Source organism: Ornithinimicrobium jinqii (genome assembly GCF_045032595.1).
Taxonomy (GTDB): domain Bacteria; phylum Actinomycetota; class Actinomycetes; order Actinomycetales; family Dermatophilaceae; genus Ornithinicoccus.
In genome coordinates, this window is sequence record NZ_JBJFZS010000022.1 from 1 (window position 1) to 55,141 (window position 55,141).

The following is a 55,141-nucleotide window of genomic DNA, read 5'->3' on the forward strand; positions in this document are numbered from 1 at the left end:
TCGACGCTTCCTCGGGACCGAGGCATCGCTCGTGCTCATCGCGCACCCTCCTACAGGTGTCACGAAGACCGTACAGATGTTGCTTGATCCTCAGCCCGAAACCGGACACGAACGCTGGAGCAACCCAGTGGTGACATGATCCATCAGAACTGGGCGCTGGGAGTGCCTTGGCCGAGTGGTGTTCCACCAAGCCTCGACCGTTTCCGCGGATCCTGGGCCCAGGTTGTCGGATTCGCGCCCGACCGTTCGTCGTCACCCTGACCCGTCGATGTGACCGGGTTCGATGCTCGTACCTCAACCCTGGAGAAAGAACGCCATGAAATACCTGATGCTGGTCTGTCGAGACGTCGACGACTCGCCCGTGCCCCCCACGCCAGACGACCGTGACGCTGCTCCCGATGTGGACCAGTGGTGGCAGTCGGCGAACGACGCCGGGAAGTACGTCATGGGTGACCGGCTGCGCCCCGCCGTCGAGGCCATGACCGTGCGTGTCCGCGGGGGTGAGCTGCTGGTGTCGCAGGGTCCGTTCACCGAGGCCAGCGAGCTCGTGGCCGGGTTCGACGTCCTGGACTGCGAGTCGATGCAGGAGGCTGTCGAGATCGCCTCCGGTCACGCCATGGCCTATGAGGGCGCCATCGAGCTTCGGGCGATGTGGCCGTTCGACGAGGGGTAGGGACGGGCAGATGAGCGCTTGCTCTGCGTCCTCGCTGGAGGCCGCCGTGCGGGCGGAGTGGCCCCTGGTCGTGGCTGGCCTGCTGCGCATCACGGGGGACTGGGCCCTCGCCGAGGACTGCGCACAGGACGCGACCGAACGGGCGCTGCTGACCTGACCGCGAGACGGGGTGCCTGACAACGCTGCTGCCTGGCTGACGTCGGTGGCTCGCCGCCGCGCCCTCGACGTGCTGCGTCGGCGGAACACCGAGTCCAGGGTTCTGCAGGCGTGGTCGGACTTGACCGAGGACACCGCCCCCACCTTCGACACCGGCAGCGGGTTTGCCGATGACCGGTTGCGGCTGCTGTTCACGTGTTGCCACCCGGACCTGAGCATGCAGGACCGGGTGGCGCTGACGCTGAGGGCCGTCAGCGGTCTGTCCACCAGTGACATCGCACGCCTTTTCCTGGTGAGCGGGCCCGCCATGAGCCAACGGCTGCTTCGCGCGCGCAAGCAGCTCGTCCAGTCGGGACTGACGCTGTCCGTCCCGACCATGGACCAGATCGAGGACCGGGTCGGCGCGGTGCTCGCCGTCATCTACCTGCTCTTCACCGAGGGGTACTCCGCGACCGACGGCGACGGGGTTCGTGACGAGCTGGCCGATGAGGCGATCGACCTGGCCCAGCTGGCCACGTGGTTGCTGCCCGGTCACGGCGAGGCGCACTCCCTGCAGGCCCTGGTCCTGCTGCAGCACGCCCGACGGCCGGCAAGGATGACACCTACCGGCACGCTCGTCGCCCTCGAGGACCAGGACCGGGCACGCTGGGACCACCTGCTGATCGCCGCTTGTCTGGAGTCGCTTCACCTGGCGCGAACTGCATCCGACACGCCCGACGGCGTCGTCGGTGTCTACCGACCTCAGGCGGAGATCGCCGCCCTGCACTGCACGCCACGGACACCAAAGACCACCAACTCGACGGTCCGTACCCGCAGGCAACGGAGGTGGTCGGCGGCTACTACCTCATCGAGGCACCCGACCTCCACGACGCGATGCGCCTGGCCGCCTTGCTGCCAGAACCCGGATCCCCATACCGCGCGGGGGTGGAGATCCGGCGAGTGATGGACCGCGGCTGACAGCCGGGTCGGGTCGGCATACGACTCAGGGCCAGGCTAGGCCCGCACCATCTCGGGCGGAGGTCCATCCTCCCGGTCTCGCGAATGTCAACGGCAGGTGAACAGACCGCGGGCGCACGGAACTCCGCGTACGGCTTTCAGCGACGGCGGCGTAGAGCTCGCGTTGTCCCACGGCAACGTGCCAGGAGGTTGCACAGCGACAGCGGGTCATGGCTGAACCGAGCCCACTCCCGTCCCATCGTCGTCATCGGAGACGTCGGGCATCTCAGCCAAGCTCTCGGAGGACAGGAGCCGACCGTCGACCAGCGGGCCAGCGAGCACCCAGCCACCCGAAGCCCGACACCACCAGGATGGCACCTACCCGGATCATCCCCTGCCCACCGCCTCCGACCGTGTCCTCTGAATGCATCCTTCGTCCGCGAAGCGTCCGGAGCTGTGGCCGCTCTGCGTGGGCAGAACACCTACTCTTCTTGGCGGTCCTCCCCTGCCACCGTGTCGGGAACTCGGCGGCGCGCCGCCTCGAGCAGAAAGGTCTCCATGAGACCTTTGCTCTTCACCACGGTGGCCCCCCTGGGCAGGACGACGAAGTGGTCCCCGAGAACGGCCGCGACACGAGCTGTGATGTGGATCTGCCCGGCCAGTGCGTGGGACTGCATACGGCTGGCAGTGTTGACGGTGTCACCCCACAGGTCGTAGATGAACTTGCGGCGCCCGATCACCCCGGCCACGACCGGACCGGTGTCGATCCCGATCCGGACGTCGAGCCACGTCTGCCCCGTGTCTGCGGCGACAGCGGCGATGTCTTCCCTCATCGCCAGAGCCATCCGGGCGACCGCCTCGACATGGCCGGGCCGTGCCTGCGGCACGCCCCCGGCGACCATGTAGGCGTCCCCGATGGTCTTGATCTTCTCGACTCCCTCGACACCGGCGCGGTGGTCGAACGCGGTGAAGATGCGGTCCAGGAGCGCCACCAGGTCCTCGGGCGCCATGAGCAGTGCATGCTCGGTGAAGCCCACCAGGTCGGCGAAGAGCACGCTGACGCTGTCGTGACGCTCGGCGATGACACCGGTCCCGTTCTTGAGGCGAGCAGCGATCGGCTCGGGGAGCACGTTCAGCAGCAGTCGTTCGGACCGCTCACGCTCGACCTCCAGAGCGCGGTGCACCCGAGCCCTCTGCTCCACGAAGTACGCAAGCATGACGTACGCGCTCACCGTGACTCCCAGGACGTTGAGAACGAAGAACCAGATGACGATGCCGCGCGGCAGGTCGGCCGCCTGCTGCACGAGAAGCGGGTCGACCACGGCCAGGACCGTCACCTCGCCGAGGAACGTCACCAACCACACCAGCGACTGCCGCACGCCCAGAAGAGCGAGGGCCGCGAGCGGCACGAACAGTGCCCACAGGACCATGGCGCTGGAGGCGACGAAGCCGCCGAGCGATGCCTGGAGCAGCGCCGGCAGGACGAGCATCGTGAGCAGCTGGGACGTGCGGAACACGTCGAATCGCCGTGTCCGCACCAGAGCGAGCAGTCCGATGAGAGTGACGAGCTGGTATAGCGCCGGGATCGCCGCCGATCGGGGATACCCGAAGGCCAGGTAGGTACTCACCCAGACCACCGAGAGCAGGGCGATGAGCACGGACGCGAGAATGAGGGTGCCCGCGCGGAGTCGTTCGTCGCGGGAGTCGCCCGGGCGCCCACCCAGCTCCGCCAGTCGGGCAACCAGCCTCACGACCCGTGGCTTCAACCGCCGCCACACAGGCGCACCCACGGGCTGAGAGGACACTGGTCAAGCCTACGAGTGACGTCGGTCGCGAACAATGACGGCTCCATCGAAGGCTCGTCCCTCGGCGAGCCTTCTCATGACCGATGTGAGTTTCGCCTCCGCCTGAGTGTCAAGGCTGACCTGGGTGTGCAACCTCGTGAGCTGCATCGCCGTGGTGGATCCTGCGGCCAACCCCGGCAACTCATGGAGTGCCCTGCACCTGTCCCCCACTTCCGGCCCCCGGCGGCTGCCATCCTTGCGAGATCAGAGCTGGTCAGGGGGCGGCAAGTCCTGGGCGGACCGGCTTCGGGGCGCGGGCGGTGGCGGCAGCGGCACTCCCCGCCTGGAGTTGAGCAGGAGCATGGCCTCGAACGCCACGTGCGCCACCTTCGTCCGCGACTCCTCGTCGAGCGCCTTGCGAGCGTCCCTGACGCTCGCCGCCGCGGCCTTCGCGGCCTCGTCGGCACCCGAGTCGACATGGGCGGCCTCGGCGTCGTCGTCGAGGTCCCGGCGGAAGTATGTCGTGTGGGCGGCGAGGAAGAGCTCCTGCCGTCGGTGCCGCCGCCGCGAGGTCAGGCGCACCTGAACGTCTTTCACGCCCCGCCCGAAGATCGGGGCCAGGGGCCCGCCCACCGGGTCGCCGAACACCCGCCGGACGGGGAACCACGCGTTGGACCAGGTGGTCGCCGCGAAAACTGCCCCGTGGTCGAGCACCAGTCCGGTGCGTCTGCGCCCGTCCTCGAGCTCGTAGGTGCGGGGGTAGAGGATGTCCCCCGTCGGGGGGCAGGTCGGGTACTCGCCCTCCTCCTGCCGCTGCCGCAGGGTGGCGCGCTTGCCGTCGAGCAGCAGCGGGGCGTGGGCCAGCGGTGAGCCGAGGGTCACGAAGTCCGTGACCAGCCACCGTGCTCCCCGTGCCCGCAGCTCACGCCACAGCCGCCGCTGCCCCTGCTGGAAGAGATCCACCTCGCCCCTGGTCGGCGTCGCCGGCAGGTCCCGCACGACCGTGCTGAAGCGCTTTGCCTCGTCGTTCGGCTCGGGGGTTGCGGGGTTCGGGTGCCGGAGCTCGTCAAAGGTGATGCGCAGGATGTCGAGGCCGATCACCGACCCCAGGCTGTGCCCGACCACCACGATTCGCTGGTAGGCCCCGGAGTCATGCAACGAGTGCAGAAGCTGCACCCCCTCCTGGCGGATCGCGTTCCGGGCCGTGACGTGTTCCGGCTTGGGGGTCAGGTAGCGGGCCGCGTCGGCGAGCACCCGGGTCACCACATACCCGGCCACCAGATTCACGACGGCGGCCACGGCGGCGAAGACGCCGCTCGCCCACCCGATCGCGCCGACGAACCCGTCCTCGCCAAACCGGCGCGCGAGCAGCCACACGATCGCGACGGCCAGTGCTACGACGCTGACCTGCAGGACACCCATGGCGCCGCGAAGCTGGGGGTCGAGGTGCCAGAAAGGGCGCCGGACGAGGAGGCGCAGAGCCCAGGCGAGCGTGGCGCCGAGCCGCCCGGGGCCGAAGTGGGGCGCCCAGTACAGCTCGAAGAAGTCCGTGGGGGGCCGGGAGGCGGTCCCCTCAGCCGCGAAGCGGCGCAGTTCATAGCCCTGGGAGAACCGGTCCGGCTTGTTTCTGAACTTGCGGACCCCGGCCGAGGCGAGTGCTCCCCGCAGCGTGTCCATGGGCTGCTGCTCACCGATGCCGTGAATGAGCACCACCGCCTGGCGAGGCGCGCCTTCCATTTGCGCAACATACCCCTGTTCCGGGGCGCTATGCGCACGGTCACACCGGCGCCGAACAACTGACCTTGCCCGTCACGTGCACATTCCTCAACGACGCAATGTGGAAGCCGCCAAAAGGCTTCTCGGCACCATCGAGCGGGTGGGCAACAAGGTCCCGCATCCGGTGCTGAATGTTCGGCTACCTCATCCTCCTCGTCATCGCCCTGTCCTGGGTGCTCAACCTCGCTGGGTGGTCGGTGACCGAGCAGATCGCCGTGCCGTCGGGGGGGCAGCGGCCGAGTACGACTACTACGAGGACACCACCGCCCCTGGCGTCATCCTTCCTGATTCACAGGACCCGACGACTGGGAGATCATCGCGGAGGACGTCGGCATCAACAGCCTCGTCTCGGTCGAGGGCGTGCCGTTCATCTTCTCGTCATTCGTCAACAACTTCGTCGGGTTCAGCGTCGTGGCCGTGGTCTCATCACGATGCTCGGCACCGGCGTCGCCGAGGAGGCGGGTCTGCTCGGATCGCTCATCCGCCGCCTCGTCCGCGGCGCGCACCCGCTGGGCTTTGACCCTCATGCTCGTCCTCGTCGGCGTGATCTCCTCGGTCGCCTCCGGCTTCGCGGGGTCGCAGCGATCTTCATGGTCAACATCATCTTCACGCCGACCGACGGCATGATCACGGAGATTGCCAACGAGTCGATCGCACTCGCCGGTGGCGGGCCGGTCACGATCGTCGCCACCTACTACTTCATGATTGCCACGTCGCTCCTCCTCTAGCCCGTAGCGGCCTTGGGTGACCGAACGCTATGTCGTACCCCGACTGGGGACATGGGTGCCGCCCGAGGGGAGCCGGGCCGCCCGGGCCGACGGAGGGATCGAGGCTGTGGCAGATCGGCGAGGGTCGCGCTTCGCGCTCATCGGCTGCTGTTCATCATCATGGCCGCCTTCCTTGTCTCGGGCGTCGCCTACGGCGTGGGGGCCGGCACGATGCGTAGCGCGAACGACGTCATCGCCGCCATCGTCAAGACCTTCCAGGGCTGGGCGCCATGGTGCTGATGCTGCTCATGATCAGCCAGCTCATCGCCTACTTCAACTGGACCAACCTTCCTCAGGTCATTGCGGGAAGCCTCGCCCAGCGGCTCGCGCTACGACAAGAAGTCCGGGACCGGTACCGTCATCGCGTGATGCTTCCCCACTCCGTCGTGATCTCCGTCGTCTGGGTCATCGTCTTCCTCGTGTGGTTCGACCTTGGTATCCCGCTCGGCCCCGGCTACCCACCGGCAGTCTGAGCGTGCCGGGCCAGGCTGAAGGCATGTCGACCGCCGCCACGACGAGGCCGCCGGCCACCCGCCGACGGCACATCTAGGTCCACGGTCGACTCGCCGTGTACCTCAGGATGATGACGCATCCGGCCTCCGTCCGTCACCATCAAGGCATGGGGATGTCCAGCAGCCGCCTGGGCACAGGTTCGCGCGCCGCCCGGCCGCGCCGTGTCCTACTGCTGACCGACTCCTACCGGCCGACCGTCAACGGCGTGGCCACCTCCATCGACGAGCTGCGCCAAGGGCTGCTCGACGCCGGGCACGACGTCCGCGTTCTCACCGTCGGCACCGTGCGGCGCACCACCTTCGACGGCAGCGTCTATCGGCTCCCGTCCCTGGACGCCAGCCACATCTACCCGCACGCCAGGGTCGGGCGCCCGGTCGACTCCGAGACCTTTGCCGACCTGGTCGCGTGGCGGCCGGACGTGCTCCACTCGCACACCGAGTTCGTGGCGTTCTGGTGGGCCCGCCGTCTGGCCGACCGGCTCGGCGCGCCGCACGTGCACACCTACCACACGCTCTACGCCGACTACACCCACTACTTCTTCCCGCACAGGGGCACTGGCCGCGCCCTGTGCGCCGGCTTCGCGCGGCAGACGCTCAACCGGACGACCACCGTGATCGCACCCACCGCCAAGATCGAGCAGCTGCTCCGGGGGTATGGGGTTCGCGTCCCGATCGCGGTCGTCCCCACCGGGGTCGACCTGACCCGGTTCACACCAGGTCCCCCCTCGGAGACGCTGCGGGACTCCCTCGGGCTGACCCCCGGCATACCCGTCATCCTCAGTCTGGGTCGGCTGGCAGCCGAGAAGAACGTGACCGAGACCATCGACCTGCTCGCCGGCGTCCGCGACGAGCCGTGGCAGCTGGTGCTCGCCGGTGACGGGCCGCAGGCCGGGGCGCTGCGCCGGCAGGTGGAGCGCCTCGCCATGACGGACCGGGTCCGCTTCGTCGGCGCCGTCGACCCTGCCCAGGTGCCCGACTACTACCGCCTCGCCGACGTCTTCGTCTCCGCCTCCCGCAGCGAGACCCAGGGTCTGACCTTCCTGGAGGCCCTGGCCAGCGGTGTCCCGGTGCTGTGCCGCGACGACGCGTCGCTGGACGGGATCGTGCAGGACGGTCGCAACGGCCGCCGCTACCGCGAGCCCGAGGAGTTCACCCGGGCGATGACCTGGGTGCTGCGCGACCCCGCGCTGCGTCGACGGTGGGCTCACGGGGCCCTGCAGACGGCATCTGGCTTCGGACGCGCCGCCTTCGTGGACGCCGTCTGCGCGACCTACGATCGTGCCCGCGGCTGCGTCGGGACCGCGGTGGGGGCAGCATGAGCATCGTCGTGGCGGCCGGCCGGGACACCGCCCGCATCACCCGTCCCGGCGCCGTCGGCACCGTTGTTGGCACCGCCGTCGGCACGGGCGTTGGCAGAGGAGCGACCCCGACCCGGTCACGGACGGTCACCACCTTCTTCCGCTGGTCGCGTCGCGCTACCGTCGTCGGCTGGCTGGGGTGGGCCGTGCTCGTGGTCTGGGGCGTCCTGGTGCTGACCTCGGTCGGGCGGCACCAGGACGTCCTCACCGGGGTCGGACCGTGGGCCCTGATGGTCTACGCGCTGGTCATCGCCGCCACCTGCCTGGGTTTGATCACCGCCGTACCCGTCGCCTCGGACGACCCGTTCTGCTACCTGGCGGGGATGTCAAAGATGCGCTGCCGCACCTTCCTCCTGCACCGCTTCCCCTGGTGGGCATCGTGAAGGGCGGGCATGTCGGCAACAACCTGATCGTCAACATGGCGAGCGAGAGCGACATCTCGGTGCAAGGGCACGGAGTGCACACGGCATACATCGAGCTGGCCACGGCACTGGAGCGGCGCGATGACATCACGCTGGTGCGAGGTGGCTATCGCGACAAGGTGGAGTGCGACGTCTACCACCTCCACACCATGGGGTCTTCCATGTGGCGGAAGATCCTCGACCCGACGGCGAAGAAGGTCGTATCGGCGCACGTGATCCCCGACTCGTTGATCGGTTCCATCCGACTGGCGAAGTACTGGCGTCCGGTCGCACGGCGCTACATGCAGTGGTTCTACAACAAGGCCGACACGGTCCTCGCGGTGTCGAGCGCGGTGGCACGGGTCCTCGAGGACGAGCTCAAGGTCCCGAAGAGCAAGATCGAGGTCCTCCACAACACCATCGACATGCGGGCCTACCGGACGACGCACGAAGCCCGGGCGTCGGCGCGCCGGCACCTGCACATCTCCGAGGGCGCGTTCGTCGTCGTGGGCGTCGGCCAGGTCCAGCCGCGCAAGCGGATCGACGTCTTCGACCTGCTCGCGCGTCAGCATCCGGACATGGTGTTCATCTGGGTGGGAGGAATTCCGTTCAAGCACATGGGGGCGGAGTACGGCTCGATGCGGCGCCTCATGGAGCGGGCACCGGACAACCTGCTCTTCACCGACGTGGTGCCGCACCCAGAGGTCAAGCAGTACCTGCAGGCGGCTGACGTCTTCTGCCTGCCCGCCGAGCAGGAGAACCACCCGATGTGCATCCTCGAGGCTGCCGGCGTGGGCCTGCCGATCGTGGCGCGCGACATACCGGAGTATGACGACACCTTCGGCGACGACATCTTCCGATGCGACGACGGGACGTTTGCCGCCGCCGTTGCCCTCCTGCAGCGTGACCGGTGCGAGTACGCGGGGTGGCAGCAGAGATCCGCGACGATCGCCGGACGGTTCGACAGCTCGGCGGGGGCCGAACGTCTGGTCGGCATCTATCGGGACCTCACCCCCCTCACTGCCAGGAGCAATGGCGCTCCTGTTTCAGCCCGGGAAGATGAGCACGTGGCGACGGAGCCGATCCCGGTCTGCGGGCTCGGGCCTGGCAGTGTCGTGCTTGAGCACCAGCAGGAGTAGCCCTCGGAGACCGAGGCGATGGTCGCGGTGTCCAGGCAGCCGGGCGTCTCGCGGGGGTCGGCCGGTCGGTGGGTCACCCAGGCGGGACGGGCGCTGGACCGAAACCTGAGGGGGAGCTGGTCAGCGACGCACTCCCGGGCTGCCGGAGAAGGGGGCCAGCAAGGGTGGCGAAGACGGCCTGTGCCAGGACGTGCATGCCTTGGCTGCGAAGGATGACGTGGTTCTCACGGCCCGGGGGGCGGCACGTCAGTGCGTGGTTCGACCGGGTCTTGCAGGCGATGGACCAGGGGAGGCGGAATCACCGAGTCAGGGTCTCGTTCTGCCAGGTCGTGGAGTGCCTCGGTGGTGGCGACGATAGCGGCGTACAGCGGAGGGCAGGTCGGGCATCTCTCCAGGTGCGTCTCCACTCGACGGGCCGAGGGACCGTCGAGATCGCCGTCGATGTACTCGCTGATCTGCTTGCGGGCCTCCCAGCACCGCAAGGGCACCCCTTTCAGGGCTTTGCGCCGCTCGTGTCCCCGTGCCAGCTCCGTAACCAGCATCATGCGGCCGCGCCGCAGGCGTTGCTTTGCCGCGGGCAGGCTCACTCCCTGCACTTGTGCGACCTCTCGCATGGTCATCCCTTCGGCGTCGTGCAGCACGACTGCGGTGCGGTAGGCGAACGGCAGGTGGGTCAGGGCTTCCAGCAGGTCGGCGCGGGTCTCCGCACGGGCAGCTACCTCGGTGGCGTCGACGGTGTAGCTGTCGTGCTGCCATCGTCGCTCGACCTCGTCGGCGACGACGTCCTGCGCGGGTACCTCACGGTCGCGCCGCATCGAGTCGACCGCGACGTTGTGCAGGATCCGGTGCAGCCAGGTGCTCAGCGAGGACTCGCCTCGGAATCCGGCCGCCCGCTCCAGCGCCCTGACCATGGTCTCCTGGACCAGATCCTCGGCGCGAGCAGGGTCTGTGGTGAGGGAGCGCGCGTAGCGAAGCAGCCCCGGTACCTCCCTCACCACACTGTCTCCGAACTCCTTGACGTCCATCCTCGGCAGGGTAGGCCCTCGCGGACTGCGGACTACCGGGTGACCGGTTTCGCCGCGTGGTCCCGGCTACCGTCGGTGCTGATGCTCAGCAAACGGTAGAGCGGGCAGAAGCCAACGGCCGCCGTCACCAGCAGCACCGCTGCCACGACGGTCAGCACGATGCCCGCCGCACTTGCCATTCCGAGCGAGAACCCCCACGCGACAGCACCCAGCCCCAGGAGGGTGCGGATGGCCCTGTCCACGGTTCCAACGTTGCGAGTCATGTTGTCCTCCAAGGTGTGACGTGACTGAGACGAACACCCCATAGACGATCGTGGCGCCCACATGGATACATGAGCCGGCTCGTGCGGAGGAAAGTGCGTCCATCCGCCGGCAAGGCGCGTCTCTTCGCCGCCTTCCGGCCATATCGGGAGCGCGCCCGCGGGATGCTCGCCGTCGTTGACCGAGGGTTGACCCTCCGATCGGAAAGCCTGATGCTGACGCGCGTCACTCCTCCTACAGACAACTGGTTGGAGCTGTTGTCGATGCCTGCCGGTGAAGCCGACCGCATCATCTGCGCCGACCGGCTCCGACCCACGCTCTCCGAGCGGGGACTCGTGGCTGAGTGTCGGACTGGCCCTGGGCGTGACGAAGCGGTCTTCGCAGAAATGCTTCAGTCCCTGATCGAGAGCGCTACCTGCTCGGGCTCAGCCGACGGCGCCCTCACGGTGACCGCCATCGCATGGTCGTCGCTCTGCACATGGCGCCGAGGCGGTCCGCGACATGCGCGGTCGTCTGCTCGCCGCGCACCCACCGACCTCCACATCGACTCGATCGACGTTGACAGCACCAATGAGAGGCCTACGCTCGCCGCGTGGACCGGACCCAGCGGGGGCGGAGTAACGGGGGCCGCCTCCCTGCGCCGAGGCGTCAGAGGGTCCGGAACCAGTCCCCGCAGGACAGTTTGCGCAGGGGCAGGAGCGCGAGCAGGGCGGCGGCCGAGGCCGCCAGGAAGACGACGGTGAAGCCCAGCGTCCCGGCCAGGATGCCGGTGATCAGGGGCAGGAGCGCAGCGCCGAGGTTGGCTGCCCCGAAGACGCCGGCGTAGAGGCTGCGCCGGGCGTCGGGCGAGATCTGCACCAGGGCCCCGTCGATGGCGATCTTGTGGGCCGAGACGACCGCCCCCGTCAGGAGGTAGAGCGCAGCGTAGACGCCAAGCGGGGCGGTGCCGGCCAGGAGCAGGGCGAGTGGGAACAGCACGGCGACGATCCCCATTTCCACCCGGAGGACCAGCCGGAAGCCTCCCCGGCCGATCAGCCGGCTCCATACCGGGCTGAACACCAGCATGCCGACGATCTGGACGAGCGCGAAGGTCCCCACCGTCCCGGCCGTCAGCGGGTAGCTGCGGTGGGCCAGTGCGGTGACCAGCGGAATCGAGGTGAATCCGAGGGCGCCGAGGTTGGCGATGAGGATCAGTGTCCGCAGGTTCTGGTCCTCCCGCAGCAGCTGCGGAGCCTGGCGCAGGGCCCCCAGAGTGGTGCCGCGCGGTGCGCCGGGCGTGGCCGAGGACGGCTCGACCAACCGCCAGAACCCGAGCGAGGCGAACAGCAGGAAGGTGCTCGCCAGGGCGAACAGCAAGACGTAGCCGTCCGGGAGGTCGGCGGCGCCCAGGAGCAACCGGACCGCCAGCGCCGAGACCAGCAGCCCCATCGTCGTGATCACCTGGCGACGGACGAAGAAGGCACGACGGTGCTCGACCCGCACCAGGGTCCCCACGAGCTCGGTGTAGGAGACGCCCGCGAAGGCGCCGCTCAGAGCGAAGAGGGCCATCGCGACGAAGACGACCGCAATGACTCGCGGGTCGGAGCCGAGCACGGCGATGCCCACCGCGGCTCCGGCCAGTGCGAGCACGCGCAGGTAGATGCCCAGGAGCAGGAAGGGCTTCTTGTGCTCCCGGGTCGACAGGAACCCGGCGAACAGCAGCTGCGAGACGAGAGGCAGCCCGATCATGATCGCGGTCAGGGCACCCACTGCGACGACGGTGCCGCCGGCGGCCATGACGAGCGCGGGCATCACCGTGTTCACCTCGGTGAAGCTGGTGGTGACGGCGAGGAAGAAGGCATGCCAGTAGAACGGCCGTCGCTGGTCGGTGCGCACCGGGGTCACCTCCGGAGGAAAGCCGGATCCCGACTGGGCCGCGGGGTCCGACGCGGGTGCCTCAGGCGCGCCCGATGACCGCGAGGAGGTCGTCGGGGTCGATGACCAGGCCGCTGACGGTGACACTCTTCTCCTCCAAAACCTCGTTGAGCATGTGGGAGCCCATGGGCCAGAGCGTCTCGTTCATGGGGTGTCTCTCCTGCCGGTGTGTGGGGGTTGGGGTGAAGGAGCGGGCCGCGACGTCAGCACCGGGCCAGGCGTAGCAGCCGGTCGATGGCAGGCCTGCCGAAGCCGACGACCGGCCGACCGTCGATCTCCCGGATCGGGACCTTCTGCTCGCACGGGTAGGTCCTGACGCGGCTGCACCAGGAGCAGGTGGGGTGGTGAACACGAGGACGCCGTGCTGACGCGGTCCAGCGTGCATCAGATCTCCTTCCGCCCCTCGAGAGTATACCCCCAGGGGTATGAGGCAGTTCTGTCGCTGATCGCGCGCTCCAGCCCCAAGCAGCGTCGCAGCACCTGACACCGCCTGCCTGAAGCGACGGTTGTGAGCCGGCAGAATCGGCCGATGACATCGTTGCGGGCAGGACGGGTGCAATGCAGCCGTGCAGCCGCATCAACCACGATTCAGGAACGGACCAGCGGGATACTCCGTGGGGGCGGCAAGTCCCAGAGTTCGCGCAGGTTCAGAAGCAGCACCTATAGGGTTCTTCCGTGCCGGGCTACGCCGCGCGGAGACCCCAGATCGAAGGAGCATCTCGATGAGCATCGACCTTGACGCAGCCCGTGGCCTGATCGCTGAAGTCCGCGCCGCCGCCCATGCACGTGGACTCAAGCCGCTCACGGTGGTGGTCCTCGACACTGGGGGCCATGTGGTGGCAGCCGAACGTGAGGACGGATCTTCGAACGGGCGTTTTGCCATTGCTCACGGCAAGGCACACGGCGCCATAGCCATGGGGCTGGGCTCGCGGGCGCTGATGGGCCGAGCCGAGCAGCAACCCCATTTCATCGCCGCCGTCACCTCTGCGGTCGGCGGTGCTCTGGTACCCGTGCCGGGAGGTGTGCTCCTGCGCGACACCGAGGGCAACCTCGTTGGCGCCGTAGGGGTAACGGGCGATACATCAGACAACGATGAAGCCGCGGCCGTTGAAGGCGTTGAAGCCATCGGGCTCACAGCCCAGACCGATTGACGCTGCGCTGTTCCGAGGCCGCTTCACGGTAGCGCCACGGTCGCTCGTGTAGGTAGTCCCACGGGCCGGCCAGGGACCCTCCGGGCGCCCCACCCCATCACGTACAGCTGCCCGGATAGCCTGCGCCCATGCGCAGAATCGGGCTGCTGGGCGGGATGAGCTGGGAATCGACGGCCGAGTACTACCGCCTGATCAACACGGAGGTCGCCACACGGCTCGGCGGGCTGCACTCAGCGCGGGTCATCCTCGGCTCTGTGGACTTCGCCGAGGTCGAGGCGTTGCAGGTCGCGGGCGACTGGGGCGCCGCCGGGGAGCTGCTGGCCGCCGAGGCAGCCCTGCTCGAAGCCGGTGGGGCCGAACTGCTGCTCATCTGCACGAACACGATGCACAAGGTGGCCGACACAATCCAGGCCGCCGTCGGGATCCCGCTGCTGCACGTGGCCGACGCGACAGCGGCCACCGTGGGCGACGCAGGCCTGACTCGCGTGGGCCTGCTGGGCACCGCGTTCACCATGGAGCAGGACTTCTACACCGCGCGCCTGGCGCAGCACGGCCTGGACGTCCTTGTGCCCACGGCGCGGGACCGGGCAGACGTGCACCGAGTCATCTACGACGAGCTGTGCCTGGGCGTGGTCCGCGAGAAGTCGCGGCACCGCTACCTGGAGGTCATCGACGCGCTGGTCGCCGACGGCGCGGAAGGGGTGATCCTGGGATGCACCGAGATCGAGCTGCTCATCGACCCAGACGATCCCCGCACCCAGGTACCCGTCTTCCCGACGACGCGCATCCACGCCCTGGCCGCGGTCGACGCCGCGCTCGCCCGGACCTGAGCGACCGGAGTCGACGATCCGGCCCCCACCGCCCGGCCCCCACACCAAGTGGGCGTCCCCGCCGGCACGCCACCGCTGGGTACCTGGGGTCGTAGCGCCGGTCGTCCCCGAACTGACAGAGGTGGACAAGGCGTCCAGCTGTCTTCGGGTTCCCTCCTTGTCCGCGGCCGTGGCGACAGCTCACATGGGTGGACCCGGAAGACTTCCTACCCCCCGGGTTTGACCCACCGACCTCCTTGCTCACCGACCATCTTCGGCTCGACCCCTCGGCCCGATCCTGACACCGTCCCCCCGGTCACCTCGTCGGCGCCCCATTCCGAGATCGGTCGAGCACTCACCCGGCACGAACTGGACACGTCCGCAGACAAGGTCAGCACCCGGCACGCCCGCCCCATCGGGGTCGGCAGCCGGCAAGGATGGCGGGTTGTCGTCCCCGCGTCACTCCCCCAGCCGCTGGGCGCGCCGCCGCGACCGCTGAGGGTGCGTGACACCGCGACTCCGCGAGAGTCGGATGTTGGCTCAGGCCGCTCGGATCGGCCACAGATGCCGATGGTCGTGACGTCGCGAACTCCGCCGATGAACGCGAGCCGCGCGAGCACGTGCCCCGTCAGCGCCTGCCCGCATCCGAGACCGGCTTTCCAGAGGCCCTGGTGAGGCGTGTCGCACTGCTGGTGGCGATCACGCCCACCGGTCACAGGTGCCGGTACCAGTCAGTGACCCGGCGCGGACGTTGTTGATCGGGGCCATGCCGTGACGACGCCGAACCAGAGGAACCACGCGATCATCAGCAGGCCGGCCCCCACCTCCAGCAGGCCCAGGCCCGGCACCGCCGAGAGCAACGCGGCGGTACCGACGGTGAGGCCGAGCCAGTTCAGCGCGCGCGGGAACGTTCTCGCTCGGAGCGCCCCCCAGCTCACCAGCAGCAGCCACACGCCGCCCAGGACGTCGCCGCCGGTTCCACCCAGGGCATCCGCGACGGGCTCGATCACCCGCCACACAGCCACCGCCTGCTCGGGAGCCGCGGCCTGCTGGTCCACGACCACGGACATGCCGTGGTCGAAGACCATCACGCTGGCCAGGAGGAGACCGGCACGGATCAGCCCGACAGCGCAGGCCACCTGGCTGGTGGCAGGAGCGTGCTCGTAGAGGTGCTGGTAGACCCCGAGGGTGACCACGATCAGCGCGAGCGCGACGAACTCGAAGGAGATGAGGTGCATCACGTACATGCTCGTGTGCTGCTCGACGAGGAGCGTGACCTTGTCCGCCGGGTCGGTGACGCTGGGGTAGTCCACCAGGAAGACGAAGTAGGGGATGGCAGCAAGGTAGGCGGCCGCGACGTACAACGCGGCGAAACCGCCTGCCCGCTTCAGGCGCGGCGCGTGAGGCTGCATGGTTCTACGACCCGTTCGGCGTCGGAGGGAAGTGGGGCTCCTGGTTGAAGCCCTTGGCGATCATCCAGATGGCTAGCACCAGCTCCTGCACGGCCAGGGGAACGACCAACAGGTTCAGCGCCGTGGAGTTGGCGCCGATGACTGCATACATCACGAGCAGGTGGGCGACCACCTAGAAGGGGATCGCCGCGAGCCCCCACACCGCGATCCAGCGGGGCACGATGCGCGACCGAAAGAGCAGAACGTAGAACATCACGCCACCCAGGCAGAACACGAGCGCGAGCACGGCGCCGACCTCGGCAGGCTCGGTCAGGAGAGCGCCCAGACGTACGCCTGCCGGTGGACGCCGTGCCCGGTCCTGCCGACATGACCTCCCCCAGTGGCAGGAGCAGCAGCAGGCTGATCGCGGACAGGACGTAGCAGGCCGTCTCGACCGCTCCCCGCACGATCAGATAGCCGATCGCCAGGACCTCGTCCACCCGGCGCAGCACCGGGAAGAGCACCACCGGGACGAACGCGAGCGACAGCCCCATGACGAGCACCAGCAGCGCGCCCGACACGACCCCGCCGGAGTGCTGCGCGCCGGCAGCAAACGGATCGGCCGCACCGCGCACCGGAGCCGTGGCGACCACGCTGAGGACCCCGGCCACGGTCCCGACGATGTACAGGATCCCAGCCGTCGTCGCAGCCGCCCTGTCCCCTCGCACACTGTGTCCGGTCACTGCCACCGAACCGGTCCCCACCCTGGTACTGGCGCCCATCACGCCTCCCCGGACGGCGGCGACCCTGGCTGAGCCGACAACCGCAGCCCAACTTCACCCTAACGCCGAACCCCCCTCGCGCGGGGGGCACAGCTCGAGAGAGCCGCGACCGCTGACCCCTAGGAGGGCGCTGAACAAGGCGCGATCTGGGGGCGCCTCGGTATGAGAGGGCGGGCGGAGCGCCGCCAAGACCGTCTTGCGGCAGTGAGGTCCGCACCCGTGGGTGCGACAAACGGGGCGTTCCGCCCGCCTGAGGCCATCCTGCGCTCGATCGGGGCGGCGTGGCAAGGGCCAGCGGCCCCGGTGGGGGTCCCACCCTCAGGCGATGGCCCAGGTCCCGTGCCGCTGGGTCAGTCCGAGGTTGAGGAGACGGCGCAGGTTCAGGCCGGCGGCTCGGTGGTGCAGCCAGGCGTCGTTCTTGGCCACGCCCCGGTAGGGCACGCGGCGTGCTCCTGTGGTGAGCCAGGCGATCGAGCGTTCGACCATCGGCCGGTGCTGCCGGTAGATCGCCTGGAAGTCGGGCTCGACGGCGCGTTGGCGGTGCTGCCGCTGGAGCTGGTGGTGCTCACCGAGGGTGACCTTACGACCGCGGGCCGCGGTGGTGCACCGGGCCCGCAGCGGGCAGTGTGTGCAGGCGGCGCCGAAGGTGACCTTCCCCTTGGGGCTGATCGCGCGGGTGGTCCCGGCCGGGCAGGTCAACGTCCCCGCGGCTGGGTCGTGGGTGAAGTCGTCCAGGGTGAACCCGTCCTCCACCGCGGGCCGCAGCGGCCAGGGCTTGAGGACCGGTGTCCACTTCTGGGCATCGAGCGTGGCGAGCATGGGACCGGAGGCGTAGGCGGAGTCGCCGAGCACCTGCACCGGCGCGTTGGGCGTGCCGGTGATGGTGGGGTCGGTGGTGACCAGGTCGGCACCCACGCTCGCGTCGGAGTTGTCGGTCCCGTTGGTCCGGGTCAGCTTGACCATCGTCATCAGGCCGGTGTCGGGCTCGACGACGACATGGGCCTTGAACCCGTCCTGGCGTCGTTCGCGGGTCTTGTGCGCGTGCCGGGCGTCGGGGTCGACGGTGGAGATCATCCGGTCCGGGACGGTCTTGCGGGCGATGCGCCACCGCCCGTCGGTGCCGTCGGAGCCTTCGGCGGGTTCGACGTCCTGCCCCGCGACCAACGCCAGCAGCGTGACCGCCTCGGCCGGCTTGCCACCCGCCTCGGACAGCAGCACCAGGCCGTCCGGTGCCCCGTGCTCGTCGTGGTGGGCGGCGTCGAGCGCGGCCAGCAACGCCAGGGCGTCGTCGACCAGCGCGGTGACCAGCTCCTCCCGGGCGGCCTCGTCGTCCCAGGCGATCCGCGGCTTGCCGGTGGCGCTGTAGTCGCCCCCGGTGAGCGCGGCCAATCGGGTGCAGCGCTCCGTTACCAGGGCGGTCGCGCCCGGCACGTCGCGGCCGACCCGGCGGATGCTGGCGATCAGCTGGGTGATCGTGTCCTGCCGGGCGACCGCGTCGTCCAGCACCGTGGAGTCCAGCGCCCGCCGGGCCCTGCCCGTGAGCGCGCCGGTGGTCGTGATGACCTCCCGCACCGCCTCGAAGATCCGCTGCGGAGACTCACTCGCCGCCAGACGCTTGCGCCATACCGTCAACGCCGTCGGGTGGAACCCGGCCCCGTCGACCGCGTACCCGCACGCCGCCTTCCAGCGCAGGTCGAACGTGAGCGCATCGACCGCCTCCCGGTCGGAGTGCCCGTACAAGGACTGCAGCACCAGCACCGAGGCGATGACCTCCGGCGGGATCGAGGGCCGACCCCGACCCGAGGGGAACAGGTCGACGAACATGCTCGGCGGGAACAGCTCCAGCCGATGCTGCGCCAGGAACGCGAACACGCTCCCCGGCACCAACAGATGCCCCGCCAACGCCTCCACGTCCAACAGCTCCCGCTGCCGATCAGCCTCACCCTGCATGAAACAAGGATCGCAACCGTGCCCCGATCAAGCCCGCGCGACGCGCTGATTGTTCAGCAGGGTCCTAGGCACACCGGCTGACCCAAGCGCCGCGCCCACTGCGGGGGCCACCTGCTCAACAGGGCCGCCGGCGAACCTCCGCGACCAGAACGACCTCTTGTGCCGCCGACAGTGATGGCCTCCCGTTCGGCATGGCAGGGTGAGACCCGTGTCGAGGGAAAGTGCTGGGGTGTCAGAAGACAACCGCACGAGCAGCTGGAGGGTCGTGCTCTTCGGCTCCGCAGCCGCTGGGTCTGCCTCGATCGTCGGGGCGATCGTTCAGGATCTGACGGGGTCACACCTCCTGCGAATCGTGACGATAGCCGTCGTCATCGCGGTGGTCATGGCTCTCGGTCGTCCTTACGTCGAGACGCACCAAGGGGATGACAAACGCCTTGTCTTGCCGCTCTGCGTCCCATGTGTCCCGTGATGCGGTACCCCGGTGTCGAGTCTGCGTGTGTCAGCAGGCCCAGGTGTAGGTGCGTTCCTCCGTGGTGAGCCACGTGGTCAGGTCTCCGCTGTCGGACTCGAACAGCGCAAGCCCGTCGGTAAAGACGGTGACCTCTCCTGTGTCGTCGCCGGGTCCTGGTGCAACGACCATCGGAACGTGGATCCCACCCCTCAGGGTCATCATCGGCACCTCGGCAGGGATCGCAGAACTACCCACGCTCGTGAACCGTTCGGGCGAGGCCGGGCCCACTGAGCTTTCCGGGTCGCGGCCCTGGTCCAGGATGTCCTGCTCGTCCGGGAGGAGCTGGTACCAGGTGGTGCCGTTCAGGTCGAGCACCTCGTTGCCGCAGGCCGGGTAGAACGCGACGTCCTCATAGACCTGCACAACCGCTCCGTGCCCGCCAGGGGTAGCTGTGGTTGCAGCCGGAGACAGGTCACCACAACTCCACAGCACCAGCGCGGCCGCGCCCGCGGACAAGGCTGCGCCAACGTTGGTCACCATCATGGAGGTCGGACGCCGGACGAGCCCGCCTCGTTCCCTTGGATCCACTGCCGGTGTCGGTGAACGTCCGGAAATGCCCCATCGAGGTTGCCTCGAAGGTGTGGCCAAGGGGCGCCCGAGGGAGCAGCGAGGCGAGCCGGGATGCCTCTTGCGCAATTCCTTTCATGGCGAGCGACCTGATGCAGGGCTCACCACCGCGTACATGTCCGTCATTCCTATCCCCTCACCCTTGAGGTCCTTTGCGCCCAGCGGCTCGAACTTCGAGGAGCCCACGATGCCAGCCACTGTGCTGCCGGTGTTCCACCCCACCCGCAGCTGAAAAGGCGTGCCGAGCTCAGCATCAAGCGAAGGCATCGCCGCCACCATCGCCAACGCCAGGTCGCAGGCATGCGCGACATGGTCGGGATCGGGGTCGGGCAGCCCCCAGGCGGCCAGGTAGCCGTCGGCGATCGCTTGATCTTCTCCGCCCGGTGCTTGAGGGAAAGCGTCGAAGCGGGAGAAGATCGTGTTCAGCTCTCCGACGATGCGGGCGGAGTCCTTGCCCTTGGAGTGGGCCGTGAACCCCACGAGGTCGGCGAAGACGACGCTGCATTGCTCGTGCCGGTCGGCGATCATGCCGGGGCTGGTCTTAGGTCGGCCGGCGATCGTCTCGGGCAGAGATGTTGAGCAGCGTGGCCCCGGCGCGAGCTCGTTCAGCGGCAAGCCACCCCAGGAAGTACCCGAAACATCGGCACGAGCATGAAGAAGGAACCGGCGAAGACGGTGACGAACAATATGGTCGACAGAGGCGCCGCCGGAGCCGGTCGGGAAGCTGCCAGCGCCGCGTCGTTCATGCCCAGGACGACGGGACCCCGCAGTAGCCCAGCGCCAGGAAGCCCGGTCGCAGCTCGACGCAGCACGAGGTCCGTCCGGTCCACAGCGGAGGCGTCGTCGACGCCTAGGAACTGAAACCACGCGACGAGGACTACCACACGTCCGGTTCTGCCGAGGTGGCATCTATGCGCTGTCGGTCTTGTTCTGGGTGTCGAGCGTCGTGGTCAGTTCGCGGATCGCTGCGACGATGGCGGGGTCGGTGTCGTGGTGAGCGGTGAGCCATGCCAGCACTGCTCGTGCGGCGTCGAGGTTGCCGGTGTAGCCCGGGACCATCCGGTGCAGCGGTAGGCCGCGGGGTAGTCGTGCTCGCTCGATGCGGCGGGTCGCCTCGAAGTGGTCCGGGTGGTCCAGCGTCGTGGCGGGGTCGAGCCGCACCAGCGCCAGGACGCGGTCGACGGCGTAGACCTGGATGAACCGCATGGCGGCCAGGTGCTCACCCCGCAGCTCGCGGTGCAGACCGACGTAGAGGTTGGTCAGGGGCTCGTTGAGGTGGAAGCCGACGGTGTCGATCGCGGTGGCGGCCGGCACCGCCGCGCCGAGGGCGAGCGGGTCGTAGCATCCACGTGACCAGACCACCCGGGCCCCGGTGAACGGCAGGGCCGCGACCTGGTCCGGGGTGAAGATCGCGTACTCCAGGAACAGCCCGTCCGCCAGCAGTGCCTTCCTCCCGTTCGGGTCGTTGACCAAGCTGTACGCGACGTTGCCACCGAAGCCCTGGAGCCAGCTGGTGTCCTGCAGGTACCGGTGCTTGCTGTCGGGGGTGTCGATGATGAGGAAGAAGTCGATGTCGGAGTGGTCGTCGAACCGGTGCGTCTCGGCGCCGGCCGAGCCCAGGCCGAGGACCGCCTGCACGTGCGGGTCCGTGGCCAGGTGCGCGGCGAGGCGGTCCAGCCGGAGCAGGTTGGGGTGCATGCCGTTCATCCTCCGAGTGGGCCGGGGCCGGTGGCCAGCTGCCCCACCCCGAGGCCGGCACCGGCGTGGGGGAAGAACCGCTCTTCGTCGATCGCCTTGGCCCCAGTAGACGGGGTCGGGAAGTGGTCGAACCCTCACGTCGTCACGGACCGTGCGCACGATGCGCTCACACTCGGCGGTAGTCACACCCGCACCGGCGGACCAGTTTCCGTCGACGAGGACCACGGTTCCACGCGGGCCCCGGAGGTCGGCCCATCGCGCGATCGCCTGAGGCGGTCCGGCAGAGCCCACAGCAGGTGTCGGCACAGGACGACGTCGTCACCGGGGGTCGAGTGCAGGGCTGGCCGCGTCTCCGACCACGAACTGAGCCTCGGGAACCTTGACGCGGGCACGGCGAATCATCTCCGGCGAGAAGTCGAACCCACCGACGCCGTAACCCGCGTCGGTGAGCAACCGAGTGAGCGTGCCGGTGCCACAACCCAGCTCGGCGACCCGAGCCGGCGCCGACGGAAGCACATCGAGCAGGAGCCTCACGCCACGCCGCTCGCACACCAGGGTCGCCCAGTCCGTGGTCCGGCTCGTCATCGAAGTTCGCGGCCTCGTCGTTCCACAGCTCCCGATTCACCTGCGGCAACCCATGGGGCAAGCGGCGTTGCTGGCTACGCACTCCTCTGCCGCCTGGAGGGCACTGATCTTCGGCGTGTCAGACGAGGCTTAGGAGAAAGTCGCGGCGCCTACGATGACTTCCAGTGTGGAGCCCGGGTCATCAGGTGCATCTACCTTCCTCACAAGAACCGCGGAGGCGCCTTGAAGCTGCTGCTGACGTCGGGCGGCGTCACGAACCCCAGCATTCACACGGCTCTCGTCCAGCTTCTCGGCAAGCCGGTCGCCGAGTGTCATGCGCTTGTCGTACCGACAGCACAGTGGGGTCACCCGCTGTGTGGTCCGACGTCTGTGCGCGGCCTTCTGGCCGCCGAGGACGGGTGGCAGCACCTCTCCGGCCTGGGCTGGGCGTCGCTGGGCGTCCTCGAGCTCACCGCGTTGCCCACCATCGGCGCAGAGCGATGGGTCCCCTGGGTCCGGGAGGCAGACGTCCTCCTGGTCGACGGCGGGGACGCGACGTACCTGTGCCATTGGATGCAGCAGTCCGGCCTGGCCGACCTGCTGCCGTCCCTGCCCGGCACGGTGTGGGTCGGAGTGAGCGCCGGAAGCATGGTGATGACACCCCGGGTCGGGGACGTCTTCGTGGAGTGGCCGTCCGCACCGGATGACCGCACCTTGGGGATGGTGGACTTCTCGATCTTCCCGCACCTGGACGCCTTCCCGACGAACACCCTCGCCCACGCACAGCAGTGGGCCGCCGACATCGGCATCCCGTCCTACGCCATCGACGAGCAGACGGCCATCAAGGTCGTCGACGGCACAGTCGAGGTGGTCTCCGAAGGCCGATGGACAAAGTTCGGGTCGTAACCGCCCCGCCAACTGGGACCGACGCCTCGTGGGACGTGACGCCTACCTGTGCAGCGGTCCCCCCTGTTGATCTGTCGGTTGCCCTTGCGGGAGAGCCGGTGGCGGGTGTGGTCCCCGGAGGAGGCGTCGATCGGGGCGCTGCCGTTCCAGGAGGCGAAGTGGTTGCGGTCGGGGAACCGGGTGACGTCGCCGACCTCGGCGAGCAGCCGGGCGGCACCGGACGGGCCGATGCGCTGCAGGTCCAGCAGGGTGGTGCCGGTCGCCTTGACCAGCGCCTTCAGCTCCTTGTCCGCGGCCTGGCTGCGCCCGTAGATCGTGGCCAGGTCGGCCACGAGCTCGGCGGCGTGGGCCTTGCGGACCTTGCCCGCAGCGGTGCTCGGACGGACCTTGCGCAGGAGCCCCTTGGCCTGGGCCGCGGACAGCGACCGCTTGGCCCCGCCAGGGATGAGCTCGAGCAGGAGCTTGTGCAGCCGGGACACCTTGCGGGTGTGCTCACGACCCAGCGAGGCACGCCGGTCCACGCACATCCGCAGCACCTCCAGCTGCTCGTCGGCCACGACCGGACGCAGCCCGGACAAACGCACCCCGACCAGGGCGATGGAGTGGGCATCGGTCGCGTCGGTCTTGCGGCCCTGCCCCGGTGGCGAAGACCCGCACCCGCGCGGACATCTTCGCCGGCACGTCGACCACGAACTCACCGTCGGCGACCAGCCGGTCGGCGACGTGCTTGCCGATCCCGGCGCAGCCCTCGACCGCCCAGACCCATCCGCGGTCATCACCTCGATCGTCACGCTGCGCTTGTGCGGGTCCATCCCGATCACGACCCGCGCAACCTCGATGTCCATTGCTCTGCTCCCTTGCTCGTGCCAACAGGTGGTGTCGAGCCGGGAGGGCACCGCTACGTACGGCTGGGCATACCACTCTCGAGCCTCTCCCGGCCCTGGCGGTGACCGGGGCAGCGCAGGCCAAATGTGAGCCTCACACCAGAAGCGTGGGCAGCCGCACGGAGAGCGGCAACCCCGGTCACCTCAGACCGAGCCCGGCCGGGCCCGATCCTGACGTCAATAAGACACGTAGCCGCAGACAGCGGAGCGGGCGGTTGCCCTGTTCGCTAGGAGACGACGAGGTGTTGGCGACCGTCGATTCGTTCCCGAACGATGTCGAGGTGACCGGCGTGGGTGGCCGTCTCGACCAGCAGCCTGAGTACGCAGCTGCGTGCGTCCACAAACGCTGGGAATGGGAAGACCTCCGCGGGGGGCCACCATCGCGGCGGGGTGTCCAACTTCGTGTGCGCGAGCACGGCGTCACTGCGCCGCGACCACTGCCGGTACCCGGCCAGCGCATCGGCCCCAGATGTCACAGGTGCCTTCCAACCGTCCTGGATCAGGGCGATGCATTCGGGGTCACCGCCCAGGACCGCACCTGCCCAGAAGATCTCGTCGTCGTAGGTGAGGTGGTTCACCAGCTGCGCGACAGACCAGCCCGAGGGAGCAGCGACGCTGGTCATGTCCTGCTCGCTCAGGCCCTGCACCGCAGCCAGCACGTGCCTACGTTCGGCCTCGAGGTGCTCCAGGAGCACCTCTTTCTCGCGCGTCATGGGCAGCATCCTACGACGCGGCCACAACCGTATGGAGTAGCACGACCACCCTGATGCCGAACCTCTCCCTGCCGGGCACCGCCGGTGTGGCACTGACCTTCGACGGGGACGTCTTCTGCTCCGCCCACGCTGCACAGGTTGGCCGAGTTCGGGGAGAGCAACGGCCCTGTCGACCTGATCGCCCATGGCGAGCCCACGATGGTCCGATCACCCGCTTCGCCGCCGACGCCACCGGTGACCAGCCGCCGTTGCGCTGCGAAATGATGGTGCTGTCTCTGCCCGGGCGCCGCCGCCCCCTGCACCCTGAGCGCCGGTTCGCCACCTTCGCCGGCGATGGCCGGATCGTCGACGCCCTGCAGAAACGATCCTGGGCGCAGGCGACGGGCAGGTCATCTGTCGCCACGGCCTGCACTCGCTTATCGGATCCGAGCAGGACGACAGCACCCAGCTCCGAGATGCTCACGCGCGTGGGTGGTGCGCGCAGTGACGGAGAACAGGTGCTCCTTGATGGCCGCGTGAGAAGCCGCAGGCTAGATGTCCCCAGCCAGATGACAGTGGGGTGTTGACGTGAGGAGGACCTCCGGGTGGGGTGTGGCTTGTCAAGAGTCATACCCCACGCCCGGAGGTCTATGCCCCCAACGCTGATGCCCGGCTGACCGTCCACGGTCGCCAGCTGCCGTACAACGGGTGCGCGAGCAGGGGTGGGCCGTCGCGCACGCCGCCAAGGCGATGGGCATCTCGCGCCAGTGCGCGCACCGCTGGTTGGCCCGCTACGGCGAGCAGGGCCTGGCGCCGCGCACGGTCTCGCGGGTGCTGCGCCGTGCGGGCGTGGCCTACCTACGGTGCCTGGACCCGATGACCGGGGAGGTCATCCGCTCCTCCAGGTCCACCGCCGTGCGGTACGAGCGGGAGCGGCCCGGGGAGCCGGTCCACGTGGACGTCAAGAAGCTCGGCAAGATCCCCGACGGCGGCGGGTGGCGCGCCCACGGCAGCGCCGCGTCTGGGCACCAGCGGGACAAGAAGGTCAAGATCGGCTATGACTACGTGCACTCGATGGTCGATGACCACTCCCGCCTGGCCTACAGCAAGATCCACGACGACGATAAGGCCCAGACCTGCGCCGGTTTCCTGACCCGGGCCGCCGTCCACTTCGCCGAGCACGGCATCACCCTCCGACCAGCCGACTGTCACCAACGTGATGGCCGGGTACATCTCGTGGTCGCCGTGGTCGCCGTGGTCGTCATGGCTGTCGGATTCCTTGTCGGTCTCACCCCGACCTGCGGGACGTCGATCGTGACCGCTGCCTGCGGCGGACCGGTGCGGTGGAGAAGCTCATGCCGTTGGGGGTGTCCCCGACCGGGGCGCGACGACCTCGAGGTCAGGCCACGGACGGCGACCTCGTCCTCGTAGCGGTGGGTGATGTAGGCGTGGTGTCCGGAGGGTCGACCACCATCCCGTGGGCACCGTTACCCGTCGTGACCGTGCGGGTCACCGTGAATGTGACTGTGTCGACGACCGACACCGTGGTGCCGGGTGAGTCGTCGCTGCCCTGGTTCGCGGCCAGGACGCAGCGGTCGTCCGGACCCACGTAGGTCCGGATCGGTCCGTCCCCGACTGCGACCCTGCCCACGACCTCGCGGTTGGACATGTCGACCTTGACCACCTCGTCCTGGGCGCTGATCGAGGCGAGGACGAACCGGCCGTCGGGCGAGAACGCGACCTGCGCCGGCGCCTGTCCGACCTCGATGTCACCGACCTCCTGTTGGTGCTGGTGTCGATGACGCTGAGGGTGCTGCCCGCCACGTTCGCCACGAATTCCCACCCGGCCGACCGGGCTCGGACGCTGCCCTTGCGGCCCTTCCTGCACCGCGATGGGGCCTCCACCGCGCCGGAGGCCGCGTCGATGACGGTCACGGTGTCGTCCCTCCAGTCAGAAGTGTCGGCCGGGCGTCCGTCCGGGCTAACCACCACGTGGGTGGGCATGCTCCCGGTGGGCACCGTGCTGGTCAGCTCCGGCGTCCCCGCGCCGAGCCCCACCGCGACAGAGTCGTGGCCGCTCACCGCCCAGACGCTCGCGCCGTCGGGTGAGACCTGCACGTTGCGCGGTACGCCTACGCCCCGCACCGTCGTGACCACCGTGTTCGTCGCCGCGTCGATCACGCTCAGGCTCCGGCCGTTCTCGTTGGCCACCCACACCGACCCGGTCACCATGCCCGCATCCGGGGACAACTGCTGACGGGACGGCCGCGGTCGCGACGGCGGTGGTCTCCAGCCCGGCGTCCGAACGCTCGTTGTCCCCGCCCAGCATGAAGGTGGCGCAGGCGTGGCGGCAACGATCGTCAACCAATGGAACCGCCGTCGCCCAGACGGTCCTGCGCCGTGCAGGGTATGCCGTCCCAGTCGTCGAGTGCCGTATCCGTCACCACGCTGGCGTCGTCTGCCATGGCGATTCTCCTGCGGGTCGAGGCCCACCCCGGTGGCAGACCGACCACCCTCACTGTGCGCGATCTACCCATCTCAATCCCGATGCTTTGATGGAGAATTGACGGACGCTCCGGCTTGAACCAACGGCGACCCGCGAAGCACTGGCGTCCAGTGACCTCTCGTCTCCGATCTCCATCGAATCTCCATACGATCGGGGGGTCGTCGGCAGGTGGACGAGCCAGGGTTGCTCCCGTGACCTCTTTGTCTGCACGAGCCGTCCTGACCGCTACCCTCACCGCGGTTGCGGGGCTCGGTGCCTGCAGCGCCGACACGGGCACGGGCGACAGCCCTGCGTCACCCGCAACGGCGGCACAGACCACGCACAACGTCATGGACACCCAGTTCGCGCAGCAGATGATCGTCCACCACGAGGGCGCGGTCGAGATGTCCCTGCTGGCCCAGGAGAACGCCGTGACCCCCGAGGTGCGGGACCTTGCCGACCAGATCGAGGCAGCCCAGGGCCCCGAGATCGAGCGCATGAAGTCCTGGCTCCAGGAGTGGGGCGAGCCGGCCGGTCCCGAGGGTGACCTGGAAGGCATGGAGGGCATGGACCACGGCGACATGGGCTCGGCGATGGAGATGGAGGGCATGTCCCAGGAGGAGGCGATGGCCGACCTGGGCTCGGTGTCCGGCGCGCAGTTCGACCACCGGTTCCTGGAGCTGATGATCGAGCACCACCGAGGAGCCGTGACGATGGCGCAGGCGGCCCTCGCCGACGGCCAGGACCCAGGGGCGCAGGAGCTGGCTGAGCAGGTCGTGCAGGACCAGGAGGCGGAGATCGAGCGTATGGAGCAGCTGCTGGAGGATCTGTGACCCGGCTCTCCCCGGCGTGCGGGGAGGTCCCGCGCCGGAGGAGCGTGAGGTCATGACCTGGTTGTGGACCGTTCAGCTCGACCGAGGACTACGAGGACCGCCGCGCGGTGCTGGCCCGGCCGGCGGAGGGGACGTGAGGCCGATCAGCCTTCGTACCGCCCTGACGATGGGCGGCCTGGGCCGGCACCCTGGTTGGCGGGACCGGCCTGCGGCGCGAGCTGTCCGTCACCGACGTCGGCGGGTCCGGTGGGGACGAGCTCGTCGAGCCCGAGGTGCTGGGCAGCAGCGCCGGGCAGCTGCAGGTGACCCTGCAGGCCCCGGCTCGGCACGCACGAGGTCGCCGGGCGGCAGGCCCGGACGATGGGCTACAGGGGCTGCGATGGACTTCACGTTCGACGGCCTGTTGGACCACCTGCTCCACCTGCACGTGTGGCCGATGCAGCTCATCGAGGCAGCCGGGGGAACGGCGGGACGACCCGGTGTGGCTCGACGGCGTCAACGTCCTCGCCGGGGGCTCGGTCACCGTCCGGGATCAGGTTCGCCGACTCCGGCGGCAGAACCGTCTACCGGGCCACATCCTCGACCACGAGGACCTGGGCATGATGGGCACGATCCTGGCCGGATGACAGCGGCACCTCCACGCACGACCCGCCCACCACCCGAAGGAGAAGAATCATGTACGGGAACGGATGGGGCATGGACATGGGCTGGATGTGGCTCGTGTGGCCCCTTATCATCCTGGCCACCGTGGTGGTCGTCGCACTCCTGGTCCGCTCCGGCGGCAACCAGAACCGAACGAGCGGCCCCCCCGTCCCGCCACCGTCGCAGCCGACCGACGGGCCCGGCGGACCGACTGCGGCGCGGCGGATCCTCGACGAGCGCTACGCCCGAGGCGAGATCGACGAGCAGGACTACCAGGAACGACGCAGCCGCCTCGCCGAGCCGGACCACTAGGCCCCTAGCCTGACCGCACACCCTCCGCAGTCCCGAGCTGGAAGGAAACCCCGATGTCGACCTCGCACGAGCAGTCCGAGCAGGACCAGCAGAAGAAGCACGAGCGGAAGATGTACCTGACTTTCGCCGCGATGATCACCACCTCGATCGTGACGATGTTCCTGCTGACCTACACCAACGCCTGGACCTGGGCGCACATGACCTTCAGTGAGGAACGGGTCTACATGGCCCTCCTCATGGGGTCGGCCATGGCCATCATCATGCTCGGCTTCATGTGGGGAATGATGTACAAGAACGTCACGATCAACCTCGCCATCGTCGCCGGCGCCGTCGTGCTGGGCCTGACCTCGCTGTGGCTCTCCCGTTCCCAGACCCTCGTCGACGACCAGGCGTACATGAACGGGATGATCCCCCACCACTCGATCGCCATCCTGACCAGCGAGCGGGCCGACATCGACGACGTGCGGGTGCGCGAGCTGGCCGACGACATCATCGAGGCCCAGCGCAAGGAGATCGCCGAGATGAAGTGGCTCGTGGACGACATCGAGCAGAACGGTGCCGTGATCACCCAGGAGGAGGCCGAGCAGCGGCCCATCCCCGAGATCACCCCCTGACCTCCCCCAGGCCATCACGACGACCTGGGGTAATCGGAGAACGTGCTTGGATGCCGTCCTGACCGTGGCGCGAGTGCGCGCGTGGGGGCTGGTCCGCCGACAGGGCGCCTGGGACCGGCAGGGTCTGTGGCTGCTGGGTGGGGACGACGGCGGTCGGGTGCCTCGGGTCGTGGCGTCCCGTTGTTCATGGAGCACTCTCCTCGTGTCGCGGTGGTGTGACTGCGCGACAACTTCGGTCGTGGATCAGCCATCCCCCCTGTCCATTTCCTGAGTCCGTCGTGACGGTGTGGCCGGCCCGGGCAGGAGCTCTCGGACCAGGAGGAAGACCAGTGCCCACAGGCCCGCGGTCCCCAGGCCCATGAGCAGCCAGATCGCCCAACCCACGGTTCCGAACCACATGACCGGACCTCATTTCCTGAACGCACCCCGCGCCGATGGTCCTCATCCTCGGGTGCGTAGGTCGGGGTGGCCCACGAGATCGATGGAGATTCGGTGGAGATGTCGCCACGGGCCAGGGCAGGGGCGTCGGGACGTCACTGGTGAGCGACGATGGGACGCATGTCGCCAGCACCTTCCACCGAACCAGCAGCGCGGGTCCTGGTCGTCGAGGACGAACGCGCCCTGGCCGGGATGGTGGCCGCCTACCTGTCCCGGGCCGGCTACGAGACGACCGTCGTCCACACCGGTCCGGCCGCTGTCGAGTCGGTCCGCGAGAAGGCACCGGACGTCGTCGTCCTGGACCTGGGGCTACCGGGCCTGGACGGTGTGGAGGTGTGCCGCACGATCCGCACCTTCTCCGACTGCTACATCATCGTCGTCACCGCCCGCACCGACGAGGTCGACCGCCTGATCGGGCTCTCTGTCGGCGCCGACGACTACGTCACCAAGCCGTTCAGCGTGCGCGAGCTCGTCGCCCGCGTCCAGGCAGTGCTCCGCCGACCGAGGACGGGTACGGCCGCCCGCGCCTACCAGCAGGAACCGGCGTGGGTCTTCGGCGACCTCCGTGTCGACTCCGCCGGGTTCGAGGTCCACCTTCGCGGGCAGCGGGTCGACCTGACCCCGACCGAGCGCGACCTGCTCATCACCCTCGCCTCCCGGCCCCGGACCGCCTTCTCCCGCGGCCGGCTCATCGAGGAGGTCTGGGGCGGCGGATGGGTCGGTGATGAGCACCTCGTGGACAGCCACATCGCCCACCTTCGCCGCAAGCTCGGCGACGACCCAGATACCGCGCGTTACATCACCACCGTCCGCGGGGTGGGCTACCGCATGGGGCCCGGATGACGCCCCGACGGCCCATGAGGCGGCACGCACTGGCGACACGACTGCTGGCCGGGCAGGCGGTGGTCCTGCTCGCCGGAGCGCTGACCGTGGGTCTGGTCGCGGCCCTGGTCGGCCCACCGATCTTCCACGAGCACCTGCTGCAGACCGGGCACCCTGAGGACTCCCCCGAGCTCGCCCACATCGAGCTGGCCTACCGCGACGCCTCATTCATCTCCCTGAGCCTGGGCCTGGTCATCTCCCTGCTTGCCGCCGGCGCCGTGTCCTGGTTCCTGGCACGCCTGCTGCGACGTCCGCTCGGACTTGTCACCGACGCAGCCCGCGAGCTGGCCCGCGGCCACTACGCCACCAGGGTCCCCGACGTCGGGTCGGGCACCGAGCTGGACACCCTGGCCACCTCGTTCAACGTGATGGCCTCCCGCCTCGAAGGCGTCGAGGACACCCGCCGGAGGCTGCTGTCGGACCTGGCGCACGAGCTCCGCACACCCATCGCGACCCTGGCCGCCTACCACGAGGGACTCACCGACGGCGTCATCACCCTCACCCCCGAGGCTCGGACGGTGCTGGTGGAGCAGACCGAGCGGCTGGCCAGGCTCGCCGACGACCTCGACGAGGTGTCCAGGGCAGAGGAAGGGCGGCTGGCGCTGACCCGCGCCCCGGTCCTGGCCGCCGACCTGCTGCGCGCCGCCGCCGACAGCGTGCGCGACCCCTACCGGGGCGGGGGCGTTGACCTGCGCGTCGATGTCGACCCCGCGCCGGACCTTCTCGTCGACGCCGACAGGACCCGGGTCGGACAGGTCCTGACGAACGTGCTCAGCAACGCGCTGCGCCACACCGGCCCCGGCGGCACGGTGACGCTGAGCGCACACCGGGACGGAGCCGAGGTGGTCCTGCAGGTCCGGGACGACGGCGAGGGCATCGCCGCGAACCAGCTGCCCCACGTCTTCGAACGCTTCTACCGCGGCGACAGCGCGCGCAGCCGTGACCGTTCCGGCTCCGGGATCGGGCTGACCATCAGCAAGGCCATCGTCGACGCCCACGGCGGGACCATCGACGCCACCAGCGACGGCGCCGGCACCGGCGCCACCTTCCGCATCGCCCTCCCCTCGCCGCAGCACGGGAACGGGCGTGAGGGGCATGCACGGTCCGATGAGCCCGTGTCTCCATCAAACCTCCACAAGACCTGACCCTGCCCACCACCTCGAGCACGCAGCGTGGGACGCGCTGCCCCCGCACCGGCGCCCTCAGGCCCGACGGTGCGGGGTGCGCAACGGGCTACCTGCCCACCGTCCCAGCCCCCCAGACGCGGGTCGTGCCCAGCGACCCCAGAGGTCACATGAAGTCACCCGGCAAGCACCGCGCCCACCACGAGTCCGGCCAGGCCCGCATCTCCGCCATGATCGTCGGCGGCCTCGTCGCCTCCTCCGCCGCGACGGTGGGCGTCTCCTCGGCCTCCGAGGACCCGCCCAGCAGTGGCAGGCCGCGCCCGGCGCTGCCCTCACCGGCCCCGGCCGCCCGCGACGTCGCCGGGCTGCGCGGCGGGTCCCTGGCCGAGATGAGGGAGCAGACAGCGGCCGACCGCAGCCTGGCCCGCTCCGCCCCGGGCACCCACGACCCTCCTGCAGGAGTCGTTCTTCACCGCAGCCACGCTCCAGGCTCCTGCGACCCCGTCCCAGCCCACGGCACCGCCGGCCGCCGACGACGAGCACCCGGCCCAGGCAGCCGCGCAGCAACCGCCCCGGGCACCGGCACTGCCGGTCCCCGCGCAGACGTCTGCACCCGTTCAGCCCCAGTCCCAGGCTCAGGCGGTGCATCCGACCACCACGGTGCAGGCTCCGGCGGCCCGTTCTGCAGGATCCCTGCTCGACGTCGCGGCTGCCTACGTGGGCTACCCGTACGTGCTCTACGGGACCCCGCCCCAGTCGTTCGACTGCTCTGCCTACACCTGGTACGTCTTCCAGCAGGCCGGCATCGACATCCCCCGCGCAGTCGCCGGCCAGAAGGGCGCGGTCACCCCCGTCTCCGACCCCCAGCCCGGCGATCTCGTGTTCTACAACGACTGGTACCACGTCGGCATCTACGCCGGCGGCGGGATGACCTACGAGGCGCTCAACCCCAGCACCGACGTGCGCTACGGCCCCCTGCTCTCGAGCAACGTCTGGTACGGCCGCATCAACTGACCGCGGCGGGTGCGGCACGCACCGCATACCCGTGGGTCTTCGATCCCTGGCCCTGCGGGTGTGCGGGCCACACCAGCATCAGGTGGACCGGTGCTCGTTGACCTGCGCGAGCAGGTCAGAGACTGAGAGCCACATGGAGGGGTACTCCCCGAACGAGCGATGCTGGCCCCCACTGTCGTTGATGACGGATGGGCAGGAAGGTGATTTCCCGGTCCTCGAACGGGCGTTCTTCTCGATCTGCGCCAACTGCACCAGGCAGGGCTGGCACCCGGCTCCCGCGTTGAAGGAGAGGAGCACGTTGATGCCACGGAACTGCTCCAGCCTGACCACCTGACCGTCGGTGTCGCTCAACGTGAAGTCCGGTGCTTTCCGGGCCAGGGCCCGTGAGGCGGGGCGCGAGGTCAGCAGCATCCCAGCCACCACGGCCGCCACCGCGATCAGGCTCACGGTGATGACGGCGAGACGGCGGCATCGCCGCCGGTGCTCCGTCCCGTGACACGCCCCGACCTTGGCCAGACGGGACTCGCGGGCTGCTCTGGTGGACACGGCTCTCTCCGGCGGCAGCGTTGTGGCGGTTGCCACCGTCCTCTACCGCGGCCTCACCCCCGAGGAGGAGGTCCTGGCACGCGCTTCGTGGCCGATGCCGCGGCAGGCTGCGCGGAAGGCCCGATGACGACCGCCGTCCCCGGCGGCGGTGGCCACGCGCAGAAGCAGTTCTTCGATCCCGGTGAGACGGCTCCGATGGCCGACGTGGGCCACTCCCTGGCCAATGGGTATGTGGCGTTCCCCTTCCGGGCGGACCTCTCGGCGACCGACGTCGAGACGTTGCGGACGGTCGTCAGCATCGACGGCCCCCGGCGGTGTCACGCTCGCGGCCCCCGCCGCCGTTCAGGAGAGCGCGGTGGTCGCCGTCACGGCCGAGACGTCGCTGCCTGCGGCACAGTCGACGTCGCTGCCTCGAGTCGCGCGGTGACCAGTGTGGTGGCCTGGGTCACGGGCCGGTCTGGGGGGCCGGGTCCTCCTCGGTGGCCACGCTGTAGCCGGCGGAGCGCCGTTCGTCGGCGAAGGAGGTGACCTCCCGGTTCTTCCAGTCCACGTCGAGCGCCTGGACCGAGCCGAAGTTGGCGAGGATGGCGGGGTCGACGGCGCGGGCGTCGTAGCCGAGGGCGGCGAGGTCTTCTGCCAGGGTCGCGGACTCCAGCCACAGGACCCCGCCGGTGAGCAGGAACCGCTCGCCGGGGATGGCCTCGGCCAGGTCTTGGTCGTGCAGGGCCCACCGCGTGATGACGCTCGCCGTGGTGTTGGGGATGTGCCGCCCGCCGGGGGTGCCGATGACCAGCACGGGTCGTCGCTGCGCGTCGAGCACCATCGACGGGGAGCTCCACGTCACCGAGCGCCGGCCCGGCTGGGGCAGGTTGGCGTCGGCGACACCGATGTCCCAGAACCGCTCGAGCTGGTCGTTGAGGAAGAAGCCGGCGACGTATCGCCCGCTTCCCCAGTAGTTCGTGATCGTGTTCGTCATCGACACGGCCGTGCCGTCGGCGTCCACGACCGAGATGTGGGTGGTGTTGGCCGCCCCCAGGTAGGGGTCCTCCAGCGCCGAGGCGGCCGAGGCCGACGCACCGCCCGCCAGGGCGGCGGCGATGTCGGCGTTGCTGTCGGCGTCGGTGAGCTCCTCGACCGGGACGTCGACGAAGTCGGGGTCGCCGAAGTACTCCTGCACCGAGGCGTCCGCGACCTGCCAGGCCTGCGACTGCAGGTCGACGAAGTCGGCGGAGTCGGGGTCGACGTCGCCGATCCCGGCCGCCTCGGCGACCTGGACCATCTGGATGATCGCCGCACCGGGCAGCGCCGGCGCGCCCGAGAGCATGGTGTAGTCACCGACCTGCCCTTCCGGCGGCGAGGAGACCTGCACCTCGTAGTTCTCGAACGTCTCCGCGTCGAGCCCCGGGACCTGCAGCAGCCGCTCGCTCAGGGCGCCGGTGTAGACGGTGTCGGGGTCCGCGGCGATCTGCCGCATGGCCTCTGCCAGGTCGGCCTGGATGAGGAGGTCACCCTCCTGCAGCGGCAGCCCGTCCGCGCTCAGGAAGTGCGGCAGCCCACCAGTCACCGCCTGACCGATCGGTGAGGCGATGGACGCGGCGAGGTAGCCCGAGACCGGCGCCCCCTCCTCGGCGATGTCGATGGCCGGAGCGAGCAGGTCCTCCCACGGCAGCACGCCATACTCCCCGTGCAGCTCCTCCAGTCCGGCGACGAAGCCGGGCACGCCCACCCCGTCCTCCGGGACCTGGCCGACGGTGTTGACGACCTCGCGGTAGTCGTAGTGGACGGCCTCGCCCTCGCTCACCACGATGGTCGCGCCGCCACCGCCGATGCCCGAGGACGCCGGTTGCATGACCCCGTCGGCGAAGGCTGCGGCGATCGCGGCGTCGACCGCGGACCCTCCCCTGGCGAGCATCGCCATCCCCGCGGCCGAGGCCAGCGGGTGACCCGAGCTGACGCCGTAGGCGCCCAGCGCCGAGCGGTCCTCCGTGGGCTCGCTGGTGGTCTCCTCCGGCTCCTGCGGGGTGGTCGGTCCTGGCACGGTCGGGGACCCGGCGGTGGTCGCGGCGTCGGGTGTCGACGGGTCGGCACCCCCGGAGCAGGCAGTGAGGAGCACCACCAGTGCCCCGGACGTGGTCAGTGCTCTGGTCCTGCGGTTCATGACTGTCCACCGTTCGGGGTCGCGGGTTGCGGCGTCGCAGGGCGCGTAGGCGGTGTCCGGAACCAGGAGTGGCGCAGCAGCCACTCCAACGGTCCCTGACGCCCGGTCCGCGCCCACAGCACGCCCAGCGTCACGGCGCCGAGGTTGAGGGCGAGCGCGACCAGGACGCCGCGCTCGAAGGAGAACCCGTCCGCTGGCTTGATCACCGCCAGGACGAGCACGTGCAGCACGTAGATGGTGAAGGCCAGACGCCCGCACCTGGCGAGCCAGCCGATCGTCCACGGCGCGAGCTGGGCGAGGCGCTGGCACACGGCGATGGAGAAGACCGCCCCGCCGATGCTGGAGATCAGCCACAGCGGCATCTGGCCGTGGCCGACACCGGTGAAGTAGCGGGCGAAGCCCTGGTCGGCCTCCGGACCCAGGACCGCGTAGGACAGGTCGGCGACCAGGAAAGCGAGCACCGCGGCAAGGGCGCCCCAGCCGATCATGCGGTGCAGCCGGCGGACGTCGGCCAGGTCGACCCGGGACAGGAGCAGCCCGGCGATGAACGGTACCGTCCAGCTGGCCAGGGGGTAGGGGCCCGTGAGCACGAGGGAGTGCAGCGCGTCCCCGGGGGCAGTGGTGAAGCTGATGCCCTCCATGGCGTGGCCCCAGGGCTGGGTGACGTCGTGCGTCACGATCCACAGCGGCCCGGCCACCATGATGCCCAGCCCCAGCGCGAGAAGGGCGCGCGAGGACAGCCTCCACAGCAGGGGCGCGAGAAGGAACAGCACCGAGTAGGTCTGCAGGATGACGTTGACAGTCTCGGTCAGCGTCTGCAGCGCGGCCCCGGTGAGGAACAGCAGACCGACCCGCCAGGTGATCGCCGTCCACAGCTCCTTGCCTGCCCGGCTGCGCATGAAATAGCCCATGCCCAGGCCGGCGATCGTCACGAACAGGACCGAGGCCCGGCCGAAAGGCAGCAGGTACACCCGCTGCAGGATGGTCTCCGGGGCGGTCGGGCCCACGTTGACGATGATCATCCCCAGGATCGCCAGCCCCCGGGCGGCGTCGATCCCGCCCAGGCGCCGCCCCGCCCGGGGCACCGGAGGGGCGTGCACCTCAGTCATGGACGGTGGCCGATGCCGCCGGCTGTCCCGGGTCCGTGCCGGCCGGGCGTACTGCGGGCACGACGCGGACCACGGCTCGCTCCAGGTGCGGAACGGTACGGACCAGGGCAGCCTCGACCTGCTGCGCCAGGTCGTGCCCGCCCGCCAGCGACAGGGACGCCTCGGTGAAAACGGTCACCTCGGCCTCCATCCGGTGACCGGACCAGCGCGCCCGCGCCTCAGTCACCTCGTGGACGCCGGGGACCGCCGCAGCGGCGGTCTCCACCCTGTCCAACGTGCCTTCGTCGACACCGTCCATGAGCCGGCGCACGACGGAGCGCATCGAGGCGACGAGCACCGCCAGGATCACCGCCGCGATGACCAGTCCGATGATGGCGTCCAGCTGCGGCATACCTGCCCAGATGCCGATCACGCCGACCGCGACGGCGAGGGAGGTGAGGGCGTCGGTGCGGGCGTGCTGACCCTCGGCGATGAGGGCGGCCGATCCGATCCGCCGCCCCGCACGGATGCGGTAGATCGCCACCGCCTCGTTCCCGGCCGCACCGACGAGCGCCGCCGCCATCACCCAGCCCAGGTGCGCGATCCCACGCGGCTCCACCAGCGCCCGCACCGACTCCCAGATGATCAGAGCCGCCGACAACGCGATGACCAGCCCGATCAGGAGGCCGACCAGGTCCTCCGCGCGCCGAAAACCGTGGCTGTAGCGCCGCGTGGGCGACCGGCGCCCGATCCGGAACGCGATGATCAGCGGGATCGTCGTCGCCAGGTGCCCGAGGTTGTGCACCGTGTCGGCCAGCAGCGCGATCGAGCCGCTGAGCGCCACGATGACAATCTGCAGCAGCGCGGTGACACCCATCCCGGCCAGGCTGATCCACGCCGCACGGATCCCGACCGCACTGGCCTCCTGCGCGGTCTGGATCGCCTCGGTGTGGTCGTGGCTGTGCGGCGTCAGCGCGTGACGGACCTTGCCCCACAGGCCGGAGCTGTGCTCGTGATCATGACCGGCGTGATCGTCGTGGTCGTGCGACGAGGACCGCTCGTGGGTCGGGTTTGAGGTCACCACGCCCATGGTACTTGCGTGATCGCGCAAGTACCAAACACTACGATGGTTGGCATGCCAGCTCAACGAACACTCTCCCTGCCCACCGACGGCCATGCACGGGTCGCCGTGGAGACGTTCCGCATGCTGGCCGACCCCACCCGCCTGAAGCTGTTGTGGTTGCTGCTGCACCACGAGTCCAACGTGACCACCCTCGCGGCGACGGTCGGCGCTTCCGCGCCCGCGGTGAGCCAGCACCTGTCCAAGCTGCGCCTGGCGGGGCTGGTCGAGAGCCGCCGTGAAGGCACCTTCATCTACTACTCCGCCACCAGCGCCCACGTCCGCCGACTCCTGACCGAGGCGCTCGCGCACGCCGAGCACGTCACGGGCGAGGCTCGGGGCTCGGACCCCCACAGCTACGAGGCCCCCGGAGCGCCCAGGGTCAACCGCGGTGAGGTACGGCCGTAGGTCCGGTGCGGTCCGGTGCGGTCCGGTGCGGTCCGGTGCGGTCCGGTGCGGTCCGGTGCAGTCCGGTCCGGTCCGGTCCGGTGGCGATGCAGGCACGAGGGCGCCGGCTGCCGGACTTGCTAATCAGGGGCGCCCACGAGGCGCTCGCAGCTCTGCCTGGGCGGTGTCCGACGACAACACGACATTGTGTCGAGAGCCAGTCCCGGGGAGGACTCCGACGCCACACGTCCAGGATGAACGCGACGTAGACGAAAGCCGGCGTAGGTCCGCACGCAGGTGAAGTCGGTGACCCAGACCTGCCCTTGTCGCGGCGCGCCCCGACCAGGCCGGCGCGCCTCCAGCTGCGGTATGTTGCGGTCGAGTTCCCCCACGAAGAAGCTCGTGACCGCCTTGGCTCCCGTTCGGTCGCCGGCGTCGACCTCGGCCTGGGTCACCCAGCGACGCACCGCCTCCCGCGCCACTCCCAGCTGGTTGGCGACCGCGGTCATCGCTTCGGTCACCGACGCGTGCTCCTGCTGGTCCTCCCTGACCTGACGCTTGCCCGGGCAAGAAGCTCCGGATCAATCCTCTTCGGCACGGTGCTCATCCTCCTGTACTCAAACAGGAGCGGCATCAAACCTGGGGCGCTTCACCGGTGTGCCTCCGGTCTGGCCAGGCGACCCCTCTCCCGGATCAGGTGGGCGTGACCGTTGTGTCGGACGTACTCGGCAATGGGCTGGATGTGGTCCTACCGCACTCCTCGGCCACGGTTGCATGCAACCCCAGCGCCTCGTCGCTCTTGCGCACCTCATCCAGTCTCAGGTGGTCGTCCCGCCCGGGGGGCGCGGGGCGAGCGGCATCGCGGCCAGGAGTCGCTCGTACTGCAGCAGGTGGCGGTCGGGCAAGAACTGCTGGTAGACCCGCTCCCGCGCCCCGGCCCCCAGCTGGGCCGCGAGCGCGTCGTCGGTGAGCAGTCGCGCCATCAGCTGCCCGGCACCCGCCAGGTTTGAGGGGTCGGCGAGCAGCAGTCCCGAGACCCCGTCCTCGATCTGGTCCTGGATGCCGCCGACGGCACTGGCGATCATCGGGCGGGACTTCCACATGGCCTCGGTGACGGTCAGCCCGAAGCCCTCCTGCAGGCTCTTCTGCACGACTATCGCCGCCGCCCTCTGCAGGGCGTTGACGATGTGCGCGTTCTCGTCGACGTCGTCCATCGGCAGCGCCGCGAGGTGGACCCGAGCCCGGCCGGCGGGGTCGAGCTCCTCCCACAGCTGCACGCACTCCTGCAGCACCTCGACTCCCTCGGGGTCGTCGCTGACCCCCTCGACCGCGGGCCCGGCCAGCACCAGGTGGGCCGCCGCCCGCGCGTCCGCGTTGCCGATGAAGGCGCGCATCACGCCGGGCATGTCCTTGAGCCGGTCCCACCGGCTGACCTGGAGCACGTAGGGCGTGTCCGCCGGCACCGGACCTCCGGCGACCATGGCGCCGGTGTGGCGGCGCACGGTGCCGGTGCTGCCGTCACGGCGGGGGAACCTGACCTCCAGCGCATCGTCCATGCCCTCCACGACCCCGGCGCGCACCAGTGTGCGCTGCACGTCTCCGTTGGGGATGGGCGCGTTCTTCGCCGCGAACGGGTCGATGGACGGCGCGATCACCACGACGCGCTCCCGGGGCACGGAGGGCGGGGCGTAGACCGGGCGGCTCACCACGACTGCCTGCGCCTCCCGCAGGTAGGGCTCCAGGAACGCCCAGCCACGGGCGGTGTGCTCGTTGGTCTTGTCGCAGCCGATGTGGCTGCGCCACAGCACCGACACCCCCCGGTCCGCCAGGTGCGGTATCAGCCCGGCGGTCTGGGGGTCGTGCAGCTGGACCACGTCGCCCGGTCCCAGCCGGCTTCGCAGGTCTTCGGCGTTGGGCGCTAGCGCGGCCTCGTACCGGGACCTTTCCTGCTCGCCAAGGGGGCCGCCGTCCCCGGGCACGCCGTGCAATGCGTTGTGCAGCCGCTTGGTGATCGAGAAGAAGGGGCCCGGGCAGTCGAGCACGAGCCAGCGCGCGTCGATACCGGTGCCCCGGACGTAGGCGAGCAGGATCTGCAGCATCTCGGCCACGCCCCCGCCGGTGGCGGTCGAGCTGACGTGCCAGAAGACCCGTCCGTCCAGTCCGGCCCGCGCCGCCTGCACCCCCCGCTGGACCTGTGCCCAGCGCTCGGGGCCGATGAGGTGGTCCAGACGGTCCAGGTTGATGGGGGCGACGTCGACGGTGCGCATGGTCCTACAGTGCCGCGACAGCGCGCCGATCACCCCTGGACCGCCCGGCGAGTCCTCAGCGCTGGAGCAACGAGTTGCGCCGACCACGTCCTGCGGGGCACGTCCGCGCCCTCAGTCCTGCCCAAGATCTCGCCCAGCAGCCGCCGGGGCTGACGGTGCGTGCAGCCGTAGTCCGCGGTTCCCTGGGCGCAGGAGTGCGAGCTCGCAGACATCAACATCGCCGATCCCTTGCTGTCGCTCCATCCCGGGAGGTGCCCCCTGTGCCAACGTTTTCGGGATTCCCTGTCCGCAGCAGATCCCCGTGATCGGCACTGCACGACCTGGCGACGAGCAATGCCGAGGAACTGGGGCTAGACGACATGAGGCGCCTCGCGACCAATTCTCCCCTCGACTTAGCAACCGGTCCAGCGGCCAGGCCGGGCCGCGCGAGGGGGTTCGAATCGGGGTTTTCTCAGGCTGACAACGTTTCCGCTGGTCACAGGCCTCACTGGTGTCCGGAGGGGGACTTGAACCCCCACGCCCATTAAGGGCACTAGCACCTCAAGCTAGCGCGTCTGCCATTCCGCCACCCGGACAGGTGGTGCTGCCTCGCTCGTGGAGCGGGCAACGACGGACCAGATTAGCATGCTGGCAGGGACGTCCCGAACCACCCGGTGGCCGGGCGCCGACGTCTCAACCGGCGGGCTCCCGCCAGTCCGGAGGGGGCGCCGGCCCCAGTGCCGGGTCGTCGTCGGCAAAGGTCCGGACCCGCCCCGGAACTGTGCGCGGTCCCTCGAAGCGCACCGTCACCCGCCCCAGCCCACTGCCCCACACCCACCCGGCGCCGAGCTCGTCGTGGACGACGTCCTGGCCGGTCGACCACCCGTGCCGACGTCGACCCAGCAGCTCCCCGTCCTGCCCGCGGTCCTCCTCCCCCGCCTGCCCCTCGCCCTCGAGCGCCGCGCCACCGCCGACGTCCGGCACGTCCACCAACGCCTGCGGGTATGCCGTGCCCAGCGTCAGCTCCTCCTGCGCGTGCGCGGTCAGCCCGGACACGCCCAGGCCGAGCAGCCGCAGCCCCGTGGACACGTCGACACTCGCCAGCAGGTGGCGCCCCTCCCGCAGCACGATGGCCTGGTCACCCGTGGCGAACGGCAACGAGGACGACCGCGTCTGCGTGCTGAAGTCGTGATGCCGAGCCTTGACGGTGACGGTCCGGGCGAAGAGCGATGACTGCGCGAGCCGTGACGCGAGCCGTCCTGCCATCCGGGTCAGCTCGACCTCGAGCACGGCCCGGTCGGTGAGGTCGGTGTCGAAGGTCTCCTCCACCGAGATGCTCTTGGCCCCCCGCTCGGCGACGACCGGCCGGTCGTCCTCGGCCATCGCCAGCCGGTGCAGGCCCGTGCCGTGCGCCGTCCCGAAGATCGCCACCAGGTCGCTCTCGGACACCCGCGACAGCTCCCCCACCGTGTCGACGCCGAAGGTCCGCAGCCGCGCCGCGGTGGCGGGGCCGACGCCGGCCACCGCCCGCACCGGCAGCGGGTGCAGCATCTCGATCTCCCGGCCCGGCCTGATGATCGTGGTCCCCGCAGGCTTGTCCATCTCGCTCGCCAGCTTGGCCATCATCTTCGACGTCGCCACCCCGACGGACGCGGTCAGTCCCCCCGTCTCCTCCACGATCCGCGCAAGCACCCCGGCGCACCACTCCTCGAGCCGACCCTCCTCCCAGCCGGGCGCGTCCGGCGCGGCCGACAGGTCGACATACGCCTCGTCGACGGAGACCTGCTCGACGAGCGAGGACCGGCTCCGCAGGATGTCCATGACCACCCTCGAGGTCGTGCGGTAGGCCTCGTGGCGTCCCGACAGGAACGCCGTCCCCGCCGGGCAGCGCCGCCGGGCCTCCCCCATCGGCATCGCCGACCGGGCCCCGTAGACCCGCGCCTCGTAGGAGGCGGTGGAGACCACCCCCCGTCCGCCCAACCCGCCGACCACGACCGGGCGGCCCCTGAGCGAGGGCTTGTCACGCTGCTCCACCGCCGCGAAGAACGCGTCCAGGTCGAGGTGCAGGATGCACCGACGCGGGTCCGACGGCATACCCCACACTGTGCCACGCGCGCACCTGCTCGTAGGGTCGGACCATGGACCTCACACGCACCTACCCCGACCACCCGCTCGAGCACCTGCCCGCCGCGCCGGCGCAGCTGGAGGTCACCAGCGAGGACTTCGTCGACGGCCAGCCGCTGCCTGAGGGCGCCGGCTTCGGCCTCGGCAACGTCTCGCCCCAGCTGTCCTGGAGCGGCGCACCCGAAGGCACCCGGTCCTACCTGCTGGTGTGCCACGACCCTGACGCCCCGGTCCTGGGCGGCTTCACCCACTGGGCGGTCCTGCTGCCCGCAGACGTCACGTCGGTGGACGCTGGCGCGGGCGAGATGGGCCACCTCTCGGGGCGCGGAGCGACGGTGCTGGCCAACGACTACGGTTCCCGCGACTGGGGCGGATGCGCACCGCCCGAGGGCGACCCCGCCCACCGCTACGTCTTCACCGTCTGGGCGCTCGACGCCGACCAGACGGCCCTCGACGCGTCGATCTCGCCCTCCAAGGCGCAGTTCACGGTGCTCAGCCACGTCCTGGCGCGCGGCTCGATCACGGGCACCTACGCCCTGTGAGGCTCGACTGGGTCCCGGCGCTGCAGCGCCCGGACCTGCTCGCCGCACCCGTGCGCTCCGCGCTGGAGGGTATGCAGCGCGCCGACCGGGCGGACCCGTCACGCTGGGAGGTGGCCGAGATCGACCCTTCGCTGGCCGATACCGCCGCCCTCGTCGAGGCCACCGGCCTGGCGATGGCGGACATGGCGAACTGCATCGTCATCGCCGGCTCACGGGCCGGGGAGGAGCGGGTGTGCGCGGCGCTCGTGCTCGGCACCACGCGTGCCGACGTCAACCGCACCGTCCGCAAGGCCCTGGACGTGCGCAAGTGCTCGTTCATGCCGATGGACGACGCGGTCGAGCGCAGCGGCATGGACTACGGCGGCATCACGCCGCTCGGGCTGCCTGAGGACTGGCCGGTGCTCGTCGACGCACGGGTCGTCGAGCGTGAGCTGATCGTGATCGGCTCGGGGCTGCGCCGCTCCAAGCTGCGTCTGCCGGGCCCCGTGGCCGCCCAGCTCCCCGGTGCCAGGGTCGTCGAGGGGCTGGCCCTGGAGGTGTGACCAGCTCGAGGGGTGGCCAGTGGCCCGGCGCCGGGTGCCGAGCTAGGTGCGGTCCTGCTTGCTGCGCTCGGTGTCGAGGCTGGTGCGGTCCTGCTTGCTGCGGTCCTCGTCCGCGTGGCGCGTGCGGTCCTGCTTGCTGCGCCCCCCGTCCCGGGGCCCCGCGCCAGTCGTCCTGTCCTCGTCCGCGACCTTCACCCTGACCCCGTAGACCTCCTGGATCATCGCCAAGACGTTCTCGATCGGGTCCTCCGCGCTGAATGTGATCTGCATGAGGGGGAACCTAGACCCACCGCCCGCCGCTGTCATCCCGGCTTCACCCCTTGCCGCGATGGTCGGGCGGTGCTTGACTGAGCCCCATGCGCGTCACGGGTCGGGCGACGACGTTGTCCTGGATACCTTCTGAGTCGGTGGGGAACTGGCTGCGGGGAGGTTTCGACCTGGGTCTGTCCCACTACGACGACCCGCCGCGAGACGTGGTCGCCGGCACCGACGACGTGCGCGCCCTGCGCGACGACGACCGCTTCCGCTTCGCCAACGTCCTCACCGGGTGGGCCGAGTTCGGCGACGGGCCGACGACGGCCGGCTACGGCGAGGACTCGGACCTGTTCATGGGCAGCACCAGGGTCCGGCTCGGCGTGGGCACCGCCACCTTCCTGGGCTTCACCCTCCCGGTCCTGCGCGCCGACCCGGAGATCAGCCAGGACCGGGTCGTCCTGCGGCAGACCGTGGGTGGCCGCACCGGAGTCCCCCTCCCCCGCCCCGTGAAGCACCCGCCCTACGTCCGCTGGCACGCTCCCATCGTCTGGACCACCCTCCGGCTGACCCTCACCCGCGACGGGGGCCGCAACGTGGAGCTGGTCGGCGCCTCGGCCTTCCCTCGGCACTGGGTCTACGACAGCGACGGCCGGCTGGCGCTCAAGTCCGGGCTCACGCTGCTGCAGGACTGGATGGACCACAGCTTCGGCGACCGGACCCCGTGGGGAGACCAGGACTCCCCCGCCCTGACCGTGGCGGCCGAGTCGGCGGCCGAGCGGTCGCTGTCGTCCAGCATCATGACCGGCGGCGTGGCCCCCGAGGTGACCCGCCTGCCGGAGGGCACGGCCGTGGTCCGGCAGGGCGACGTGGGGACCGACGTGCACCTCGTCCTCGACGGCGTGCTCGACGTGCGCGTGGACGGCGACGTCGTCGCCGAGCTCGGCCCCGGGGCGGTGCTCGGGGAGCGCGCCGTCCTGGAGGGCGGTCGCCGGTCGGCGACGGTCACCGCGCGCACCGCGGTCCGGCTGGCCCGCGTGCCGGCCACCGCGCTCGACCTCGACGCGCTGCGGAGCGTCGCGCAGGAGCACCGTCGGGAGGACCCGCCCGCCGCTCCCCATGCGTGACGCCGACCCCCTCCCGGACGGCACGCTCACCCTGCTCTTCAGCGACATCGAGGGCTCCACCCTCCTCCTCGACCGTCTCGGGCTGGCCTACCGCGACGTCCTCAGCACCCAGCGCCGGATCCTGCGCGACGCGATCGAGACCCACCACGGGCACGAGATGGGCACCGAGGGCGACTCCTTCTTCGTGGTCTTCGGCACGGCCCAGGACGCCGTCGGTGCGGCGGTCCAGGCGCAGCAGGAGCTCGCCGCGACGAGCTGGCCCGAGGGGGTGAGCGTCCGTGTGCGGATGGGGGTGCACACGGGAGCCCCGCAGCGGCACGAGGACGGCTACGTCGGGATGGACGTGCACCTGGCGGCCCGTGTCGCCTCCACGGCCAGCGGCGGTCAGGTGCTCCTCACCGACAGCACCCGGGCTCTCCTGGCCCGCAGCGATGGAATGCCCCAGCTGCGGGACGTCGGCCTGCACCGCCTCAAGGACATCAGCACCCCTCAGCGTCTGCACCAGGTAGTGGTGCCGGGCGCCGGGGCCGGGTCGGCGCCGGTCCGCTCGCTGGGCTCCCCCGCCGACCTCCCGGCCGTGCACGGGGACCTCGTCGGGAGGGACCAGGAGGTCGAGCAGGTCCTCGGACTGCTCGCCCCGGGCCGGGTCGTGACGGTCGTCGGCGCCGGCGGGGTCGGCAAGTCGCGCCTCTCGATCGCGGTCGCGCACCGGCGCGGGGACCTGCCGGACGGGGTCTACTTCGTGCCGCTCGCGCGCGCGACCACCGAGGAGGAGGTGTGGAGCTCGCTCGCCGGCCCCGCCGCCCTCCCGGGCGGCGGGGCGTCCCGGGGTCAGGTGCTGGCCGGCCTCGCAGGACGACGTCTGCTCCTCGTCCTGGACAACCTCGAGCACCTGCCCGGCGCCGCGGGCGCCGTCCGGGGGGTCCTGGAGGGGGCACCGCACGTGGAGGTCCTGGCCACCTCGAGGTCACCCCTGCACCTCCTGGGGGAGCAGCTCGTGCCGCTCCGGCCCCTTGCCCTGGCGGCCGCCGTCGAGCTCTACGTGGACCACGTCCGGCGTCAGCGTCCGGCCTACGTGCCCGACGACGAGGACCTGCGGGCGATCAGGGCGGTCTGCGAGCGGCTGGACGGCCTGCCGCTGGCGATCGAGCTGGTCGCCGCGCGCAGCCGCCTGCTCGGTCCGCGCGCGGTGCTCGCGCGGCTCGACGACGCGCTCGACCTGGCGGGCCGCTCGCTCGACCGCGCGGACCGCCAGCTCACCCTGCGCAGCACGCTCGACTGGAGCTGGCGCCTGCTCGACCCCGCCGGCGCCCGTGCCCTGGCCCGGCTCAGCGTCTTCGCGGGGCCGTTCGGCATCGACGCTGCGGCCCGGGTGCTCGACGAGTCGGCGGACGTCACCGTCGAGCTGCTCCTCGAGCTCGTCGAGGCCAGCCTCGTGCACGCCGACGAGGAGTCGTCCGGTGACCCCCGCTTCCGCATCCTCACCGTCGTAGGCCGTTACGCCCTGGAACGGCTCGCCGAGGACCCGGAGGCGCTGGCGGACGCCCGGAGCCGGCAGGCGGACGTCGCGGCGGACGTGGTCCGGCTGCACTGCCCGCGGCTGCGCGGCACCCACCACATCGCCGCCCTGGACGTCCTCGAGGACCAGCAGGAGAACACCTCGCAGGCGCTCGACTGGTGCCTGCGCCCCGGTGCACGGCAGCTGACCACCGGGCTCGAGATGTGCCGGCTGCTGAGCTGGCACTGGCACACCTCGTCCCGGCAGGACGAGGGACGCCGCTGGCTCGCCCGGGCGAGCGAGGTCGCGGGGGACAGCGACGACCCGGAAGCGGTCGCGGCCTGGCACGGTCTGGGGATCATGCTCGACCAGCAGGGCGAGCACGACCGGGCCGCCGACATCCTGCAGCGGTGCCTGGACGCCGCGGTCGCCCGCGGTGACCGGCTCGCGCAGGGGAAGGAGTCCAACAGCCTCGCGCTGGTGGAGCACCACCGCGGCCGCACCGACCGGGCACGCGAGCTCTTCACCACCGCCCACCACCTCGCCCGGGACGACGGCGACGACGAGCGCATCTCGACCTCCTTGAGCAACCTGGCCCTGCTCGAGCTGCAGCAGGGGGCCACGACCGAGGCGCTGCGCCTGCTCGGCGAGGTGCTCGCCATCGACCAGCGGCTGGAGGATGTGTGGGGCATCGCCGTCGACCACCTCAACCTCGCCCAGGCCCACCTCGCCGCCGACGACCTCGACGCCGCGCGGTCCAGCCTGGTCGACCACGGCGCGCAGATGCTGGCGCTCGGCGACTACGAGGTCGACGTCGAGCTCCTCGAGCACCTCGCGGTGCTGTGCGCCGGCCTGGACCGCTCCGGCTCCGTCCCGCTCCTGCTCGGCACCGCCGACGCCCTGCGTGAGGCCGCCGGCATACCCCGCGCTCCGGCGGACGAGTCACGCGTCCTCGACGGCGTCGCGTCCGCGCGTGCGTCCCTGCCGTCCACGACCTGGGACGAGACGTATGCCGTGGGCGCTGGGCTCACCGCGCAGGAGGCGTGGGAGCGGGTCGAGGACGAGCTCGCCGCAGACCGGCCGAGCCGGCACGGCGTCGCCGCGCGCCGCTAGTGTTCCTGGCATGGACCGCCTTGCCGTCATCCGGACCGAGTCCCAGCACCTGGCCGACGTGCTGGCGACGGTCCCTCCGTCCGCGCGGGTGCCCAGCTGCCCGGAGTGGGACGCCGGCGACCTGCTCTGGCACCTCACGGAGGTCCACAGCTTCTGGGCCGGGATCCTCGCCGGCGACGTGCGGACCGAGGACGGCGTGGAGGCCGTCGAGGCCGCAGTCCCCCCACGCCCGCCGACGACAGCCGAGGTCCTCGCGCTGCGCGAGCGTGCCACCGCCGACCTGCTCGCCCAGCTTGAGCGCCTCGACGACGCCGAGCCGCGGTGGTCCTGGTGGGACGCCGACCAGACCGTCGGGTTCACGCGGCGCATGCAGACCTACGAGGCGACGATGCACCGGGTCGACGCCGAGCTGACCGCGGACCTGGAGGTGGGCACCATCGCCGCCGACGTCGCCACGGGCGCCGTCGACCACTGCGCCGACGTCATGTGGGCGACGGTCCCGGAGTGGGCCACCGAGGAGCAGCTCGCCGTCGTCGCGCTGGTGGCGGACGACACGCAGGACCGGTGGCTCGTCGACGTGGGGCGCTGGACGGGCACCGGTCCGGAGTCCGGCACCGAGTTCGACTGGCCGTTCGCCCGACGCTCGACGGGTGGTGCACCCACGGTGACCGTCACCGGCTCGGTGCAGGACCTGGCCCTGTGGGCGTGGGGACGCGGTGGCTCGGTGCAGGTGGAGGGCTCACGCCCCGGCGTGGAGGCCGTCGACGCCCTGATCGCGCACGGCATCCAGTAGGGGCCGCGGTCGCACCGCCCAGAAGGCCACGGCCGAGGCAGCGGCCACGTTGAGCGAGTCCACTCCCCCACCCATGGGAATGCGCACGACCACGTCGGCAGCCTCGACGGTACGGGGGGACAGCCCGTCGCCCTCGGTGCCGAGGACCAGCGCCAGCCGCTCCGGCGGGTCGGCCTCGAGCTCGTCGAGCGTGACCGCGTCGTCGGACAGCGCCAGCGCCGCCACGGTGAACCCCAGCTGGCGCAGGGTGTCGACCCCGGCCGGCCAGGGGTCGATGCGGGTCCACGGCACCTGGAACACCGTGCCCATCGAGACGCGCACGCTGCGCCGGTACAGCGGGTCGGCGCAGCGTGGGGTCACCAGGACCGCGTCGACGCCCAGGGCGGCGGCGCTGCGGAAGACCGCTCCGACGTTGGTGTGGTCCACGACGTCCTCGAGGACCGCGACCCGGCGGGCGCCGTCCAGCACGCTGCCGAGACCGGGCAGCTCGGGCCGGTGCACCGACGCCAGCACACCCCGGTGCAGGTGGAAGCCGGTCAGCTCCTCGGCCACCTCCGGCGCCGCGACGAAGATCGGCGCGCCGTGGTCCTGCGCCGTGGCGATCAGGTCCGGCCACTCCCGCACCCAGCGGGGGGTCATGAGCAGCGAGCGCAGCCGGTGGCCGGCGCCCAGCGCCCGCCGGACCACCTTGTCCGACTCGGCCATGTAGAGCCCTCGCTCCGGCTCGACCACCCGGCGCAGCGCGACGTCGGTCAGCGACAGGTAGTCGCGCAGCCGCTCGTCCCCCGGGTCCTGCACCCAGGTGCACCCTGCAGGCAGGTCCCGCCCCACGTCATACCCCGAGGTCATGTGAGCAGCAGGTAGGCGATGGCCACGAGGCCGACCACCACGATGACGGTCCTCAGCAGCACCGGCGGCATGGACCGGCCGACCCGCGCCCCCAGCACGCCGCCGGCCACGGACCCGATGCCGATGAGCAGCACGATGGTCCAGTCGACCTGACTCGGGTCCACGATCAGGAAGACCATGGCGGCCACGAAGTTGACGATCATCCCCAGCACGTTCTTGATGCCGTTGATCTGCTGCAGGCCCAGGGGCAGCAGGATGCTCATCAGGCCGAGCAGGAGCACCCCCTGCGCCGCACCGAAGTAGCCGCCGTAGATCCCGGCCACGAGGATGCCCAGGATCAGCACCAGCCAGCGCCCCGGCGTGATCCGCTCGGCGTGGTGGCGGGTCGCCCAGGCGGAGAGCCGTGGACCGAGCACCACCAGGAGCAGCGCCAGCGCGATGAGCACCGGCACGATCGTCTCGAAGGCCTCCGGTGGGAGCCAGAGCAGCAGCAGGGCGCCGATCACCGAGCCGACGAGGCTCGCCGGGGCGAGCCGACGCAGCATCGGTCCGAGCGTGCGCAGCTCGTGCCGGTAGCCCCAGGCGCCGGTCACCCCGCCCGGGACCAGGCCGAGGCTGTTGGAGATGTTGGCCGACACGGGCGCGTAGCCGAAGAAGAGGAGGGTGGGGAAGGTGATGAGGGTGCCGGACCCGACGATCGTGTTGATCGTGCCGGCGGCCAGCCCGGCGAGGATGATCGCCGCGACCTCCCAGACGCTCACGCCTCGACAGCGACGGCGACGGCGCCAGCGGCGGCCGTGGCCCCGCCGGCCCGGGCCGCCCACCGATCGCCGTGACGGTCGACGACCAGCGGGATGCCGAACGTGCTCGACAGGTTCTCCGCCGTGAGCGTGACCTCGATCGGACCGGCGGCCACCACCTGGCCGTCGCGCAGCATGAGGATGTCGGTGAACCCGGGGGGGATCTCCTCGACGTGGTGGGTGACCAGGACCATCGCCGGCGCCTCGAGGTCGCTGGCCAGCAGGCTGAGGCGGCCGACGAGGTCCTCACGCCCGCGCAGGTCCAGTCCCGCAGCCGGCTCGTCGAGGAGCATGAGCTCCGGGTCGGTCATCAGGGCCCGCGCGATCTGCACCCGCTTGCGCTCGCCCTCGGACAGGGTGCCGAAGCGACGCCGGCCGAGGTGGGCCACCCCGAGCGCCTCCAGGAGACCGGCCGCGCGCTGCTCGTCCGACTCGTCGTACTCCTCGCGCCAGCGCCCCAGCACCCCGTAGGCCGCGGTGACGACGACGTCGCTGACCCGCTCCTCGTCGGGGATGCGGTCGGCCACGGCCGCGCTGGACACGCCGATGCGCGGGCGCAGCTCGAAGACGTCGACTGTGCCCAGCACCTCGCCGAGCACGCCGGCGACGCCGGTGGTGGGATGCATGCGGGCAGCGGCGAGCTGCAGCAGCGTGGTCTTCCCTGCGCCGTTGGGGCCGATCACGACCCAGCGCTCGCCCTCCTCGACCGACCAGGTGATGTCGTGCAGGAGGTCGGCACTGCCGCGGCGGACACCGACTCCCGCGAATTCGAGGACGTCACTCATGATGGGTCACTCTAACCACTGGCCACGTCCTACCATCGGCGACATGTCCGTGCACGAACTGCCCGCGAGCGTGCGGGTCTCGCTGTGGGCCACCCGGGTCCTCGCCGGCGAGCTGCCCGCGGTCGACCTCCCGCGTCGCGCGCTGCCGGACATCGACGAGACCACCGGTCTGGTGGAGGCCGTCACGCTGTGGCGGGAGCTCGGCGAGCGGGTGGTGCTCGTGGCCCTTCCCCGCCCCGGGGACCTGGCGGGTATGCCGCACGCCTCGCCCGAGCTCGTGGCCGCCGCCACCCGCGCCGAGGAGTGCGTCTTCGTGCCAGGGGTGGGCGGGGCGCTGGTGCCGCTGCTGGAGGTCTTCGGGACGACGCACGACCAGGGGTGGATCGTGCGCTGGCAGCCGCATGGCGCAGATCCCGTGCCCACCCACCGCATCGAGGCCCTGGACCTCGGGCAGACCGAGCTCGCCCTGCGCACCGAGCTGGCCGAGCTCACCGCCGAGCTCTCCTCGGCCGGGGCTCCCCCGTTCGGGGAGGCCGCCGAGCGCAGCGCCCAACGGGCGCGGGCGGTGCGTGAAGGCGCGGGCCGCTGGGGTCTGCCCCCCGGCCTCCCGCCCCGCGCCGTGCGGGTCGTCGACCTCGCCGGTACCGTGCTCGCACTCACGGACGCGGGTCTGGACTCCGCGCACGCGTCGGTGGACGCCGCCTCGACGACCCGCCGGACCCAGGTCCTGCGGCGGCTGCAGGCGCACGCCGCCCGGGCCCTTGCCGACGCCACCAACGTGGCGGCCCTGCACCTCGCCGGCTACCGCTGAGCCGCCCGAGCCGCACCCTCAGGGCAGCTGCGGCGCGCGGCCCTCGAGCACCGCCCGGTAGACCTCCATCGTCCGCTCGGCGATCGAGGTCCAGCTGAAGTGCTCCACCGCACGCTGCCGCCCGGCCTCGCCACGACGTGCGGCCTCGGCCGGGTCCGAGAGAGCCTCGACGAGCGCTGCACCCAGGTCGGCGACGAACCGGTCCACGTCCACGGGGGTGCCCGTGCCGTCGGTCACCTGGTCGATGGGGACCAGCCAGCCGGTCACCCCGTCGCCGACGACCTCGGGGATGCCCCCTGTCGCGGTCGCCACGACCGGTGCCCCGCACGCCATCGCCTCGAGGTTGACGATCCCGAGCGGCTCGTAGACCGAGGGGCACAGGAAGACCGTCGCGTGCGAGAGGACGGCGATGACCTTGTCACGGGGCAGCATCTCGCCGATCCAGACGACCGGCGCCGCGCCCTCACCGCGGTCGGCGCGCAGGGCGTCGACGAGGCCGATGACCTCCTCGTTGATCTCAGGGGTGTCCGGCGCGCCCGCCAGCAGCACGACCTGCACGTCGTCGTCGACCTGGCGCAGCGCGCGGAGCAGGTAGGGCAGGCCCTTCTGACGCGTGATGCGACCGAGGAAGACGGCCGTGCGGGCCTGCGGGTCCAGACCCTGGGACCGGACGAACTCGGTCGCGGTCTCGGAGGTGTCCCGCTGCCACAGCTGGGAGTCGATGCCGTTGTGGACGACGTGGACCTTGTCCGGGTCCACGTCCGGGTAGGAGGCCAGGATGTCGCGCCGCATGCCGGCCGACACCGCGATGATCCCCGCCGCCCCCTCGTAGGCGACCTTCTCCGCCATGGAGGACACGCCGTACCCGCCCCCCAGCTGCTCGGCCTTCCACGGTCGCAGCGGCTCCAGGGAGTGGGCGCTCACGACGTGCGGGACCTGGGCGATGAGGCCGCCGAGATGACCGGCCATGTTGGCGTACCAGGTGTGCGAGTGGACGAGGTCCGCACCACCGGCGACGATGTCCCGCGCCATGAGCAGGTCGACGCCGAGCGTGCGCAGCGCGCCGTTGGCGTCCTCCAGGCCGGCGGGAACGGCATACCCCGTGGTGTTCTCCTCCTCGACGGGGTCGTCGAACGCCCGCACCTGGACGGTCACCCCGTCGAGCTCGCGCAGGGCCCTGGTCAGCTCGGCCACGTGCACCCCCGCTCCGCCGTAGATGTGGGGCGGGTACTCCCGGGTCAGGATGTCGATGCGCACGCGTCCAACCTAGTGGGACCGCGGTGATCGGTGCATCCCCCTCGCACGACGGGCTGCGCAGGCCCTAGGTTGGTGCCATGGCAACGCAGCGAGGCTCCCGCCCCAAGGTCCTGGCCATCGTCCTCGCGGGCGGTGAGGGCAAGCGACTGATGCCCCTGACGGCGGACCGGGCCAAGCCCGCGGTCCCCTTCGGCGGGATCTACCGGCTCATCGACTTCGCCCTGTCGAACATCGTCAACTCCGGCTACCTCAAGATCGTGGTGCTGACGCAGTACAAGTCGCACTCCCTCGACGCGCACATCACCAAGACGTGGCGGATGTCGACCCTCCTGGGCAACTACGTCGCCCCCGTGCCGGCGCAGCAGCGGATCGGCAAGCACTGGTTCGCCGGCTCGGCCGACGCGATCTACCAGTCGCTCAACCTCGTGCACGACGAGCGGCCGGACATCGTCGTGGTGGTCGGTGCCGACCACGTCTACCGCATGGACTTCTCGCAGATGGTCGAGCAGCACATCGAGAGCGGGGCCGGCTGCACGGTCGCAGCCATCCGCCAGCCGATCTCGCTGGCAGACCAGTTCGGGGTCATCGAGGTGCAGGACGAGGACCCGCGCCGGATCGACCAGTTCCTGGAGAAGCCGAAGGACCCCAAGGGTCTGCCCGACGCCCCCGACCAGGTCCTCGCGTCGATGGGCAACTACGTCTTCACGGCCGACGCCCTCGAGGCCGCCGTGCGCTCCGACGCCGTGCTCGAGGGCTCGGCCCACGACATGGGCGGCGACATCGTGCCGGCGTTCGTACGCGCCGGCGACGCGTGGGTCTACGACTTCGTGAACAACCACATCCCCGGAGCCTCGGACCGCGACCGGGGCTACTGGCGCGACGTCGGCACGATCGACTCCTACTACGAGGCCCAGATGGACCTCATCTCGGTGCACCCGATCTTCAACCTCTACAACGAGGCCTGGCCGATCTACACCAACGACGGCCCCCACCCGCCGGCCAAGTTCGTGCACGGCGCCGGCGACCGGGTCGGGCACGCCGTCAACTCGGCCGTCTCCCCCGGGTGCGTCATCTCCGGTGCCACGGTCAGCGACTCGGTGCTCTCCCCGAGGGTGAAGGTCCACAGCTTCAGCCACGTGACCAAGTCGGTGCTGATGGACCGGGTCGAGGTCGGTCGCAGCTGCCAGATCCACCGGGCCATCATCGACAAGGGCGTCTTCGTCCCGGCCGGCGTGCACATCGGCGTCGACCACGAGATGGACCGGGCTCGCGGGTTCACGGTGACCGACTCGGGCCTCGTGGTCGTGGGCAAGGGCACTGTCATCCAGGGCTGACCCGGCCCGACGCGTGTCGCCCGGTGACGCCGCCGCCCGGCTCAGAAGCCGGTCGCGTGGTACCCGCCGTCGACGTGCACGATCTCGCCCGTCGTCGCCGGGAACCAGTCGGACAGCAGCGCCACGCAGGCCTGCGCCGCGGGCACCGGGTCACTGACGTCCCAGCCCAGTGGGGAGTGCTCGCCCCACTTCGCGAACTGCGCGAAGTCCGGGATCGACTTGGCCGCCGTCGTCGCGATGGGACCGGCCGAGACGAGGTTGGACCGGATCCCGTGCGGGCCCAGGTCGCGCGCGAGGTAGCGGCTCGTCGCCTCGAAGGCAGCCTTCGCCACTCCCATCCAGTCGTAGACGGGCCAGGCGTACTGCGCGTCGAAGGTCAGGCCGACCACGCTGCCGCCCGGACCCATGCGGGGCAGCGCGGCGGCGGCGAGAGCCTTGAGCGAGTACGCGCTGACGTGCACCGCGGTGGCCACGTCCTCCCACTGCGCGTTCATGAAGTCGAACGCACCCTTGGGCGCGAAGCCGATCGAGTGCAGCACCCCGTCCAGGTGGTCGACGTGCTCGCCCACCCGGTCCGCCAGCGTCTCGAGGTGCTCGGTGTTCTGCACGTCGAGCTCGATGACCGGGGCGGGCCTCGGCAACCGTCGCGCGATCGTCTCGGTGATCCGGAAGGTGCGCCCGAAGGATGTGAGCACGACCTCCGCACCCTGCTCCTGCGCCAGGCGGGCGACGTGGAACGCGATCGAGGAGTCCATGAGGACGCCGGTGATGAGGAGCTTCTTGCCGTCCATGAGCATGGGCAGTGTTCTCTTCCTTGG

Annotated in this window: 56 protein-coding genes, 1 tRNA gene and 3 pseudogenes; 29 read left to right on the top strand and 31 right to left on the bottom strand. The window is 70.5% G+C overall.

Going from position 1 to position 55,141, the window contains the following annotated elements:
- The first annotated feature begins 328 nt into the window (after positions 1–328).
- The 4 genes and pseudogenes from ACI3ET_RS10695 (at position 329) to ACI3ET_RS10710 (ending at position 1,786) form a co-directional block, all read left to right on the top strand.
- Positions 329–673, top strand: a complete 345-nt coding sequence (locus tag ACI3ET_RS10695; protein ID WP_405033130.1) for a YciI family protein — start codon at positions 329–331, stop codon at positions 671–673.
- Between the two features lie 10 nt (positions 674–683).
- Complete coding sequence (locus tag ACI3ET_RS10700; RefSeq protein WP_405033032.1) at positions 684–830, top strand: hypothetical protein; 147 nt, start codon at positions 684–686, stop codon at positions 828–830.
- Between the two features lie 69 nt (positions 831–899).
- A pseudogene (locus ACI3ET_RS10705) lies at positions 900–1,511 on the top strand (DUF6596 domain-containing protein); the annotation flags it as partial.
- A gap of 143 nt (positions 1,512–1,654) precedes the next feature.
- Entirely contained in the window at positions 1,655–1,786 is a 132-nt protein-coding gene (locus ACI3ET_RS10710) for a YciI family protein (protein WP_405033033.1), read from the top strand.
- A 461-nt stretch (positions 1,787–2,247) separates the two neighbouring features.
- Here the strand turns inward: ACI3ET_RS10710 and ACI3ET_RS10715 are convergent, their stop codons facing one another.
- Positions 2,248–3,516, bottom strand: a complete 1,269-nt coding sequence (locus tag ACI3ET_RS10715; protein ID WP_405033034.1) for an adenylate/guanylate cyclase domain-containing protein — start codon at positions 3,514–3,516, stop codon at positions 2,248–2,250.
- Between the two features lie 297 nt (positions 3,517–3,813).
- Positions 3,814–5,226 carry a hypothetical protein gene (locus ACI3ET_RS10720; RefSeq protein ID WP_405033035.1) on the bottom strand — a complete coding sequence of 471 codons (1,413 nt, stop codon included), beginning with the start codon at positions 5,224–5,226 and terminating at the stop codon, positions 3,814–3,816.
- Positions 5,227–5,756: 530 nt separating this feature from the next.
- Here ACI3ET_RS10720 and ACI3ET_RS10725 point away from each other — a divergent pair.
- The 5 genes from ACI3ET_RS10725 (at position 5,757) to ACI3ET_RS10745 (ending at position 9,502) form a co-directional block, all read left to right on the top strand.
- On the top strand, positions 5,757–6,053 hold the full coding sequence (locus ACI3ET_RS10725) for a hypothetical protein (protein ID WP_405033036.1): 297 nt from the start codon (positions 5,757–5,759) through the stop codon (positions 6,051–6,053).
- Between the two features lie 269 nt (positions 6,054–6,322).
- The gene (locus ACI3ET_RS10730) at positions 6,323–6,565 is read left to right on the top strand and encodes an AbgT family transporter (RefSeq protein ID WP_405033037.1); all 243 of its coding nucleotides are present in this window, start codon (positions 6,323–6,325) and stop codon (positions 6,563–6,565) included.
- Positions 6,566–6,711: 146 nt separating this feature from the next.
- A complete protein-coding gene (locus ACI3ET_RS10735; RefSeq protein WP_405033038.1) occupies positions 6,712–7,923 on the top strand; it encodes a glycosyltransferase in 1,212 nt (403 codons plus the stop codon).
- Complete coding sequence (locus ACI3ET_RS10740; protein ID WP_405033039.1) at positions 7,920–8,345, top strand: hypothetical protein; 426 nt, start codon at positions 7,920–7,922, stop codon at positions 8,343–8,345. Before ACI3ET_RS10735 ends, ACI3ET_RS10740 begins: the two co-directional genes overlap by 4 nt.
- Complete coding sequence (locus ACI3ET_RS10745; protein ID WP_405033040.1) at positions 8,342–9,502, top strand: glycosyltransferase family 4 protein; 1,161 nt, start codon at positions 8,342–8,344, stop codon at positions 9,500–9,502. Before ACI3ET_RS10740 ends, ACI3ET_RS10745 begins: the two co-directional genes overlap by 4 nt.
- Before the next feature lie 224 nt (positions 9,503–9,726).
- On the opposite strand, the gene ACI3ET_RS10750 is transcribed toward ACI3ET_RS10745, so the two are convergent.
- The 4 genes from ACI3ET_RS10750 to ACI3ET_RS10765 form a co-directional block, all read right to left on the bottom strand.
- Positions 9,727–10,527 carry a sigma-70 family RNA polymerase sigma factor gene (locus ACI3ET_RS10750; RefSeq protein ID WP_405033041.1) on the bottom strand — a complete coding sequence of 267 codons (801 nt, stop codon included), beginning with the start codon at positions 10,525–10,527 and terminating at the stop codon, positions 9,727–9,729.
- 32 nt (positions 10,528–10,559) lie between these two features.
- Positions 10,560–10,853 (bottom strand): YgaP family membrane protein, encoded by a 294-nt coding sequence (locus ACI3ET_RS10755; protein ID WP_405033042.1) that lies wholly within the window; start codon positions 10,851–10,853, stop codon positions 10,560–10,562.
- 583 nt (positions 10,854–11,436) lie between these two features.
- Positions 11,437–12,663, bottom strand: a complete 1,227-nt coding sequence (locus ACI3ET_RS10760) for an MFS transporter (protein WP_405033043.1) — start codon at positions 12,661–12,663, stop codon at positions 11,437–11,439.
- Positions 12,664–12,724: 61 nt separating this feature from the next.
- Positions 12,725–12,850 (bottom strand): hypothetical protein, encoded by a 126-nt coding sequence (locus tag ACI3ET_RS10765; protein ID WP_405033044.1) that lies wholly within the window; start codon positions 12,848–12,850, stop codon positions 12,725–12,727.
- A 574-nt stretch (positions 12,851–13,424) separates the two neighbouring features.
- Between ACI3ET_RS10765 and ACI3ET_RS10770 the strand changes: the two genes are divergently transcribed.
- Positions 13,425–13,853, top strand: coding sequence for a GlcG/HbpS family heme-binding protein (locus ACI3ET_RS10770; protein WP_405033045.1), 429 nt, complete (start codon positions 13,425–13,427; stop codon positions 13,851–13,853).
- Positions 13,854–13,981: 128 nt separating this feature from the next.
- Positions 13,982–14,683, top strand: coding sequence for an aspartate/glutamate racemase family protein (locus ACI3ET_RS10775; protein ID WP_405033046.1), 702 nt, complete (start codon positions 13,982–13,984; stop codon positions 14,681–14,683).
- Positions 14,684–15,393: 710 nt separating this feature from the next.
- Here ACI3ET_RS10775 and ACI3ET_RS10780 read toward each other — a convergent pair.
- The 9 genes and pseudogenes from ACI3ET_RS10780 to ACI3ET_RS10820 form a co-directional block, all read right to left on the bottom strand.
- Complete coding sequence (locus tag ACI3ET_RS10780) at positions 15,394–16,074, bottom strand: DUF4386 family protein (protein WP_405033047.1); 681 nt, start codon at positions 16,072–16,074, stop codon at positions 15,394–15,396.
- Positions 16,075–16,078: 4 nt separating this feature from the next.
- Complete coding sequence (locus ACI3ET_RS10785) at positions 16,079–16,246, bottom strand: hypothetical protein (protein ID WP_405033048.1); 168 nt, start codon at positions 16,244–16,246, stop codon at positions 16,079–16,081.
- A complete protein-coding gene (locus ACI3ET_RS10790; RefSeq protein ID WP_405033049.1) occupies positions 16,247–16,360 on the bottom strand; it encodes a DUF4386 family protein in 114 nt (37 codons plus the stop codon). It abuts the gene before it with no gap.
- 91 nt (positions 16,361–16,451) lie between these two features.
- Positions 16,452–16,835 (bottom strand): annotated as a pseudogene (locus ACI3ET_RS10795) (DUF4386 family protein); the annotation flags it as partial.
- Positions 16,836–17,153: 318 nt separating this feature from the next.
- The gene (locus ACI3ET_RS10800; RefSeq protein ID WP_405033050.1) at positions 17,154–18,785 is read right to left on the bottom strand and encodes an IS1182 family transposase; all 1,632 of its coding nucleotides are present in this window, start codon (positions 18,783–18,785) and stop codon (positions 17,154–17,156) included.
- 499 nt (positions 18,786–19,284) lie between these two features.
- Positions 19,285–19,779, bottom strand: coding sequence for a hypothetical protein (locus ACI3ET_RS10805; RefSeq protein WP_405033051.1), 495 nt, complete (start codon positions 19,777–19,779; stop codon positions 19,285–19,287).
- 159 nt (positions 19,780–19,938) lie between these two features.
- Entirely contained in the window at positions 19,939–20,391 is a 453-nt protein-coding gene (locus tag ACI3ET_RS10810; RefSeq protein WP_405033052.1) for an adenylate/guanylate cyclase domain-containing protein, read from the bottom strand.
- 381 nt (positions 20,392–20,772) lie between these two features.
- Positions 20,773–21,561: a hypothetical protein gene (locus tag ACI3ET_RS10815; RefSeq protein ID WP_405033053.1), complete on the bottom strand. Its 789-nt coding sequence runs from the start codon at positions 21,559–21,561 to the stop codon at positions 20,773–20,775.
- A 318-nt stretch (positions 21,562–21,879) separates the two neighbouring features.
- The gene (locus ACI3ET_RS10820) at positions 21,880–22,146 is read right to left on the bottom strand and encodes a class I SAM-dependent methyltransferase (RefSeq protein WP_405033054.1); all 267 of its coding nucleotides are present in this window, start codon (positions 22,144–22,146) and stop codon (positions 21,880–21,882) included.
- Positions 22,147–22,368: 222 nt separating this feature from the next.
- Between ACI3ET_RS10820 and ACI3ET_RS10825 the strand changes: the two genes are divergently transcribed.
- Complete coding sequence (locus ACI3ET_RS10825) at positions 22,369–23,031, top strand: Type 1 glutamine amidotransferase-like domain-containing protein (protein WP_405033055.1); 663 nt, start codon at positions 22,369–22,371, stop codon at positions 23,029–23,031.
- Here the strand turns inward: ACI3ET_RS10825 and ACI3ET_RS10830 are convergent.
- Positions 22,941–23,615: a transposase gene (locus tag ACI3ET_RS10830; RefSeq protein ID WP_405033056.1), complete on the bottom strand. Its 675-nt coding sequence runs from the start codon at positions 23,613–23,615 to the stop codon at positions 22,941–22,943. The genes ACI3ET_RS10825 and ACI3ET_RS10830 overlap by 91 nt on opposite strands.
- A gap of 527 nt (positions 23,616–24,142) precedes the next feature.
- On the bottom strand, positions 24,143–24,637 hold the full coding sequence (locus tag ACI3ET_RS10835) for a mycothiol transferase (RefSeq protein ID WP_405033057.1): 495 nt from the start codon (positions 24,635–24,637) through the stop codon (positions 24,143–24,145).
- Between the two features lie 580 nt (positions 24,638–25,217).
- On the opposite strand from ACI3ET_RS10835, the pseudogene ACI3ET_RS10840 reads away from it, so the two are divergent.
- The 8 genes and pseudogenes from ACI3ET_RS10840 to ACI3ET_RS10875 all read left to right on the top strand — a co-directional run.
- Positions 25,218–25,795, top strand: a pseudogene (locus ACI3ET_RS10840) (leucine zipper domain-containing protein); the annotation flags it as partial.
- A gap of 610 nt (positions 25,796–26,405) precedes the next feature.
- Complete coding sequence (locus tag ACI3ET_RS10845) at positions 26,406–26,864, top strand: hypothetical protein (protein ID WP_405033058.1); 459 nt, start codon at positions 26,406–26,408, stop codon at positions 26,862–26,864.
- 578 nt (positions 26,865–27,442) lie between these two features.
- Positions 27,443–27,925, top strand: coding sequence for a DUF305 domain-containing protein (locus ACI3ET_RS10850; RefSeq protein WP_405033059.1), 483 nt, complete (start codon positions 27,443–27,445; stop codon positions 27,923–27,925).
- Positions 27,926–28,404: 479 nt separating this feature from the next.
- Positions 28,405–28,551: a cupredoxin domain-containing protein gene (locus ACI3ET_RS10855; RefSeq protein ID WP_405033060.1), complete on the top strand. Its 147-nt coding sequence runs from the start codon at positions 28,405–28,407 to the stop codon at positions 28,549–28,551.
- A 49-nt stretch (positions 28,552–28,600) separates the two neighbouring features.
- Entirely contained in the window at positions 28,601–28,879 is a 279-nt protein-coding gene (locus tag ACI3ET_RS10860) for an SHOCT domain-containing protein (protein WP_405033061.1), read from the top strand.
- Positions 28,880–28,932: 53 nt separating this feature from the next.
- On the top strand, positions 28,933–29,493 hold the full coding sequence (locus ACI3ET_RS10865; protein ID WP_405033062.1) for a DUF305 domain-containing protein: 561 nt from the start codon (positions 28,933–28,935) through the stop codon (positions 29,491–29,493).
- 558 nt (positions 29,494–30,051) lie between these two features.
- Positions 30,052–30,774, top strand: a complete 723-nt coding sequence (locus ACI3ET_RS10870) for a response regulator (RefSeq protein WP_405033063.1) — start codon at positions 30,052–30,054, stop codon at positions 30,772–30,774.
- A 14-nt stretch (positions 30,775–30,788) separates the two neighbouring features.
- Positions 30,789–31,958 carry a sensor histidine kinase gene (locus ACI3ET_RS10875; protein ID WP_405033064.1) on the top strand — a complete coding sequence of 390 codons (1,170 nt, stop codon included), beginning with the start codon at positions 30,789–30,791 and terminating at the stop codon, positions 31,956–31,958.
- 145 nt (positions 31,959–32,103) lie between these two features.
- On the opposite strand, the gene ACI3ET_RS10880 is transcribed toward ACI3ET_RS10875, so the two are convergent.
- Positions 32,104–32,379 (bottom strand): hypothetical protein, encoded by a 276-nt coding sequence (locus tag ACI3ET_RS10880; RefSeq protein WP_405033065.1) that lies wholly within the window; start codon positions 32,377–32,379, stop codon positions 32,104–32,106.
- A 200-nt stretch (positions 32,380–32,579) separates the two neighbouring features.
- Here ACI3ET_RS10880 and ACI3ET_RS10885 point away from each other — a divergent pair, with 200 nt between their 5' ends.
- The gene (locus tag ACI3ET_RS10885; RefSeq protein ID WP_405033066.1) at positions 32,580–32,951 is read left to right on the top strand and encodes a C40 family peptidase; all 372 of its coding nucleotides are present in this window, start codon (positions 32,580–32,582) and stop codon (positions 32,949–32,951) included.
- Positions 32,952–33,029: 78 nt separating this feature from the next.
- Here ACI3ET_RS10885 and ACI3ET_RS10890 read toward each other — a convergent pair whose 3' ends face one another.
- The 4 genes from ACI3ET_RS10890 to ACI3ET_RS10905 all read right to left on the bottom strand — a co-directional run bounded on the left by ACI3ET_RS10890 (position 33,030) and on the right by ACI3ET_RS10905 (position 37,824).
- Positions 33,030–33,398, bottom strand: a complete 369-nt coding sequence (locus tag ACI3ET_RS10890) for a peroxiredoxin family protein (protein WP_405033067.1) — start codon at positions 33,396–33,398, stop codon at positions 33,030–33,032.
- A 544-nt stretch (positions 33,399–33,942) separates the two neighbouring features.
- Positions 33,943–35,655, bottom strand: a complete 1,713-nt coding sequence (locus ACI3ET_RS10895) for a gamma-glutamyltransferase (protein WP_405033068.1) — start codon at positions 35,653–35,655, stop codon at positions 33,943–33,945.
- Entirely contained in the window at positions 35,652–36,764 is a 1,113-nt protein-coding gene (locus ACI3ET_RS10900) for a DUF418 domain-containing protein (protein WP_405033069.1), read from the bottom strand. Before ACI3ET_RS10900 ends, ACI3ET_RS10895 begins: the two co-directional genes overlap by 4 nt.
- On the bottom strand, positions 36,757–37,824 hold the full coding sequence (locus tag ACI3ET_RS10905; RefSeq protein ID WP_405033070.1) for a cation diffusion facilitator family transporter: 1,068 nt from the start codon (positions 37,822–37,824) through the stop codon (positions 36,757–36,759). The genes ACI3ET_RS10900 and ACI3ET_RS10905 overlap by 8 nt, the downstream gene beginning before the upstream one ends.
- A gap of 54 nt (positions 37,825–37,878) precedes the next feature.
- On the opposite strand from ACI3ET_RS10905, the gene ACI3ET_RS10910 reads away from it, so the two are divergent.
- Positions 37,879–38,271, top strand: a complete 393-nt coding sequence (locus ACI3ET_RS10910) for an ArsR/SmtB family transcription factor (protein ID WP_405033071.1) — start codon at positions 37,879–37,881, stop codon at positions 38,269–38,271.
- Positions 38,272–39,068: 797 nt separating this feature from the next.
- Here the strand turns inward: ACI3ET_RS10910 and ACI3ET_RS10915 are convergent.
- The 3 genes from ACI3ET_RS10915 to ACI3ET_RS10925 all read right to left on the bottom strand — a co-directional run bounded on the left by ACI3ET_RS10915 (position 39,069) and on the right by ACI3ET_RS10925 (position 42,590).
- On the bottom strand, positions 39,069–40,517 hold the full coding sequence (locus tag ACI3ET_RS10915; protein WP_405033073.1) for a glycosyltransferase: 1,449 nt from the start codon (positions 40,515–40,517) through the stop codon (positions 39,069–39,071).
- A 488-nt stretch (positions 40,518–41,005) separates the two neighbouring features.
- Positions 41,006–41,092, bottom strand: a tRNA-Leu gene (locus tag ACI3ET_RS10920).
- 97 nt (positions 41,093–41,189) lie between these two features.
- On the bottom strand, positions 41,190–42,590 hold the full coding sequence (locus ACI3ET_RS10925; protein ID WP_405033074.1) for a DNA polymerase IV: 1,401 nt from the start codon (positions 42,588–42,590) through the stop codon (positions 41,190–41,192).
- Between the two features lie 44 nt (positions 42,591–42,634).
- Between ACI3ET_RS10925 and ACI3ET_RS10930 the strand changes: the two genes are divergently transcribed.
- Together ACI3ET_RS10930 and ACI3ET_RS10935 are read left to right on the top strand one after the other, a co-directional pair.
- Positions 42,635–43,162, top strand: a complete 528-nt coding sequence (locus ACI3ET_RS10930; protein WP_405033075.1) for a YbhB/YbcL family Raf kinase inhibitor-like protein — start codon at positions 42,635–42,637, stop codon at positions 43,160–43,162.
- Positions 43,159–43,704: a YbaK/EbsC family protein gene (locus tag ACI3ET_RS10935; RefSeq protein ID WP_405033076.1), complete on the top strand. Its 546-nt coding sequence runs from the start codon at positions 43,159–43,161 to the stop codon at positions 43,702–43,704. Before ACI3ET_RS10930 ends, ACI3ET_RS10935 begins: the two co-directional genes overlap by 4 nt.
- A 42-nt stretch (positions 43,705–43,746) precedes the next feature.
- Here ACI3ET_RS10935 and ACI3ET_RS10940 read toward each other — a convergent pair whose 3' ends face one another.
- Entirely contained in the window at positions 43,747–43,974 is a 228-nt protein-coding gene (locus ACI3ET_RS10940) for a hypothetical protein (RefSeq protein ID WP_405033077.1), read from the bottom strand.
- Positions 43,975–44,060: 86 nt separating this feature from the next.
- On the opposite strand from ACI3ET_RS10940, the gene ACI3ET_RS10945 reads away from it, so the two are divergent.
- From ACI3ET_RS10945 to ACI3ET_RS10955, 3 genes are read left to right on the top strand one after another with little or no spacing between them, the layout of a single operon-like run.
- Complete coding sequence (locus ACI3ET_RS10945; protein WP_405033078.1) at positions 44,061–45,083, top strand: cyclic nucleotide-binding domain-containing protein; 1,023 nt, start codon at positions 44,061–44,063, stop codon at positions 45,081–45,083.
- A complete protein-coding gene (locus ACI3ET_RS10950; protein WP_405033079.1) occupies positions 45,076–47,694 on the top strand; it encodes an ATP-binding protein in 2,619 nt (872 codons plus the stop codon). Before ACI3ET_RS10945 ends, ACI3ET_RS10950 begins: the two co-directional genes overlap by 8 nt.
- Positions 47,695–47,704: 10 nt before the next feature.
- Positions 47,705–48,487 carry a maleylpyruvate isomerase family mycothiol-dependent enzyme gene (locus ACI3ET_RS10955; protein WP_405033080.1) on the top strand — a complete coding sequence of 261 codons (783 nt, stop codon included), beginning with the start codon at positions 47,705–47,707 and terminating at the stop codon, positions 48,485–48,487.
- Here the strand turns inward: ACI3ET_RS10955 and ACI3ET_RS10960 are convergent.
- Genes ACI3ET_RS10960 through ACI3ET_RS10970 form a run of 3 tightly spaced genes read right to left on the bottom strand, consistent with a single transcriptional unit; the run spans position 48,434 to position 50,921 of the window.
- Entirely contained in the window at positions 48,434–49,336 is a 903-nt protein-coding gene (locus tag ACI3ET_RS10960; RefSeq protein ID WP_405033081.1) for a TrmH family RNA methyltransferase, read from the bottom strand. The two genes, ACI3ET_RS10955 and ACI3ET_RS10960, sit on opposite strands and share 54 nt — an antisense overlap.
- Positions 49,333–50,097: a sulfite exporter TauE/SafE family protein gene (locus ACI3ET_RS10965; RefSeq protein ID WP_405033082.1), complete on the bottom strand. Its 765-nt coding sequence runs from the start codon at positions 50,095–50,097 to the stop codon at positions 49,333–49,335. Before ACI3ET_RS10965 ends, ACI3ET_RS10960 begins: the two co-directional genes overlap by 4 nt.
- Positions 50,094–50,921, bottom strand: coding sequence for an ABC transporter ATP-binding protein (locus tag ACI3ET_RS10970; RefSeq protein WP_405033083.1), 828 nt, complete (start codon positions 50,919–50,921; stop codon positions 50,094–50,096). The genes ACI3ET_RS10965 and ACI3ET_RS10970 overlap by 4 nt, the downstream gene beginning before the upstream one ends.
- 43 nt (positions 50,922–50,964) lie before the next feature.
- On the opposite strand from ACI3ET_RS10970, the gene ACI3ET_RS10975 reads away from it, so the two are divergent.
- Complete coding sequence (locus ACI3ET_RS10975; RefSeq protein WP_405033084.1) at positions 50,965–51,732, top strand: hypothetical protein; 768 nt, start codon at positions 50,965–50,967, stop codon at positions 51,730–51,732.
- 18 nt (positions 51,733–51,750) lie between these two features.
- On the opposite strand, the gene glgA is transcribed toward ACI3ET_RS10975, so the two are convergent.
- Positions 51,751–52,989, bottom strand: coding sequence for a glycogen synthase (glgA, locus tag ACI3ET_RS10980; RefSeq protein WP_405033085.1), 1,239 nt, complete (start codon positions 52,987–52,989; stop codon positions 51,751–51,753).
- Positions 52,990–53,066: 77 nt separating this feature from the next.
- Between glgA and glgC the strand changes: the two genes are divergently transcribed.
- On the top strand, positions 53,067–54,323 hold the full coding sequence (gene glgC / locus ACI3ET_RS10985; protein WP_405033086.1) for a glucose-1-phosphate adenylyltransferase: 1,257 nt from the start codon (positions 53,067–53,069) through the stop codon (positions 54,321–54,323).
- Between the two features lie 41 nt (positions 54,324–54,364).
- On the opposite strand, the gene fabI is transcribed toward glgC, so the two are convergent.
- Positions 54,365–55,120, bottom strand: coding sequence for an enoyl-ACP reductase FabI (gene fabI / locus ACI3ET_RS10990; protein WP_405033087.1), 756 nt, complete (start codon positions 55,118–55,120; stop codon positions 54,365–54,367).
- Between the last annotated feature and the right edge of the window lie 21 nt (positions 55,121–55,141).

Coding starts and splice junctions, on each gene's coding strand:
- ACI3ET_RS10700 (WP_405033032.1), top strand. CDS start 684: ATGAGCGCTTGCTCTGCGTCCTCGCTGGAGGCCGCCGTGCGGGCGGAG.
- ACI3ET_RS10845 (WP_405033058.1), top strand. CDS start 26,406: ATGACGCTGAGGGTGCTGCCCGCCACGTTCGCCACGAATTCCCACCCG.
- ACI3ET_RS10780 (WP_405033047.1), bottom strand. CDS start 16,074: ATGCAGCCTCACGCGCCGCGCCTGAAGCGGGCAGGCGGTTTCGCCGCG.
- ACI3ET_RS10870 (WP_405033063.1), top strand. CDS start 30,052: ATGTCGCCAGCACCTTCCACCGAACCAGCAGCGCGGGTCCTGGTCGTC.
- ACI3ET_RS10910 (WP_405033071.1), top strand. CDS start 37,879: ATGCCAGCTCAACGAACACTCTCCCTGCCCACCGACGGCCATGCACGG.
- ACI3ET_RS10865 (WP_405033062.1), top strand. CDS start 28,933: ATGTCGACCTCGCACGAGCAGTCCGAGCAGGACCAGCAGAAGAAGCAC.
- ACI3ET_RS10915 (WP_405033073.1), bottom strand. CDS start 40,517: ATGCGCACCGTCGACGTCGCCCCCATCAACCTGGACCGTCTGGACCAC.
- ACI3ET_RS10970 (WP_405033083.1), bottom strand. CDS start 50,921: ATGAGTGACGTCCTCGAATTCGCGGGAGTCGGTGTCCGCCGCGGCAGT.
- ACI3ET_RS10945 (WP_405033078.1), top strand. CDS start 44,061: ATGCGCGTCACGGGTCGGGCGACGACGTTGTCCTGGATACCTTCTGAG.
- ACI3ET_RS10755 (WP_405033042.1), bottom strand. CDS start 10,853: ATGTGGGCGCCACGATCGTCTATGGGGTGTTCGTCTCAGTCACGTCAC.
- ACI3ET_RS10875 (WP_405033064.1), top strand. CDS start 30,789: ATGAGGCGGCACGCACTGGCGACACGACTGCTGGCCGGGCAGGCGGTG.
- ACI3ET_RS10835 (WP_405033057.1), bottom strand. CDS start 24,637: ATGCTGCCCATGACGCGCGAGAAAGAGGTGCTCCTGGAGCACCTCGAG.
- ACI3ET_RS10725 (WP_405033036.1), top strand. CDS start 5,757: ATGCTCGGCACCGGCGTCGCCGAGGAGGCGGGTCTGCTCGGATCGCTC.
- ACI3ET_RS10895 (WP_405033068.1), bottom strand. CDS start 35,655: ATGAACCGCAGGACCAGAGCACTGACCACGTCCGGGGCACTGGTGGTG.
- ACI3ET_RS10820 (WP_405033054.1), bottom strand. CDS start 22,146: ATGACGAGCCGGACCACGGACTGGGCGACCCTGGTGTGCGAGCGGCGT.
- fabI (WP_405033087.1), bottom strand. CDS start 55,120: ATGCTCATGGACGGCAAGAAGCTCCTCATCACCGGCGTCCTCATGGAC.
- ACI3ET_RS10975 (WP_405033084.1), top strand. CDS start 50,965: ATGTCCGTGCACGAACTGCCCGCGAGCGTGCGGGTCTCGCTGTGGGCC.
- glgC (WP_405033086.1), top strand. CDS start 53,067: ATGGCAACGCAGCGAGGCTCCCGCCCCAAGGTCCTGGCCATCGTCCTC.
- ACI3ET_RS10765 (WP_405033044.1), bottom strand. CDS start 12,850: ATGAACGAGACGCTCTGGCCCATGGGCTCCCACATGCTCAACGAGGTT.
- ACI3ET_RS10955 (WP_405033080.1), top strand. CDS start 47,705: ATGGACCGCCTTGCCGTCATCCGGACCGAGTCCCAGCACCTGGCCGAC.
- ACI3ET_RS10930 (WP_405033075.1), top strand. CDS start 42,635: ATGGACCTCACACGCACCTACCCCGACCACCCGCTCGAGCACCTGCCC.
- ACI3ET_RS10925 (WP_405033074.1), bottom strand. CDS start 42,590: ATGCCGTCGGACCCGCGTCGGTGCATCCTGCACCTCGACCTGGACGCG.
- ACI3ET_RS10810 (WP_405033052.1), bottom strand. CDS start 20,391: ATGATCGCCGACCGGCACGAGCAATGCAGCGTCGTCTTCGCCGACCTC.
- ACI3ET_RS10805 (WP_405033051.1), bottom strand. CDS start 19,779: ATGATGGTGACCAACGTTGGCGCAGCCTTGTCCGCGGGCGCGGCCGCG.
- ACI3ET_RS10775 (WP_405033046.1), top strand. CDS start 13,982: ATGCGCAGAATCGGGCTGCTGGGCGGGATGAGCTGGGAATCGACGGCC.
- ACI3ET_RS10800 (WP_405033050.1), bottom strand. CDS start 18,785: ATGCAGGGTGAGGCTGATCGGCAGCGGGAGCTGTTGGACGTGGAGGCG.
- ACI3ET_RS10815 (WP_405033053.1), bottom strand. CDS start 21,561: ATGCACCCCAACCTGCTCCGGCTGGACCGCCTCGCCGCGCACCTGGCC.
- ACI3ET_RS10900 (WP_405033069.1), bottom strand. CDS start 36,764: ATGACTGAGGTGCACGCCCCTCCGGTGCCCCGGGCGGGGCGGCGCCTG.
- ACI3ET_RS10720 (WP_405033035.1), bottom strand. CDS start 5,226: ATGGACACGCTGCGGGGAGCACTCGCCTCGGCCGGGGTCCGCAAGTTC.
- ACI3ET_RS10695 (WP_405033130.1), top strand. CDS start 329: ATGCTGGTCTGTCGAGACGTCGACGACTCGCCCGTGCCCCCCACGCCA.
- ACI3ET_RS10730 (WP_405033037.1), top strand. CDS start 6,323: ATGGTGCTGATGCTGCTCATGATCAGCCAGCTCATCGCCTACTTCAAC.
- ACI3ET_RS10860 (WP_405033061.1), top strand. CDS start 28,601: ATGTACGGGAACGGATGGGGCATGGACATGGGCTGGATGTGGCTCGTG.
- ACI3ET_RS10850 (WP_405033059.1), top strand. CDS start 27,443: ATGGACACCCAGTTCGCGCAGCAGATGATCGTCCACCACGAGGGCGCG.
- ACI3ET_RS10770 (WP_405033045.1), top strand. CDS start 13,425: ATGAGCATCGACCTTGACGCAGCCCGTGGCCTGATCGCTGAAGTCCGC.
- ACI3ET_RS10735 (WP_405033038.1), top strand. CDS start 6,712: ATGGGGATGTCCAGCAGCCGCCTGGGCACAGGTTCGCGCGCCGCCCGG.
- ACI3ET_RS10750 (WP_405033041.1), bottom strand. CDS start 10,527: ATGGACGTCAAGGAGTTCGGAGACAGTGTGGTGAGGGAGGTACCGGGG.
- ACI3ET_RS10950 (WP_405033079.1), top strand. CDS start 45,076: ATGCGTGACGCCGACCCCCTCCCGGACGGCACGCTCACCCTGCTCTTC.
- ACI3ET_RS10960 (WP_405033081.1), bottom strand. CDS start 49,336: ATGACCTCGGGGTATGACGTGGGGCGGGACCTGCCTGCAGGGTGCACC.
- ACI3ET_RS10940 (WP_405033077.1), bottom strand. CDS start 43,974: ATGCAGATCACATTCAGCGCGGAGGACCCGATCGAGAACGTCTTGGCG.
- ACI3ET_RS10740 (WP_405033039.1), top strand. CDS start 7,920: ATGAGCATCGTCGTGGCGGCCGGCCGGGACACCGCCCGCATCACCCGT.